The 56533-nt window shown below is 54.9% G+C and carries 56 protein-coding genes, 6 tRNA genes and 3 pseudogenes (2 of these 65 cut by a window edge); 34 read left to right on the top strand and 31 right to left on the bottom strand.

What is annotated here, in order from left to right; all coding sequences use genetic code 11:
• Window positions 1–633 carry the beginning of a valine--tRNA ligase gene (locus WG936_RS06160; protein WP_339572408.1) on the bottom strand. It extends 2007 nt beyond the left edge of the window, so only the first 633 of its 2640 coding nucleotides appear in the window; the start codon lies at window positions 631–633; the stop codon falls past the left edge of the window.
• Between the two features lie 205 nt (window positions 634–838).
• Between WG936_RS06160 and WG936_RS06155 the strand changes: the two genes are divergently transcribed.
• Window positions 839–1867: an EcsC family protein gene (locus WG936_RS06155; protein WP_339572407.1), complete on the top strand. Its 1029-nt coding sequence runs from the start codon at window positions 839–841 to the stop codon at window positions 1865–1867.
• A gap of 88 nt (window positions 1868–1955) precedes the next feature.
• Here WG936_RS06155 and WG936_RS06150 read toward each other — a convergent pair whose 3' ends face one another.
• Complete coding sequence (locus tag WG936_RS06150; RefSeq protein WP_339572406.1) at window positions 1956–2930, bottom strand: malate dehydrogenase; 975 nt, start codon at window positions 2928–2930, stop codon at window positions 1956–1958.
• A gap of 294 nt (window positions 2931–3224) precedes the next feature.
• Between WG936_RS06150 and WG936_RS06145 the strand changes: the two genes are divergently transcribed.
• Window positions 3225–3962, top strand: a complete 738-nt coding sequence (locus WG936_RS06145; protein WP_339564921.1) for a TetR/AcrR family transcriptional regulator — start codon at window positions 3225–3227, stop codon at window positions 3960–3962.
• Here WG936_RS06145 and clpX read toward each other — a convergent pair.
• Window positions 3959–5230 carry an ATP-dependent Clp protease ATP-binding subunit ClpX gene (gene clpX / locus WG936_RS06140; RefSeq protein ID WP_339572405.1) on the bottom strand — a complete coding sequence of 424 codons (1272 nt, stop codon included), beginning with the start codon at window positions 5228–5230 and terminating at the stop codon, window positions 3959–3961. The two genes, WG936_RS06145 and clpX, sit on opposite strands and share 4 nt — an antisense overlap.
• A gap of 184 nt (window positions 5231–5414) precedes the next feature.
• Here clpX and pcaD point away from each other — a divergent pair, with 184 nt between their 5' ends.
• On the top strand, window positions 5415–6167 hold the full coding sequence (gene pcaD / locus WG936_RS06135) for a 3-oxoadipate enol-lactonase (protein WP_339572404.1): 753 nt from the start codon (window positions 5415–5417) through the stop codon (window positions 6165–6167).
• A 179-nt stretch (window positions 6168–6346) separates the two neighbouring features.
• On the opposite strand, the gene WG936_RS06130 is transcribed toward pcaD, so the two are convergent.
• From WG936_RS06130 to WG936_RS06110, 5 genes are all read right to left on the bottom strand, one after another.
• Window positions 6347–6961, bottom strand: a complete 615-nt coding sequence (locus WG936_RS06130; RefSeq protein WP_339564924.1) for an ATP-dependent Clp protease proteolytic subunit — start codon at window positions 6959–6961, stop codon at window positions 6347–6349.
• 14 nt (window positions 6962–6975) lie between these two features.
• Window positions 6976–7557: an ATP-dependent Clp protease proteolytic subunit gene (locus WG936_RS06125; RefSeq protein ID WP_339572403.1), complete on the bottom strand. Its 582-nt coding sequence runs from the start codon at window positions 7555–7557 to the stop codon at window positions 6976–6978.
• Window positions 7558–7702: 145 nt separating this feature from the next.
• Window positions 7703–9055, bottom strand: a complete 1353-nt coding sequence (gene tig, locus WG936_RS06120; protein ID WP_339572402.1) for a trigger factor — start codon at window positions 9053–9055, stop codon at window positions 7703–7705.
• Window positions 9056–9213: 158 nt separating this feature from the next.
• Window positions 9214–9287: transfer RNA gene (locus WG936_RS06115), tRNA-Pro, on the bottom strand.
• Between the two features lie 160 nt (window positions 9288–9447).
• Window positions 9448–9522: transfer RNA gene (locus WG936_RS06110), tRNA-Gly, on the bottom strand.
• Window positions 9523–9644: 122 nt separating this feature from the next.
• On the opposite strand from WG936_RS06110, the gene WG936_RS06105 reads away from it, so the two are divergent.
• Together WG936_RS06105 and WG936_RS06100 are read left to right on the top strand one after the other, a co-directional pair.
• Window positions 9645–9869 carry a hypothetical protein gene (locus WG936_RS06105; RefSeq protein WP_339564927.1) on the top strand — a complete coding sequence of 75 codons (225 nt, stop codon included), beginning with the start codon at window positions 9645–9647 and terminating at the stop codon, window positions 9867–9869.
• Between the two features lie 76 nt (window positions 9870–9945).
• A complete protein-coding gene (locus tag WG936_RS06100) occupies window positions 9946–10719 on the top strand; it encodes a DUF1542 domain-containing protein (protein ID WP_339564928.1) in 774 nt (257 codons plus the stop codon).
• 53 nt (window positions 10720–10772) lie between these two features.
• Here the strand turns inward: WG936_RS06100 and WG936_RS06095 are convergent, their stop codons facing one another.
• A complete protein-coding gene (locus WG936_RS06095) occupies window positions 10773–11246 on the bottom strand; it encodes a ribose-5-phosphate isomerase (protein ID WP_339564929.1) in 474 nt (157 codons plus the stop codon).
• A gap of 94 nt (window positions 11247–11340) precedes the next feature.
• On the opposite strand from WG936_RS06095, the gene WG936_RS06090 reads away from it, so the two are divergent.
• Window positions 11341–12561 (top strand): TIGR04053 family radical SAM/SPASM domain-containing protein, encoded by a 1221-nt coding sequence (locus WG936_RS06090; protein WP_339572401.1) that lies wholly within the window; start codon window positions 11341–11343, stop codon window positions 12559–12561.
• Between the two features lie 52 nt (window positions 12562–12613).
• Complete coding sequence (locus WG936_RS06085) at window positions 12614–13288, top strand: HNH endonuclease family protein (protein ID WP_339564931.1); 675 nt, start codon at window positions 12614–12616, stop codon at window positions 13286–13288.
• Here WG936_RS06085 and WG936_RS06080 read toward each other — a convergent pair.
• Window positions 13281–13898, bottom strand: a complete 618-nt coding sequence (locus tag WG936_RS06080; RefSeq protein WP_339564932.1) for a DsbA family protein — start codon at window positions 13896–13898, stop codon at window positions 13281–13283. The genes WG936_RS06085 and WG936_RS06080 overlap by 8 nt on opposite strands.
• A gap of 57 nt (window positions 13899–13955) precedes the next feature.
• Between WG936_RS06080 and pepN the strand changes: the two genes are divergently transcribed.
• The 5 genes from pepN (at window position 13956) to WG936_RS06055 (ending at window position 19109) form a co-directional block, all read left to right on the top strand.
• Window positions 13956–16532, top strand: coding sequence for an aminopeptidase N (pepN, locus tag WG936_RS06075; protein ID WP_339572400.1), 2577 nt, complete (start codon window positions 13956–13958; stop codon window positions 16530–16532).
• A gap of 83 nt (window positions 16533–16615) precedes the next feature.
• Window positions 16616–17275 carry a lipoprotein LpqH gene (locus tag WG936_RS06070; protein ID WP_339564934.1) on the top strand — a complete coding sequence of 220 codons (660 nt, stop codon included), beginning with the start codon at window positions 16616–16618 and terminating at the stop codon, window positions 17273–17275.
• Between the two features lie 26 nt (window positions 17276–17301).
• Window positions 17302–17787, top strand: coding sequence for a lipoprotein LpqH (locus WG936_RS06065; protein WP_339564935.1), 486 nt, complete (start codon window positions 17302–17304; stop codon window positions 17785–17787).
• An 18-nt stretch (window positions 17788–17805) separates the two neighbouring features.
• Window positions 17806–18732, top strand: a complete 927-nt coding sequence (locus WG936_RS06060; protein ID WP_339564936.1) for a mechanosensitive ion channel family protein — start codon at window positions 17806–17808, stop codon at window positions 18730–18732.
• Entirely contained in the window at window positions 18729–19109 is a 381-nt protein-coding gene (locus WG936_RS06055) for a globin (RefSeq protein ID WP_339564937.1), read from the top strand. Before WG936_RS06060 ends, WG936_RS06055 begins: the two co-directional genes overlap by 4 nt.
• Before the next feature lie 2 nt (window positions 19110–19111).
• Here WG936_RS06055 and WG936_RS06050 read toward each other — a convergent pair whose 3' ends face one another.
• From WG936_RS06050 to WG936_RS06030, 5 genes are all read right to left on the bottom strand, one after another.
• On the bottom strand, window positions 19112–19732 hold the full coding sequence (locus tag WG936_RS06050; protein WP_339564938.1) for a hypothetical protein: 621 nt from the start codon (window positions 19730–19732) through the stop codon (window positions 19112–19114).
• A complete protein-coding gene (locus WG936_RS06045; RefSeq protein ID WP_339564939.1) occupies window positions 19729–20220 on the bottom strand; it encodes an acyl-CoA thioesterase in 492 nt (163 codons plus the stop codon). Before WG936_RS06045 ends, WG936_RS06050 begins: the two co-directional genes overlap by 4 nt.
• Window positions 20221–20393: 173 nt before the next feature.
• Window positions 20394–22064 (bottom strand): energy-dependent translational throttle protein EttA, encoded by a 1671-nt coding sequence (gene ettA, locus WG936_RS06040; RefSeq protein ID WP_339564940.1) that lies wholly within the window; start codon window positions 22062–22064, stop codon window positions 20394–20396.
• Between the two features lie 90 nt (window positions 22065–22154).
• On the bottom strand, window positions 22155–22634 hold the full coding sequence (locus tag WG936_RS06035) for a single-stranded DNA-binding protein (RefSeq protein ID WP_339572399.1): 480 nt from the start codon (window positions 22632–22634) through the stop codon (window positions 22155–22157).
• 123 nt (window positions 22635–22757) lie between these two features.
• Window positions 22758–24815, bottom strand: coding sequence for a cytochrome c oxidase assembly protein (locus WG936_RS06030; protein ID WP_339572398.1), 2058 nt, complete (start codon window positions 24813–24815; stop codon window positions 22758–22760).
• Between the two features lie 125 nt (window positions 24816–24940).
• On the opposite strand from WG936_RS06030, the gene WG936_RS06025 reads away from it, so the two are divergent.
• Window positions 24941–25014: transfer RNA gene (locus WG936_RS06025), tRNA-Arg, on the top strand.
• 75 nt (window positions 25015–25089) lie between these two features.
• On the opposite strand, the gene WG936_RS06020 is transcribed toward WG936_RS06025, so the two are convergent.
• Together WG936_RS06020 and WG936_RS06015 are read right to left on the bottom strand one after the other, a co-directional pair.
• A complete protein-coding gene (locus WG936_RS06020; protein WP_339572397.1) occupies window positions 25090–26163 on the bottom strand; it encodes a tyrosine-type recombinase/integrase in 1074 nt (357 codons plus the stop codon).
• The gene (locus WG936_RS06015; protein ID WP_339572396.1) at window positions 26150–26830 is read right to left on the bottom strand and encodes a hypothetical protein; all 681 of its coding nucleotides are present in this window, start codon (window positions 26828–26830) and stop codon (window positions 26150–26152) included. The genes WG936_RS06020 and WG936_RS06015 overlap by 14 nt, the downstream gene beginning before the upstream one ends.
• A gap of 108 nt (window positions 26831–26938) precedes the next feature.
• Here WG936_RS06015 and WG936_RS06010 point away from each other — a divergent pair, with 108 nt between their 5' ends.
• The 7 genes from WG936_RS06010 (at window position 26939) to WG936_RS05980 (ending at window position 34721) form a co-directional block, all read left to right on the top strand.
• The gene (locus WG936_RS06010; protein ID WP_339572395.1) at window positions 26939–27136 is read left to right on the top strand and encodes a helix-turn-helix transcriptional regulator; all 198 of its coding nucleotides are present in this window, start codon (window positions 26939–26941) and stop codon (window positions 27134–27136) included.
• 32 nt (window positions 27137–27168) lie between these two features.
• Window positions 27169–28869, top strand: a complete 1701-nt coding sequence (locus WG936_RS06005) for an AAA family ATPase (RefSeq protein ID WP_339572394.1) — start codon at window positions 27169–27171, stop codon at window positions 28867–28869.
• A gap of 449 nt (window positions 28870–29318) precedes the next feature.
• The gene (locus WG936_RS06000) at window positions 29319–29555 is read left to right on the top strand and encodes a hypothetical protein (RefSeq protein WP_339572393.1); all 237 of its coding nucleotides are present in this window, start codon (window positions 29319–29321) and stop codon (window positions 29553–29555) included.
• Between the two features lie 295 nt (window positions 29556–29850).
• Complete coding sequence (locus WG936_RS05995; protein WP_339572392.1) at window positions 29851–30453, top strand: hypothetical protein; 603 nt, start codon at window positions 29851–29853, stop codon at window positions 30451–30453.
• 578 nt (window positions 30454–31031) lie between these two features.
• Window positions 31032–32684: an ATP-dependent nuclease gene (locus tag WG936_RS05990; RefSeq protein ID WP_339572391.1), complete on the top strand. Its 1653-nt coding sequence runs from the start codon at window positions 31032–31034 to the stop codon at window positions 32682–32684.
• The gene (locus WG936_RS05985; protein WP_339572390.1) at window positions 32681–34336 is read left to right on the top strand and encodes an ATP-dependent helicase; all 1656 of its coding nucleotides are present in this window, start codon (window positions 32681–32683) and stop codon (window positions 34334–34336) included. The genes WG936_RS05990 and WG936_RS05985 overlap by 4 nt, the downstream gene beginning before the upstream one ends.
• A gap of 247 nt (window positions 34337–34583) precedes the next feature.
• Window positions 34584–34721, top strand: coding sequence for a hypothetical protein (locus WG936_RS05980; RefSeq protein WP_339572389.1), 138 nt, complete (start codon window positions 34584–34586; stop codon window positions 34719–34721).
• Window positions 34722–35438: 717 nt separating this feature from the next.
• Here the strand turns inward: WG936_RS05980 and WG936_RS05975 are convergent.
• From WG936_RS05975 to WG936_RS05965, 3 genes are all read right to left on the bottom strand, one after another.
• Window positions 35439–35855, bottom strand: a complete 417-nt coding sequence (locus WG936_RS05975; protein WP_339572388.1) for a hypothetical protein — start codon at window positions 35853–35855, stop codon at window positions 35439–35441.
• Between the two features lie 658 nt (window positions 35856–36513).
• A complete protein-coding gene (locus tag WG936_RS05970; RefSeq protein WP_339572387.1) occupies window positions 36514–39780 on the bottom strand; it encodes a type ISP restriction/modification enzyme in 3267 nt (1088 codons plus the stop codon).
• Between the two features lie 581 nt (window positions 39781–40361).
• Complete coding sequence (locus WG936_RS05965) at window positions 40362–40706, bottom strand: hypothetical protein (protein ID WP_339572386.1); 345 nt, start codon at window positions 40704–40706, stop codon at window positions 40362–40364.
• Window positions 40707–41033: 327 nt separating this feature from the next.
• On the opposite strand from WG936_RS05965, the gene WG936_RS05960 reads away from it, so the two are divergent.
• Both WG936_RS05960 and WG936_RS05955 read left to right on the top strand, forming a co-directional pair.
• Window positions 41034–41471 (top strand): hypothetical protein, encoded by a 438-nt coding sequence (locus tag WG936_RS05960; protein WP_339572385.1) that lies wholly within the window; start codon window positions 41034–41036, stop codon window positions 41469–41471.
• A 92-nt stretch (window positions 41472–41563) separates the two neighbouring features.
• Window positions 41564–41634 (top strand) — tRNA-Arg (locus WG936_RS05955).
• Window positions 41635–41662: 28 nt separating this feature from the next.
• Here the strand turns inward: WG936_RS05955 and WG936_RS05950 are convergent.
• From WG936_RS05950 to WG936_RS05940, 3 genes are read right to left on the bottom strand one after another with little or no spacing between them, the layout of a single operon-like run.
• Complete coding sequence (locus WG936_RS05950; RefSeq protein ID WP_339572384.1) at window positions 41663–42412, bottom strand: DUF6882 domain-containing protein; 750 nt, start codon at window positions 42410–42412, stop codon at window positions 41663–41665.
• Between the two features lie 46 nt (window positions 42413–42458).
• The gene (locus tag WG936_RS05945; RefSeq protein WP_339572383.1) at window positions 42459–42971 is read right to left on the bottom strand and encodes a CAP domain-containing protein; all 513 of its coding nucleotides are present in this window, start codon (window positions 42969–42971) and stop codon (window positions 42459–42461) included.
• A gap of 44 nt (window positions 42972–43015) precedes the next feature.
• Entirely contained in the window at window positions 43016–43153 is a 138-nt protein-coding gene (locus WG936_RS05940; RefSeq protein WP_339564944.1) for a hypothetical protein, read from the bottom strand.
• Between WG936_RS05940 and cmrA the strand changes: the two genes are divergently transcribed.
• From cmrA to WG936_RS05920, 4 genes are all read left to right on the top strand, one after another.
• On the top strand, window positions 43152–43952 hold the full coding sequence (gene cmrA, locus WG936_RS05935; protein ID WP_339572382.1) for a mycolate reductase: 801 nt from the start codon (window positions 43152–43154) through the stop codon (window positions 43950–43952). The two genes, WG936_RS05940 and cmrA, sit on opposite strands and share 2 nt — an antisense overlap.
• A 6-nt stretch (window positions 43953–43958) precedes the next feature.
• On the top strand, window positions 43959–44594 hold the full coding sequence (gene orn / locus WG936_RS05930; RefSeq protein ID WP_339572381.1) for an oligoribonuclease: 636 nt from the start codon (window positions 43959–43961) through the stop codon (window positions 44592–44594).
• A gap of 49 nt (window positions 44595–44643) precedes the next feature.
• A tRNA-His gene (locus tag WG936_RS05925) sits at window positions 44644–44719 on the top strand.
• Between the two features lie 273 nt (window positions 44720–44992).
• The gene (locus tag WG936_RS05920) at window positions 44993–45709 is read left to right on the top strand and encodes a DUF305 domain-containing protein (RefSeq protein WP_339564947.1); all 717 of its coding nucleotides are present in this window, start codon (window positions 44993–44995) and stop codon (window positions 45707–45709) included.
• On the opposite strand, the gene WG936_RS05915 is transcribed toward WG936_RS05920, so the two are convergent.
• Window positions 45706–46875 carry a L,D-transpeptidase gene (locus WG936_RS05915; protein ID WP_339572380.1) on the bottom strand — a complete coding sequence of 390 codons (1170 nt, stop codon included), beginning with the start codon at window positions 46873–46875 and terminating at the stop codon, window positions 45706–45708. The two genes, WG936_RS05920 and WG936_RS05915, sit on opposite strands and share 4 nt — an antisense overlap.
• 226 nt (window positions 46876–47101) lie before the next feature.
• Between WG936_RS05915 and WG936_RS05910 the strand changes: the two genes are divergently transcribed.
• The 4 genes and pseudogenes from WG936_RS05910 (at window position 47102) to WG936_RS05895 (ending at window position 48853) form a co-directional block, all read left to right on the top strand.
• A tRNA-Lys gene (locus tag WG936_RS05910) sits at window positions 47102–47174 on the top strand.
• A gap of 41 nt (window positions 47175–47215) precedes the next feature.
• Window positions 47216–47522, top strand: a pseudogene (locus tag WG936_RS05905) (hypothetical protein).
• Window positions 47523–47608: 86 nt separating this feature from the next.
• Window positions 47609–48220, top strand: a complete 612-nt coding sequence (locus WG936_RS05900; protein ID WP_339572379.1) for an isochorismatase family protein — start codon at window positions 47609–47611, stop codon at window positions 48218–48220.
• Between the two features lie 63 nt (window positions 48221–48283).
• The gene (locus tag WG936_RS05895) at window positions 48284–48853 is read left to right on the top strand and encodes an isochorismatase family protein (RefSeq protein WP_339564950.1); all 570 of its coding nucleotides are present in this window, start codon (window positions 48284–48286) and stop codon (window positions 48851–48853) included.
• A 93-nt stretch (window positions 48854–48946) separates the two neighbouring features.
• Here the strand turns inward: WG936_RS05895 and WG936_RS05890 are convergent, their stop codons facing one another.
• Window positions 48947–49225 carry a DUF3618 domain-containing protein gene (locus WG936_RS05890; RefSeq protein WP_339564951.1) on the bottom strand — a complete coding sequence of 93 codons (279 nt, stop codon included), beginning with the start codon at window positions 49223–49225 and terminating at the stop codon, window positions 48947–48949.
• 124 nt (window positions 49226–49349) lie between these two features.
• On the opposite strand from WG936_RS05890, the gene bcp reads away from it, so the two are divergent.
• Both bcp and WG936_RS05880 read left to right on the top strand, forming a co-directional pair.
• Window positions 49350–49829 carry a thioredoxin-dependent thiol peroxidase gene (gene bcp, locus WG936_RS05885; protein ID WP_339572378.1) on the top strand — a complete coding sequence of 160 codons (480 nt, stop codon included), beginning with the start codon at window positions 49350–49352 and terminating at the stop codon, window positions 49827–49829.
• Between the two features lie 5 nt (window positions 49830–49834).
• Window positions 49835–50461 (top strand): TetR/AcrR family transcriptional regulator, encoded by a 627-nt coding sequence (locus tag WG936_RS05880; RefSeq protein ID WP_339564953.1) that lies wholly within the window; start codon window positions 49835–49837, stop codon window positions 50459–50461.
• Window position 50462: 1 nt separating this feature from the next.
• On the opposite strand, the gene acpS is transcribed toward WG936_RS05880, so the two are convergent.
• Window positions 50463–50831 carry a holo-ACP synthase AcpS gene (acpS, locus tag WG936_RS05875; protein WP_339564954.1) on the bottom strand — a complete coding sequence of 123 codons (369 nt, stop codon included), beginning with the start codon at window positions 50829–50831 and terminating at the stop codon, window positions 50463–50465.
• A gap of 109 nt (window positions 50832–50940) precedes the next feature.
• On the opposite strand from acpS, the gene WG936_RS05870 reads away from it, so the two are divergent.
• Entirely contained in the window at window positions 50941–51354 is a 414-nt protein-coding gene (locus tag WG936_RS05870; RefSeq protein WP_339572377.1) for a hypothetical protein, read from the top strand.
• Window positions 51351–51644: a winged helix-turn-helix domain-containing protein gene (locus tag WG936_RS05865; protein WP_339564956.1), complete on the top strand. Its 294-nt coding sequence runs from the start codon at window positions 51351–51353 to the stop codon at window positions 51642–51644. The genes WG936_RS05870 and WG936_RS05865 overlap by 4 nt, the downstream gene beginning before the upstream one ends.
• An 82-nt stretch (window positions 51645–51726) precedes the next feature.
• On the opposite strand, the gene pflA is transcribed toward WG936_RS05865, so the two are convergent.
• The 5 genes and pseudogenes from pflA to WG936_RS05840 form a co-directional block, all read right to left on the bottom strand.
• Window positions 51727–52596 (bottom strand): pyruvate formate-lyase-activating protein, encoded by an 870-nt coding sequence (gene pflA, locus WG936_RS05860; RefSeq protein ID WP_339572376.1) that lies wholly within the window; start codon window positions 52594–52596, stop codon window positions 51727–51729.
• Window positions 52597–52602: 6 nt separating this feature from the next.
• Window positions 52603–53181, bottom strand: a pseudogene (grcA2, locus tag WG936_RS05855) (autonomous glycyl radical cofactor GrcA2).
• Window positions 53155–54975: pseudogene (locus WG936_RS05850) on the bottom strand (pyruvate formate lyase family protein); the annotation flags it as partial. The pseudogenes grcA2 and WG936_RS05850, both read right to left, overlap by 27 nt.
• Before the next feature lie 274 nt (window positions 54976–55249).
• Complete coding sequence (locus WG936_RS05845) at window positions 55250–56104, bottom strand: helix-turn-helix transcriptional regulator (protein WP_339564960.1); 855 nt, start codon at window positions 56102–56104, stop codon at window positions 55250–55252.
• A gap of 102 nt (window positions 56105–56206) precedes the next feature.
• A protein-coding gene (locus tag WG936_RS05840) for an L-serine ammonia-lyase (protein WP_339564961.1) crosses the window boundary here: on the bottom strand, window positions 56207–56533 show its end. 1059 nt of this gene lie beyond the right edge of the window; 327 of the gene's 1386 nt are visible here — the last part of the coding sequence; its start codon lies beyond the right edge, outside the window; the stop codon is at window positions 56207–56209.

The raw sequence follows: 56533 nt of genomic DNA, 5'->3' as shown, positions 1-56533 counted from the left end.
GTCACCGTAGAGGATGGAGACGAGTTCGCCCTCAACATCCTTGTACACAACTTCAATGTCAGAGACAGCGGTTTCCAGCACTGGAGACCAGTTGACCAGGCGATTCGCGCGGTAAATCATGCCCTGGTCATACAGCTGCTTGAAGATCGTCTGCACAGCGTTGGAAAGACCCTCATCCAAGGTGAAACGCTCGCGGGACCAGTCCACACCGGAGCCAATGGCGCGCATCTGCTCGGTGATCTTGCCGCCGTACTCGCGCTTCCACTCCCAGACCTTGCCGATGAACTCTTCACGCTGATAATCCCAGCGCTTCTTGCCCTCGGTTTCACGCAGCATCGCTTCAACCTTGGTCTGAGTAGCGATGCCAGCATGGTCCATTCCTGGCAGCCAGAGCACTTCAAAGCCCTGCATGCGTTTACGACGGCAGATGGCGTCGATAAGCGTGTTGTTCAGCGCATGGCCCATGTGCAGCTGGCCGGTCACGTTTGGCGGCGGAAGCATGACAGAGAAAGGCTGCTTATCGCTGCTCGGGTCAGCAGTGAAGTAACCCTTTTCTACCCAGCCGTTGTAAAGGTCTGCTTCAACGGCTTTTGGGTCCCAGTTCTTTGGAAGTTTGTCCGCACGATTAGTCATGGGGACTATCTTAACGCGGTCGGTGTTTAGGTTTTGCAGTGGTGTTGGCAGCAGTCCCTTACACCGAAAGAAGTGCGAATAGTTCTGAGTTTGGACATCAATTTTATCCCTCTTCCTCCGCAGCATTATCGACGTCGAAGATAAAAAGTGGCACATTAACGCTCTTGCTCAGCTGAGACTCCGCTTTAATGGAGTTATGAATCGCATGTCTGACTACGAACACAAGGCCTGGAAGCAACTACTCGAGGAAGTGAACGCTACCGAATCAAGCCCGCGGCGAAAATTAATCAAGGTTCCAGACAGGGCTAAAACCAAAGCACGCGAGGTTGGAAACTTAGTTGGCACCAAATCTCAGGAAACAATCCAAAAGATACCTGGTGCCGAGCGTGGTATCGAAATCACAACTGAAGCGGTTGCTTCGGCAATGCAAAAGGCGATGGACGGACTGCATTCAGTAACAGTCGATTTTGGCATGAATTCGATCGATACCAACAAGGTGATCAAGCGCTTGAACAAAAATGGCGCGAGTATCGAGACCTTCGAAGAGATTTGTAGCGTTGATCTGCGTGTATGCGATCGCTCTACCGCCAACTCAAAGCAGCTATATTCGTTGGCAGGGCTTGCCGAAGGCGCCGCCTCTTCATTGATTGTTTCCGGGCTTACAGTCAGCTCGACGGTCTCTGGCGGAACGACTGCCGCCGCAGCGGCAGGGGCCGTAGCTGCGGACACTATGACAGTTTTGGCAGGAATGGGTCGAATTGTGGCAAGCGTTGGTGCCCACTATGGCTACGACGTTAAAGAACCTACGGAAGCTGCTTTTGCCGCAGGGGTCCTTTCCTACTCAACAGCTTCCGGAAGTGCTGAGAAAGCCGCATCATTGGCTGCGCTGTCCCGCCTGACCCAGCAAATGATGCGCCGATCCACCTGGGAGCAGCTCTCTAACAACCTGATGGTTAATGTCCTCAAACAGGTGTACAAGATGCTGGGAATGAATCTAACCAAACGCAAGCTCGGTCAAGCAGTGCCTGTACTCGGAGTACTTATCAACGGTGGAATGAATGCGAAGATGGCACAAGATACCTTTGACCGTGCGCACATTGCGTATAGGCTCCGGTTCCTCACCGAAAAGTACAATCTTGATCCAGAAGAGTGGGCTTCAAATCCTGTCGCATCCCCAGCCGACATCCCACTCATCGATGAAATAATCGAAGCTGAAATAGTGAAAGAGGATTAGTCCCGAGCTTTAAACGCTCTCATGAAACTCCTGCACACAGCACGAAGCCCGCACCTAAAAATGGTGCGGGCTTCGTAGTTGCGAGAAACTAGCTGAGCAGATCCTTCACGGCTTCGCGCTCTTCTTGCAGCTCGGCAACGTTGGCGTCGATACGCTCGCGCTGGAAGTCGGACAGCTCTAGGCCTTCAACAATCTTCCACTCGCCACCTTCGGAGATCGTTGGCATGCCAACAACGATGCCTTCTGGGATGCCGTATGCACCGGTGGATGGGATGGCTGCGGAGACCCACTGGTCGGTGCCGTTGATCCAGTCGTGCATGTGGTCGATAGCTGCGGAAGCAGCGGAGGCTGCGGAGGAGCTACCACGCACCTCAATAATTTCAGAGCCACGCTTGGCCACGCGCGGAATGAACTCATCCCGGTACCAGGTGTGATCCACTAGGTCGACTACTGGCTTGCCCTCGCAAGTGGCGTAGCAGATGTCTGGGAACTGGGTTGCGGAGTGGTTACCCCAGACGACCATCTTTTCAAAGTCAGTAGCGGTCTTCCCCAGCTTGGTGGCCAGCTGGGACACGGCGCGGCTGTGGTCGAGGCGCATCAGCGCAGAGAAGCGGGACGCTGGGACGTCCTTCGCGGCGTTCTGTGCGATCAGCGCGTTGGTGTTTGCTGGGTTGCCCACGACGACGACGCGGATGTCTTCGGCTGCGTGATCGTTGATGGCCTTACCTTGTGGTCCGAAGATCTTGCCGTTGGCAGACAGCAGGTCGGAGCGCTCTTCGCCCTTGCCGCGTGGTTTTGCACCAACAAGGAATGCTGCGGAAGCACCGTCGAAAGCTTCTGCTGCAGAGGAGGTGATGCGGATGTTCTTCAGCAATGGGAACGCAGAATCGAGCAGTTCCATTGCCACGCCTTCGGTGGCGCGCAGAGCTGGCTCGATTTCGAGGAGGTTGAGTTCAACTGGGACATCTTTGCCGTAAACGTCACCGTTGGCGATGCGCCACAGCAGGGAGTAAGCAATGTTGCCGGCTGCGCCGGTGACAGTGATCTTCTTTGGAGAGGTCATCAAGATTTCCTTTCGATGTGCGGTGGCGACCGCTTGAACATACGCCCTCCAGCGTAGCGAGATTTCAACCCACGCACTGTGCGAGATATGACACCCATCGCCGAACCACCATGAATGGGTGCGAAAGAAACGACACCTTGAAAAGGAATTACTACCCCAATATTAGGCTGGCAGAGTTCCTGCATTCTGCGGTTTTCCTAGGCCACTGCTGGAAGATACACCCAATCAGACTTTTTACGGCACGATGAGCTTTAAATACTTATTTCTGTATCTTTTGGAAAAGGTCTGCCACTGATGAGTCCTCACACTGTTACTGATGCTGCCTCGCCGTCTACGGAGCGGGTAGTAGCTGTCGCACTGCGCCAATTCGCGCAGGAAGGATTCGAGGATTCGAAGATCGAAACCATTTCTCACGAATCCGGCATGTCTAAGCGCATGATTCACTACCACTTCGGCGACAAGAAGGGCCTGTACATTGAGGCGTTGAAGCTCGCAATCGCGCAGCTCCGCCCCGAGCCGCAGGACATGGAGTTAGATTCCACCGTGCCTGTCGACGGCGTCCGCAAGGTCGTCGAGGTGATCTATGATCGCATCACCAGCCACCCAGATGCCGTGCGGCTCATGGTGTTGGAGAACCTCTTTGATTGGGGCAAGATGGCGCATTCGGCGCCCCTGGCTGACCAGTCAGTGGTGCTGCTGCAAATGGATAAGCTGCTGATGATGGGCCAGGATGCGGGAGCTTTCCGCCCAGGAATTTCTGCCGTCGATGTGTATTCGATCATTACGTCGCTGTGTTTCCAGCGAACCGTGTACGGCGCAACACTGAGCAACTTGTACGCCATCGATCTGACGGATCAGGCCAACTCAGAGGGCAACCTGCACTTGGTGGTTGACACTGTCCTAGCCTTTTTGACCTCGAACCTTTCTGCGCGCGATCCGATGAGCTACCTGAAGCAGCGCTCGGACAGCAACGAAACTGGGGCCAGCAGCGCCATTTATGATGACGTGTCGGCCCCAGGAGAGTTTCTTTAGGCGGTTTGTTCCGCTGCCTTTTCCCGCAGCTCCGGCTCGGCTTCACCGCGCGCAACAGCATCTGTGATGACCACTTCAGCTAGATCATCCCGGTCTGGAATGTCGTACATGATCGGAACCAAGATCTCTTCCATGATCGAACGCAGGCCACGTGCGCCGGTTTTGCGCTCAAGAGCCTGGTCCGCGATAGCTTCCAATGCTTCCGGTGTGAAGGCCAGGGAGACGTCATCCATCTCAAAAAGCCGTTGATACTGGCGGACCAGCGAATTCTTTGGTTCGGTGAGCACCTGAACGAGGGAATCACGGTCCAGGTTGGTCACAGTCGCAACCACTGGGAGACGACCAATGAACTCGGGGATCAAACCGAATTTGACCAGGTCTTCTGGGCGGACCTCCGCAAAGATATCTACTTCGTCTTTCTCTGCCGCGGTGGTGATTTCGGAGCCGAAACCGAGCCCCTTCTTGCCTCGGCGCGCCTCAATGACCTGCTCGAGCCCGGCGAAAGCGCCTGCAACGATGAACAAGATATTCGAGGTATCCAGCTGGATAAACTCCTGGTTCGGGTGCTTCCGTCCGCCCTGCGGCGGAACCGCCGCCACGGTGCCTTCCAAAATCTTCAGCAATGCTTGCTGCACGCCTTCACCGGACACATCGCGGGTGATCGAGGGGTTCTCCGACTTGCGGGAAATCTTGTCTACCTCGTCGATGTAGATGATGCCCCGTTGTGCGCGGGCAACATCGTAATCAGCTGCCTGCAGCAGCTTCAGCAGAATATTCTCCACGTCCTCTCCGACATAGCCGGCCTCGGTGAGCGAGGTGGCATCGGCGATGGCAAACGGGACGTCGAGAAGCTTGGCCAGTGTCTGCGCCAGGTAGGTCTTGCCGGAGCCGGTCGGGCCGAGCATGAGGATGTTGGACTTGGCGAGCTCAACCTCGTCGTCCTTCTTGCCCAGCGCCTTGGTTTCCTCGGCGCGGATGCGCTTGTAATGGTTGTACACAGCCACGGCGAGGACGCGTTTCGCACGGTCCTGGCCGATCACATACTTATCAAGGAACGCGGAGATCTCTTTCGGGCGAGGCAGCTTTTGCTCATCTTGCTTCTCGGCGGCGGCAGCGCCCAGCTCTTCTTCGATGATCTCGTTGCATAGCTCGATGCACTCATCACAGATGTAGACACCACCGCCAGCGATGAGCTTCTTCACCTGCTTCTGGCTCTTCCCACAGAAGGAGCATTTGAGCAGGTCAGCGCTTTCTTGCATGCGTGCCATGGAAGTGTTGATCTCGCAATCTTATCGGCGAAATGGTCTATGAGTTGCCCTACCCTACCGCACCGTGCGGTCAAGTTGAAGCTGCACCGCCGTAAGCTGCCCGCTTATCGACGCCCGGAGTGCCCAACTCCACACTCAACGCTACGCTGGTGCATATATTCTCGACCAATTCACGGAGGTTCCCATGGCCCTTGCTCAGTTGCATGTTCGCGAATTCGGCACCGGCGGCACCCCGCTAGTCCTGCTCGGCTCCCTTGGATCCTCGATCAAGATGTGGCTGCACCAGCTGGACTACTTTTCCGCTTCACGTCGTGTGATCGCCGTCGATCTGCGTGGCCATGGCAAGTCTGATGTCGTGCCGGGCAGCACCACTATCGACGAACTGGCCGCTGATGTTCTCGCCGCCGTCGATGCTCCCGAATTCGACTTGGTGGGTCTTTCTTTGGGCGGAGGAATCGCGCAGCACATCGCGCTCGCACACGCCGACCATGTCCGTCGTTTGGTACTCGTCTCCACTGCCCCTAAGTTTGGCGACTCTGCGGGATGGCAGCAAAAAGCCGCCGATGTCCGCGCGGGTAAACTCGACGAGCTTTCGCAGAGCACTATCGAGCGTTGGTTCTCCCCGACGTGGCTGCAGTCCCACCCCGCCTCCCGCGAGTATTGGCGACAGATGGTGGCCGATACCCCTGCCGAGGGCTACGCGGCGGCCTGCACTGCCTTGGCAGCCTTTGATACGCGAGAGCAGCTTGCGTCTTTGAGCAAGCCGACCCTCGTGGTTGCCGGAACCCAAGACACCTCCACCCCACCCGAAGTGGTGCAGCAACTAGCTGCCGGCATTCCCGATGCGCGCTACGAGGAGTTCAACCCCGCAGCGCATCTGCTCAACGTCGAGCGGGCTGCGGAGTTCAACGCCTTGCTGGAAGATTTCCTGAGCTAAGAGCCGCGGTTGCGGCTTGTCGAAAGTCCGAATCGATCTCGGCTTCACCGCTGCGGCATCCGCAGGGCAACGGCCATGATTTCACGATCATGATTATGAGAGTAAAGGGCCTTTCAAAGGCCCCGTAGCATAAGTTCTACTCTCAAGATCATGATCGTGAAATCATGATCCCTGAGCCGCTAGCCGTTCAGCTTGCGGTAATCAAAGACCTGGTCGATGATGCCGTATTCCTTGGCCTCCGCGGCGGTGAGGATCTTATCGCGGTCGGTGTCGATGCGGATTTGCTCCGCGGACTTCCCGGTGTGATGCGCCAGCGTAGTTTCCATGAGGGAGCGCATGCGCTCGATTTCCTTTGCCTGGATCTCCAGGTCAGAAACCTGGCCTTGGACACCACCGGTGGCCGGCTGGTGGATCAGGACGCGGGCGTTCGGCAGCGCTGCGCGCTTGCCTGGTGCACCTGCTGCTAGCAGTACGGCCGCAGCGGAAGCGGCCTGGCCGAGACAGACGGTCTGCACGTCTGGGCGGACGTACTGCATGGTGTCATAAATCGCCATCAACGAGGTGAAGGAACCACCTGGAGAGTTGATGTACATGGTGATGTCTCGGTCTGGGTCTAACCCTTCGAGCACGAGGAGCTGCGCCATGATGTCGTTGGCGGCAGCATCGTCGACCTGGGTTCCCAGGAAGATGATGCGCTCTTCAAAGAGCTTGTTGTACGGGTTGGATTCCTTAGCGCCGTATGCGGAGTGCTCGACGAAGGAGGGAAGGACATAACGGGAAGTTGGCATCTGCATGAGAAAGGTCCCTCCTAGTTGGTGATTTCGCCGTGCTTGGCGTGCTCGATGACGTGGTCGACGAAGCCGTATTCCTTCGCCTGGGCTGCGGTGAACCAGCGGTCGCGGTCGGAATCCTTGGTGATCTGCTCAAAGGTTTGGCCGGTGTGCTCCGCAATGAGCTCGGCCATTTCGCGCTTGGTGTGCGCGAACTGCTCGGCCTGAATAGCGATGTCGGAAGCGGTGCCGCCGACACCAGCAGAAGGCTGGTGCATCATGATCCGCGCGTGTGGCAGGGCATAGCGCTTACCCTTGGTGCCTGCGGAAAGCAGGAACTGCCCCATGGAGGCGGCTAGGCCCATGCCGTAGGTGGCGATGTCGCATGGTGAGTACTTCATCGTGTCATAAATCGCCATGCCCGCGGTCACAGAGCCACCTGGGGAGTTGATGTACAGCGCGATGTCACGATTTGGGTCCTCTGCGGACAGCAACAGGATCTGAGCGCAGAGCTTGTTGGCAATGTCATCATCAACCTGGCTGCCCAGGAAGATGATGCGTTCGCGCAGGAGGCGCTCGTAGACGGAGTCGCTGAGGTTCATTCCGTTCGGTGAGGTCATGAATTCCCTACTTTCTTCTTTTCGTTAGCAACCAATGTAACGCAGGATACCGATGCAAAATGCCCATGTTCGCTATCAGCGTTGCGCTTATCGACGCCAAAAGCAAAGGCCCAGCGAAAACGCTGGGCCCGGTAGCTAGGCGAAATTACTCTGCGTCAGCCTCAGCTGCAGGCTCTTCCTCAGCACCGAAGTACTCAGAGGCGTCGACGACGTTGCCGTCAGCGTCCTTGACAGAGGTCTTGCAGATTGCGGCGGCAAGTGCCTTGCCACGGCGAACGTCCGCAAAGAGGTTAGCAATCTGACCAGTCTGGGTCAGCTGCTGCACGAACTGGTTAGGGTCCATGCCATAAGACTGTGCGGTGAACAGGATGTGGTCAGACAGCTCCTGCTGGGAAACCTGTGGCTCCTCCTGCTCCGCGAGGACATCGAGGAACAGCTGAGTGCGCACGGCTTCTTCAGCATTGTTGCGGGAGTCCTTGTCGAACTCTTCGCGGGAGGTGCCCTGTGCTTCGAGGAGGGAGTTGAATACCTTCTCGTCGCCACCGAACTGGCTCAGCAGCTGCTGCAGCTGTCCCTGAACCTGCTCTTCTACAACGGACTCCGGCAAGGAGAACTCAGACTGAGCCAGTGCTTCCTTCAGAACTGCGTCGCGGATTGCAGAAGCCTGCTGCCCCTTCGCGTTCTCCTCAGCCTGCTTGCCGAGGGATTCACGCAACTCTTCGATGGTGTCGAACTCAGAAGCCATCTGAGCGAACTCATCATCAGCTTCCGGGAGCTCACGCATCTTGGTTGCGGTGACCTCAACCTTGACCACAGCTTCCTTGCCGGCGTACTCGCCCTGCTCCAAGGTGGTGGTGAATTCTGCTTCTTCACCGTTCTTCATGCCCACGAGGGTCTTGTCCAAGCCGTCGATAAGCTCGTTGCTGCCGATCTCATGGTTGAGCCCCTCAGTGGTGGCTTCTTCGACTGGTTCGCCGTCAACCGTTGCGGAGAGGTTGATGGTGACGAACTCACCCTTCTTGAGCTTGTGGTTGTGATCCTTGAGGGTGCCGAAGCGCTCGCGGAGGTGATCCAGCTCGTGGTCGATAGCGTCCTCGCCAGCGGCGGCGGATGGGACCTCGACGGAGATCTTGGAGAAGTCAGGGACGGTGATCTCTGGACGAACGTCAACGTCTGCGGTGAACTCGACAAGTTCGCCGTCTTCCAGCTTGGTGACGTCAATGACCGGCTGGCCAATGACCTTGAGGTCATGCTCCTCAACGGCAGCAGAGTAGCGAGATGGCAGCATGTCATTGATGACCTGCTCGAGAACTGGGCCACGGCCAATGCGGGCCTCAAGAAGCTGACGCGGTGCTTTGCCCTTACGGAAACCAGGGATGGAAACCTGCTGAGACAGCGTCTGGTAGGCCTGGTCGAACTCGGGCTTCAGTTCCTCGAAAGGAATTTCCACGGTGACCTTGACGCGGGTGTCACTTAGCTGCTCTACAGAACTCTTCACGAGTAAAACTCCTGGGTTGGTTGTTGGGGTAAATAAGTTAAGTCAACACTTTACCTGTGCCGATCTTGCGCGGATTCAACGAGGGGCACTTAAGAAGCCATGTTAAATCAAAAAATGAGGTACCACCGAAGTGATACCTCATTTATATTTCCTAATTGTCGGGGCGACAGGATTTGAACCTGCGACCCTCTGCTCCCAAAGCAGATGCGCTACCAAGCTGCGCCACGCCCCGTTAGGTAAGTCCCGCTGTGTGCGGTACGAGTGAGTACTTTACACAGACTTTGCTGCAGATAGCAAAACCGCAGGTAGCAAGGATGTCCACCGCTTGAAAGATATGGACTTTAGCGAAACAAAAAGCTCCCTACCCGGCTGGGTAAGGAGCAGTTAGATCTTGGAGGGAGTGACGGGAATCGAACCCGCGTCACCAGCTTGGAAGGCTGGGGTAATAGCCACTATACGACACTCCCATAAGTGGTACGACGCACAACTATAGCGCACTGAGGGGAGCGAACCAAAATTGCCATACCGTTATGGAACTGTAGCGAAAATTGAATTCTATATACGAAAAAGCTTATTAAAATGGCAAGGCATGCTACCTAAAATTATTGATGCCGAATCAGGCCAAGAACTCTGGACAGCCGCCGAATGCGCAGCACATTCGAATACCGCGCGTGGCACCTTTACTAGTTACGCGGGCCGGGGGCGCGCTCCCCGCCCGGTAGCCAAGCTTCATGGCCTCACCCTGTGGAGCTCGGAAGAGGTGCGTGATTGGGCGACACGTAGGCAGAAAACTGCCAGCAAGCCCAAAACCTAGCACTTAGGAACTTTTTAACAATTTTGCCCGTTGTTTTCTTTAACATCTGTTATTTGACCGGTAGGAGCTAAAAGCAATGGGCCTGATTATCATCCTCGTGGTTGTAGGTGGCGCGGTTTTCGCCATCTCGAAGATGACCTCGCGAAACGGCGCACAGCAGGAAGCCGCCAAGCTTAACGACGCCATTGCAGACGCACGCCGATGGATCGACAGACTCGGCTCGCAGGTCCTTTCCTTGACCGGCTCCGATACTGCGTCTAACCAGGCGATGGCGGATGCTTCCGAGCGCTTCAACGCTGCCAGCTCCCAAATCAGCACCGCGCAGACGGTCCGCCAGGCCGAGCTCGCCCGCGAATCAGCCTTGGAAGGCTTGCACTACGTCAATGCTGCCCGGGAAATCATGGGCATGCCGGCAGGCCCTGAATTGCCGCCATTGGAAGGCCAGCGTTCCGCCGGGAAGGTCACCGAGGACCGCACAATCGAGTTCGAGGGCCGACAAGTCACTGCTTCTCCGCACGCCAGTCCCGACGCAAACCACTACTACCCCGGCGGCATGGTGGCAGGACGTCCGGTTCCAGCTGGCTGGTACTCCGAACCGTGGTGGGCTTCTGCCCTGCGTTCCGGAATGTGGACTGCATCTTCGATGATGATGTTTTCGATGATGTTCAACGGCATGTCAGGGGTGGGATATGGAGCAGACTCCTTTGCCAACGGTTACGGCGACGGCTATCAGGATGGCCTCGATGCAGGTGGCGATGCCGGAGTGGACGACCTTTCCGGCGGTGACGACGGAGGCGGGCTATTCGACGGCGACTTCGGCGATTTTGATTTCGGCGGCTTCGACTTCTAGTTGACATAAGAAAGCCTCGCAACCGCACTGGTTGCGAGGCTTTAGCTTTGCGCCTATTCCGTTGGCAGTGCCGGGGCAATCCCGGTTTTTTCATAGTCGGCCAGGATATCGATGCGACGCTGGTGCCGCTCTGCTTGGCTCCACTCCTGATCTAGGAAGGCGTCGACAATGGCGAGGGTTTCCTCCTCGGAATGCATGCGTCCGCCGATGCCGATCAGCTGCGCATTGTTGTGCTCGCGTGCTAACCGGGCAGTTTCAGGTGACCATGCGAGTGCACATCGGGCACCCTTAACTTTGTTCGCGGCGATCTGCTCACCATTACCGGAGCCGCCAAGAACGATTCCCAATGAGCCTGGATCGTTGACGGTCCGAGAGGCTGCTTCGATACAGAATGCTGGGTAATCATCGTCGGCATCGTAGGTATGGGCGCCACAGTCAATGACCTCATGGCCAAGGCCATTGAGGTGCTCGGCAATAACGTTCTTCATTTCGAACCCTGCGTGGTCCGCTCCTAGGTATACGCGCATAGCATCCATTGTAGTTGTTCGTCACAAAGTTGGACTAATCGTGGTGGTGAACACTACCGTCGTTGATAACACCCTGCTTATAGGAGATTTTGACGTGGCTCACGCACCCGTAGTCCGTACTGTTCGGCACGACATCAACACCAAACCATTCATCGTGATTTGGGAGGTCACCCGCGCCTGCGCCCTCGTCTGCAAGCACTGCCGCGCAGACGCCCAGCACGAACCGAATCCACTGCAGCTCAGCACCGAGGAAGGCAAGCGCCTGCTGGAAAACCTGGCGAGCTACGAAAAGCCACGTCCGCTCGTCGTACTGACCGGTGGCGACCCTTTCGAGCGCGGGGATCTTGAAGAGCTGACGCGCTATGGCACCGAGTTAGGGCTCAACATCTCCCTCTCCCCTTCTGTCACCCCCAAGCTCACTCCAGAGCGGGTACAGGCCCTCCGAGAGGCGGGCGGCAAAGCGATGTCGATGTCTCTCGACGGCGCAACCCCCGAGACTCATGACGCATTCCGCGGCTTTTCGGGCACCTTCGATCAAACCGTCGCGATGGCTCCAGTGATCAACGAAGCAGGCTTCCGGCTCCAGATCAATTCCACGCTGACCAAGAAGAACATCCACGAGGCCCCTGCCCTGTTGAAGAAGGTCATGGAGATGGGTGCCAAGATGTGGTACGTCTTCTTCCTTGTCCCAACAGGTCGCGGCGCCGCACTCAACGCTCTAGATCCCGTTGAACGGGAGGATGTGCTGCACTGGCTGGCAGATGTGTCTAATCGCATTGCGATCAAAACCACCGAGGCGCCACAGTATCGACGAGTGGTGATCCAAAACCAAAATGGCGTGCATTACGAGGGTGGCGAACTTTATCAGGAGCTCACCGCCAAGACTGCTGAGCTCCTCGGCGCTGTCGCAGCAAAACCACGCCCACCGCGTGCACCCATGGCTGTGAATTCCGGCTCAGGCTTTGCTTTTATTGACCATATCGGCGATGTGTATCCAAACGGATTCCTACCACTGCATTGTGGCAGCGTGAAAAACCAGAACTTCCACGACATCTACACCGACTCGCCAGTGTTTAAGATGCTGCGTGACCCTGATCATTGGCACGGTAAGTGCTCGGTATGCGAGTTTCACGATGTTTGTGGCGGTTCTCGTTCCACCGCCTATGCCCTCACCGGCGATATCAGCGCATCCGACCCTACCTGCGTGTATGTGCCACCAGCATGGACCGGAACCGAAACCGATGAGATAACCCAAACGGTTGAGATACCGCTTACAGTAGCGCGATCCGCAGAGGCGTCCGCCGCACACCACTAGCCACGTGAGTTATCATTAGCTCCTTTTTAAGTTGTTGAAGGAGCTATCTCTCGTGCGTCGCCTCGTCGCTTTCCTCACCGCAATTTTTGCCAGCTGTGGGTTAGCTATTCCGGCAGCACCTGGCGACCTAGCAGCAGCGCCAGGGGCGTCGACAAGCATGCAGGTTTTGGACTCCTTAGCTGTCAAAGGACGCGCACCCAAAACTGGATATAGTCGGAAAGAGTTCCCACATTGGAACGATGACGTCAATGTGGAGTTTGGGCACAATGGGTGCGACACCCGCAACGATATTTTGAAACGGGACCTAAGCGACACAACCCTCAAGCAGGGCACGCACGACTGTGTTGTACTAACCGGCCTCCTGCGTGACCCGTACACTGCGCGCGAAATCAACTTTGTGCGGGGCGACGGCACCTCCGCCGACGTGCAAATTGACCATGTGGTGGCTCTTTCCAACGCCTGGCAAACCGGCGCGCAACAGCTCACTAGCGAGGAACGCCAGGTCTTTGCTAATGATCCACTCAACCTGTTGGCTGTCGCCGGGCCAGCGAATAAACAGAAAAGCGACGGCGATGCCGCGACCTGGCTCCCGGCTAACAAGGAATTTCGCTGCGAGTACGCGGCTCGGCAGGTAGCAGTAAAGGCCAAGTATCGGCTTTGGGTAACCCCGCCTGAGAAGGCAGCCCTCCATCGGATTTTGGCGGAGTGCCCTTCAAAACCTAGCTAAACTTTGGTCGCTCGGTACGAGTGCGTTTGAGCTCGAAAAAGTGTGGGTACCCGGCAAGTGCCACGGCACCATCGAAAATCTGGCCGGCATCCTCCCCGCGTGGAATTCGCGTCAGCACGGGACCGAAGAATGCGGTCTCCCCCAGTTTGACCACTGGGGTCCCGACCTCGTCCCCCACGGCAGACATCGCGCCCGCGTGGTATTCCTGCAGCTGCGTATCCCATTCGGTAGTGTTCGCAATTTCGGCTAACGAGGCGGGCAGGCCGACCTGCTCCAATGCCGGGGCGAGGAGGTCGTCGTAACCGCCGAAGCCGGTACGCCCACCGTTGCCTTCATCATGGATCTTGGTTCCGAGGACGGTGTACAACTCGTCAACAGCCTCGGGATGCTCGGTGGCCACTGCCGCAAATACGCGAGCAGGACCCCAGTTTGCTTCCATCATTTTCATGTACTCCGGATCGAGGTCCCGGCCGTCGTTAAGCACGGACAAGGACATCGGCACCCATGTCACCTTGATGTCGCGCACCTGCTCTACTTCCTTGATCCAGCGGGAGGTAATCCAGCAGAACGGGCAGGACACATCAAACCAAAAAGTCACCTGTGAAGTCATGAAAACCAGCTCCTAACACCCGAGTACATTGGAGTCCGATTGTAGAGAAAGGACACCATGACTTCTATCAATTTGACCAGGGCCGAAGCGCAACAGCGCAGTGAGCTGCTGAAAGTGGAGCACTACGGAATCCAGCTGGATCTCACTAGCAGTGCGGACACCTTCGAATCCGTCACCACTGTCGAGTTCACGGCGCATCAAGCGGGTGACACCTTCATCGATATTCGCGCCGACCGGCTCAGCGCAACGTTGAACGGCGCGCCTTATGAAGCGCACTACTCTCCGGAAGACGGCCTGGCGCTGCGAAACCTGCAGCCGGGAACTTACACCCTCGTGGTGGACGCAACCATCCCCTATTCTCACACTGGCCAGGGGTTACACCGCTTCGTCGACCCCGCTGACGGCAAACCATATCTCTACACTCAGTTCGAAACTGCGGACGCTAAGCGCATGTTTGCCTGCTTCGACCAACCGGATCTGAAGGCCACCTACAGCATTGAAGCGTTGACCCCGAAAGACTGGAAGCTGATCACTAACGCTGCCACAACTGTGGAAGCCCATGGCGAAGCGCTCCGCCACAAGGCAGAGGTAGATTACCCCATCTCTACCTACCTCATCGCCGTATGCGCCGGCCCGTACCACGAGGTGACAGACACTTGGCGGGGCCAGCTCACGCATCATCCCGAAACCCCAGCCGATCAGCCTCTGGAGTTGGAAATCCCCTTGGGGATTTACTGCCGCGCCTCCATCGCTTCATCCTTAGATGCGGACAGACTCTTCACCGAGACCAAGCAGGGCTTTGACTGGTACCACCGCAACTTCGGTTACTCCTACCCTTTTGTGAAGTATGACCAGCTCTTCGTCCCCGAGTTCAATATGGGGGCGATGGAAAACGCTGGCTGCGTGACCTTCCGCGATGAATACGTCTTCACCTCCAAGGTCACCCGCTACCGTTACGAACGCCGCGCAGAAACCATTCTGCACGAGATGGCGCACATGTGGTTCGGCGACCTCGTCACCATGCAGTGGTGGGATGATCTGTGGCTTAACGAGTCCTTCGCCACCTGGTCCGCCTGCATTTCTCAGGCCGAAGAAACCGAATATGACACCGCATGGGTCACCTTCGCCAACGTGGAAAAGTCCTGGGCTTACCAACAGGACCAGTTGCCCTCCACACATCCAGTTTTCGCCGATGCCACTGACATTGAAACCGTGGAACAAAACTTCGACGGCATCACCTACGCCAAGGGGTCGTCGGTACTCAAGCAGCTGCAGGCCTATGTCGGTCGCGAGGCCTTCCTGGCAGGCGTTCGCCGACACTTCGCCGGGCATGCATTCGGGAACGCCACTTTTGACGATCTCCTCGCTGCCTTCGAGCAGGCCTCCGGCCGAGATCTGTCTACTTGGGCAGACCAGTGGCTCAAGACCACCGGCATCAACAAGCTCTCCCCGAGCTACACCGTAACCAATGGCCGCTACGATTCTTTCGCTGTCGCGCAGGAGGGCGCACAGCCCGGCGCGGGTGAGCTGCGAACGCACCGCGTCGCCGTGGGCCTCTACTCGCTTATCGACGGCCGAGTCGTCCGCACCAATCGCATTGAACTTGACGTTGCGGGCGCTACAACATTGGTTCCAGAGCTCGTCGGCAAGCCTGCCGCAGATTTGGTGTTGGTTAATGACGAAGACCTCACCTATTGCCTCATGGGCCTGGATGCGGATTCGCTGCACTTCGTGGTGGAAAACATCGCACGCATCGAGGACCCCATGGCCCGCACCTTGTGCTGGTCTGCGGCCTGGGAGATGACCCGCGCCGGCGAGATGAAGGCCCGCGATTTTCTTTCCTTAGTCTCGGCTGGCGCTGCTGCTGAAACTGAGATTGCAGTGCTCGAGCGGATCCTGGCCCAGGCCACGACTGCTGTAGAGACCTATGCTGATCCGGCCTGGGCTAAGGAGACTGGCCGAGAAAAGCTAGCCGAGCTACTCCTTGCGGGTGTGAGCTCGGCAGAACCGGGTTCGGATTTCCAGTTAGCCTTCGCACAAGCCTTGGCCAAGGTCCGACCGAACAGCGCCGCAATCACCTTCTTCCGTGAAGTCCTAGCCGGCGCGGCCCCGGCAGGCTTGGTGATTGACGCAGACCTGCGGTGGGCAGCACTTACCGCGCTGATCGCGACCGGTGACGTTGCCGATGCTCCGGGTGCGATTGCGGCTGAGCGAGAACGCGATCAGTCTGCCACCGGTCAGAATTCTGCTTGGCGCGCCGAGGCTGCCATCAATACCGCAGCCAACAAGCAGGCGGTGTTCACTGAGGTCACGGATCTTTCCCACGGGCTCTCAAATCTCGCTTCCCGCCACAAGATCGAAGGCCTCACCTTCGTTGGTGCTGCCGAAAACCTGACCCAATTCAACGAACGCTACTACGAGCTTGCCGACGAGTTTTGGGCTGCCGCTTCCTCCGAGATTGCACTGGCAACGCTCGGAGGGCTGTTCCCGTCCTGGGATGTTTCGCCGGAGGGACTGCGCCGCGCCGACGAATTCCTCACCGGCGAGCACGCAGCCGGCCTGACTCGCTTGGTGTCTGAGCACCGCGACCGCATCGCCCGCGCCCTGCGCAACCGAAAGGTCGACGCTCTTTAAGATCTTCGGGAACAAAAGCAACTCCCCTGGACTCTAAGTGGATGTACACACCAAAAACACCGAGTCCATGGGAGTTGATTGTTATGAAGAAGTTCTTGAAGGTTGCTGCCGCAGCCGCGCTGTGCGTTTCCTTGACGGGCTGCGGCGCCGTCGATTCATTTGTTACCGGCTTCACTGAAGCAGCAAAAGAAGACCTCGGAATGAGTGAGCCCACCCCAGATGCGGCAGCACCGTCCGAGGATGCGCAGCCGACCTCTTCTGAGACATCCACCAGCGCCACAGCTACCAGCACCAAAAGCAGCACCAGCAAAACCACTACCCCGAAGTCGAGCACTAGGAGCTCCACCTCAACCAGCGAACCACGGGACTCCCAGGCAACTAAGTCGCGCGGGGCAGGTACCTACTCAGTCAAAGTCGATGGGGAAACCTTCGTTCGAGATGGCTTCGACGTCGTATGTGTAACCCAAGGTGAGGATTTTGGCGTCGGAGTGAACTCTAAGGGTATCGAGTACTACGATCGCGCGGGAAGCTACTTCGGCGCGGTACTCAAGAACGGCGAACTGGATATGTTGGCCATGCAGCAAGGCACGCTACGCGGCAGCAACGAGCTGAACCCAAGCAAGGTGAAGATGACCAAGAGCGGAAACACCTACACCTTTAGCGGCGAAGCTGACTTCCAAGACTCGCGGAAGAAGGAACGACCGGTGGCAAAGAAGATTGAAGCCACCGTTACCTGCCCTTAGGGAGACGGCACGATAGGCTTGGGAACATGAAGATGTCCCAGGCCACTCGTTTCGCACTTCTCAGCTTGACGCTCTGTCTTGCTGCTACTGGATGCACGAACCAGGAAGTAAGCACACCTGGGGACGTCGATAAGCCTGCTGCACCCATCATCCCCACGAACAGCACACAAGAGGTGAGCACCACCGGCTCTGCTTTTCTCAACGGCTACCAGATCCTTCCCACTGGTACGAGCGCGGTCTGTGCCACCCATGAAGGCACCAGAACGATCATCGTAGGCGATATGCCTTCAAAGAGCGCTGCCAGCGTCATCATGGATGAGCGTGGTGTCAAAGCCTTATCTATCGCAGACGCGGAAGACAACGTCGAGTTCACCGACTATTCGGTGCCGGTAGAGATTTCCACCACCGATGGGGTTACCACCGTCACTGGTAAGGCGGAAGGCACCCGTGTGCAGGGCACTTCGAATAAGAAGATCCAGATGACTTTTGTGATCACCGCAGAGTGCATCTGATTCAGCTAGCCTAGGCCCGTGGACTCAAACGTATTTAGCAACTGGTGGTCAAATCCCGAGACACAAATGTGGCTGGTGCAACGCCCCGCGCAAATCGCGTTGATCCTGGTTATCGCGGCAATCGCGAACTGGATCCTTCACCGCGTGGTGTGCCGCGTTGTGCAGCACACCATCGATACTCCCCCGCGAATGCCCAATATCGGCCCGCGCCGTCCCGGCGAAAAGAACTCGGCTGTGAAGCGTGATCCGCGGCGCGATGCCCGGATCCGCACCCTTGGTGCCGTGATCAGCTCTGCGCTCGCCTTGTTCGTGTGGTTGTGGGCGATCGTGGCAATCCTGGACCAAGTCGGTGTGAATGTCGCACCCATCATCGCCTCCGCTGGTGTCGTCGGCGTAGCGCTCGGCTTTGGCGCACAATCCCTAGTCAAAGACTTCCTCTCGGGAGTTTTCATGCTCATCGAGGATCAGTACGGCGTCGGTGACACTATTGACGTCGGCGAGCTCTCCGGCACCGTGGAAGACGTCAGCCTGCGACTGACTACACTGCGCGATATCGATGGCACCCTGTGGTTCGTGCGCAATGGCGAAATCCTCCGCATCGGCAACTTCAGCCAGGGCTACGCTATCGCCCGCGTGGACGTTCCGATCGCACTGAACAATGACGTCGCCCTGGCCAAGGACACGATTCTCTCCGTGGCGCGGGCGGTAGCCGAGGACGAGGACATCAAGGCCTCCATCTTGGAAGAACCGGTCCTCGACGGTGTCAACGCCATCAAATTGGACCACATGATCATCCGTGTTCATATGAAGACAAAGCCGGGCAAGCAGTGGTTTGTCCAGCGCGAAATGCTCGCGCGCGTCATTCCGTCGCTCAACGAGGTCGGCATCAAACCGCCTTATGCTTATCGACGTCAGCTCCTGGAATCCGAAAGCGAAAACTCATGACCTTCTACGAAGAAGTCGGTGGCGAGGCGACCTTCAACAAGCTCGTTGCCGAGTTCTACCGGCGAATGCGCAGCGATGACCTCATCGGCCCGATGTACCCAGAAGATGACTGGGAGGGCGCCGAAGACCGGCTGAAGTGGTTCCTTTCCCAATACTGGGGTGGGCCACAAACCTTCAGTGAGCAGCGCGGCCATCCGCGACTGCGGATGCGGCACGCGCACTTCGCTATCGGCATGCCGGAAGCTGAACGCTGGCTTGCCATAATGCAGGAGGCCCTCGACACCATCCCAGCCTCAGAATTGGATGATGCGCACCGCACTGCGATGTGGGACCACATGGTTCGAGTAGCGGAGATGCTGATCAATCGGGCGCCTTAAGCTCACGCGAAGAGATTCAGCCCGTCCGATTCATAGACGGATCCGAATGGGGCATCAATACGCACCCAGCGTCCCGCTTTGGCTACCCGGAGGTGGCGAGGGACGTCGGCACGCGCGCCAATGCTGGGGATCAAACCCAGCGCGGTACAGGTGAAGATGGCGCGCATCGTAACCTCGGCGGTGTGTCCGTGCCCCGACACCGCGAGTACGTTCTGATCCAGCAAAGACTTCGGGGGACCCAACGGGCCGGAGAACTGGCGCGTTAGGTCGCGCCCTTGATCTGCCAGCCGGTGGACTATGTCCACGGGAATAACATCGAGCTCAACCCAATTATCTTTGGGTGGCAGCGCGCCTGGCCAAGCTGCGTCCATGGACTGGCCGAGCTCGCCGGTCTCCAGTGCGGTGAGGACTGTCTGGGCACTGAAGACTGATTTGTCGCGGCTGACCTGGCCGATGATGCGCCGTGCAGCGAATACTTGGAAGGGCGTGGTGACAAAGGCATCAATACGCCCCGCAGCGACAGCCTGAAACCGCACCAAGGCCTGTGCATCTAGTTGTTCAGCGCGTTGCACTAGAGTGCGCAGACCGCCTGCTCCGCCGCTTACCCTTAATGTCTCAGTCACTCTTGGTCTTCTTGGTCTGCTTCTGGTTTGCTTCCTGCAGCGAGGGCAGCATCTGGCGCGGACACATTGGCGAGGATCTTGCGCTCATGTTCCTCGATCGGGCGGGGGCGCCCGCTCTGCAAATCCACCATGATCTGCACGCACTCGACGACGCAGGCGATGGAGCCGTGCCGATCTTTCACGTTTTGCACCGTGGTGAAGGAGGTGTTGCCGATGCGTACGACCTGAGTCTCAACGATCACTTCCATCGTGTCCGGCATGATCGCACTGAGGTAGTCAATCTTCATCGAGCGAACGAAGGCCGCTGGCATGGCGTGACCGAGTTCAACGAACTCCTCCATCGCGAAGATAGACCGGGCTTCCTGCGCCAACTCAATGTAAGAAGCATTGTTGATGTGCCCGAAACGATCAAAATCACCCCAGCGAACCGGGATCTTGGTGATGTGAATTGGTCCGGCACTCAGTCGGTTTTCCGATGCTTCTGCCATTGTTACCTCCGCATTGCGTCCAGGAAATTCTTTAACATAACCAGCCTAATGCCTTTCATGCGAGTATGCCGGTAGTACTGCTTTTAAGGGGGAAACTACTTGGCGGTGCCTCGCTTTTCGACGACAAAAGTGCCGCTCCCCCATAACGGAGAACGGCACTTCCTGCGTGTTTCTTAGCGAGTCAGCTTGCGGTGCGTAACGCGGGACGGGCGTGCCGCGTCTGCGCCGAGGCGCTCGACCTTGTTCTTTTCGTAGTCCTCAAAGTTACCTTCGAACCAGAACCACTGTCCTTCCGCCACGTTGCCTTCCCAGGCGAGGATGTGAGTACAAGTACGGTCCAGGAACCAACGGTCGTGCGAGATGACCACGGCGCAACCTGGGAAGTTCTGCAGTGCGTTTTCCAGGGAGCCGAGGGTTTCCACGTCAAGGTCATTTGTCGGCTCGTCGAGGAGGATCAGGTTGCCACCCTGCTTGAGCGTCAACGCCAAGTTGAGGCGGTTGCGCTCACCACCGGAAAGGACCTTCGCCGGCTTCTGCTGATCCGGGCCCTTGAAACCAAAGGCGGACAGGTAAGCGCGGGATGGCATTTCATTCTGGCCGACCACGATGTAGTCGAGGCCATCAGATACGACCTCCCACACTGTCTTTTCTGGGTCAATGTTCTCACGGCCCTGGTCGACATAGGAGAGCTTGACGGTCTGGCCGACAATGACCTCGCCGTCATCAGGCTGCTCTAGCCCAACGATGGTCTTGAACAAGGTGGATTTACCCACGCCGTTCGGACCGATGACGCCAACGATGCCGTTACGCGGCAAGGTGAAAGACAGGTCCTTGATCAGTACCCGGTCATCGAAGCCCTTTTCCAGGCTCTTCACCTCAACAACTTGGTTACCCAGGCGCGGTGGGGTCGGGATCTGGATTTCTTCGAAGTCGAGCTTCTTGTACTTTTCGGCCTCCGCTACCATCTCGTCATAACGATCCAGACGAGCCTTATTCTTCGCCTGACGTGCCTTAGCGCCGGAGCGAACCCATGCGAGTTCATCCTTCAGGCGCTTCTGCAGCTTCTGGTCCTTCTTGCCGGCAACCTCAAGACGCTCGGCCTTCTTCTCCAGGTAGGTGGAGTAGTTGCCTTCGTATGGGTAAAGCTTGCCGCGGTCCACTTCACAAATCCAACCAGCGACGTGATCAAGGAAGTATCGATCGTGGGTAACAGCCAGGACAGCGCCCTTGTAATCAGCCAGGTGCTTTTCCAGCCAGAGGACAGATTCCGCGTCGAGGTGGTTAGTAGGTTCGTCGAGGAGCAGCAAATCAGGCTCGGAGAGCAGCAGTTTAGCCAGCGCTACGCGACGGCGCTCACCACCAGAAAGGGTGGTCACAGGAGAATCGGATGGTGGGCAGCGCAGGGCCTCCATCGCCTGTTCGATCTTGGAATCAATCTCCCAAGCGTCGGCGGCGTCCAGCTCCTCCTGCAGCTTGCCCATTTCTTCCATGAGCTCATCGGTGTAGTTGGTTGCCATCTCTTCCGCGATGGCTTCGTAGCGCTGCTTCTTCTCAAAGATCTCGCCGAGGCCTTCTTCGACGTTCTCTCGAACGTTCTTTTCCTCATTGAGCGGTGGCTCCTGCAGCAAAATTCCCACTGTGGCGCCGGGATCCAGGAATGCCTCACCGTTCGACGGCTGATCAATGCCAGCCATGATCTTCAGGATCGAGGACTTACCTGCACCGTTCGGACCCACGACGCCGATCTTGGCACCCGGGTAGAACGCCATAGTGACATTGTCAAGGATGACCTTGTCGCCGTGAGCCTTGCGCACGTTTTTCATCGTGTAGATGAACTCGCCCATGTTTCCCCTTATTTATTGCTAGAAATAGTCCCCTAAAGGTTACATGACGGCGCAGGAAAGACCAGGGTTGGTCAGTGTTGCACAGCAGTGCTAGAACGGCACCTCCTCTTCTCCGGCGCTGGCCCCAACACCAGCGAGTTCCGTTTCTTGATTACCCTGCTCCTGAGCGTCGGTCACGGTTGCCGGTTGTTCTGTGGCAGCCGGTGGGTTCAGCGGAGTGAATACTCCGGGCCGGACAGCGTGGCGCGTCAGATCTACGCCGACATGGCTGGCACGCAACACGATGCGCGACTGATTCTTGTTTTCCGCATCCACCCACTCATGGGTGAGCAGCGTGCCGGTAACCATGACCGCCATGCCTTTGAAGAGCGAATCATTGCAGTTGACGGCCAGCTGGTTCCAACACTCAACCGAAATGTACAGCTGGTCAAAGTTCTGCCACTCGTCTTTCTCGTCCTTTACGGCGCGCGAAGCAGCGATCCGCATCTTATAAACGGCCGTGTTATCAAGCTTCTTGAGAGTGGGGGTGGTGATGATATTGCCGGTGATGGTGACGCTGTGTTGTGCCATGTGATTGATGTCCTCCCGAAAGATGTGCAACTAGGTACGGGGCACACTTTCGCAGGCATGGCTGCAGGCGTCGATAGGCACGGCAGTGCAGCTGTGGATAACCTCAGCTATCCACAGCTATGCTCAGTCGAACTTGGAGTTGTAGTAATCATGCAGCGGATCCTTGCCCTGGTTAAAGGCGGCAAGTTGCGCGTTATAGGCCTCAAGGTCTTCCTCGAGTTCGGTCGGGTTGGCTTCCATGACATGGGTTTGCTTACGGTCATAAACAAACCACTCCCAAATAAGGACAGCCCACACGATCAACAGTGGGAATTGGCCAGAAGCCCAGGAAATCGCTCCACCAACCACCTGGTCATGCAGTAGATCCACATGCCACGGCAGGCCAAGGTTTTCGTAGAAGGATTGGCCGAGCACCTCGGTCATCATCATCAAGTAGACACCGAAGAACAGGTGAACCGGCATCGAGAAGGTCAACCAGAATATGCGTTCCATCGGAGAATGCTCCTGCGGCCGCTTGTCCACGCCGATGAGGTCCCAATAGTAGAGCGACCCAGACCAGAGGAAGACCACATTCATGATGACGTGTCCGGCGTGCTCATCGATCATGATGCCGTACAACGGCGTCAGGTACATGATGTAGAACAGCACGACGAACTGAATAGTGTTCACACCGGGACGAAGCAAGAAGCGCAGCCAGGGATTATCCACGGCAGCTTCGAGCCACTCACGGGGGCCGGGGAACTCCGGCGAAGGACGCAACGCCTGGAGGAAAAGCGTGACGGGGCCACCGAGGACCCAACCGATGGGAACGCCCATGGACAAAATCATGTGGCCGACCATGTGCATTGAGAAAGTTGCGGGCATGTTCATGCCGATACCCGAGCACACGGTTACGAAGAGCACGAGGCAGCCCAAGAGGAACCACAGGGTGCGGTTGAGCGGCCAAGTACCGCCGTCGCGACGCACGCGCCACACTGCCCACAGATACGCAACGGCCATGAGGATCGCGGCCACGCCGAACAGGATATCCAGCCGCCACATGGTCCACACGTTCCAAATCGTGGGCTCTTGATAAAGCTTGTAGCCGAGCTCAATGTCCATCGTGTTCAGGTCTACATTGCGTGGCGGCGGTGGCGGGGTGCGTCCAAGCGAGATCGCGACGCCGGTGACCGCCGCCATGAGCAGCACCTCAACGATGGCAACGCGGCTGAACAAACCCGGGTTCTTCGGCAGCTGCGGAATGGTCAGCTGGCGGTGTACAAATCCGAGCAACGCGAGCAGAATCACGCCGATGGTCTTAGCCAGGATCAGCCAGCCGTAACCCGTAGAAAGCAGATCACTCCAATGCATGCGGATCGAGGTGTTGATCAAACCGGAAACGGTCATCACCACCACCGAAGCCAACGCCAAGTGAGAATAGCGGCGCACCGCGACATCCAGGTGCGGGCCTTTGCGACGCCCATGGGCAATCAACGCGATAAGGCCGCCCACCCACAGCATGGTAAACACCAAGTGCCACAGGTAGGAGTTGGTGCCATAGTCGTGATCGCCGCCTGTTGCCGAGTGCCCCTCCATGCCGAGTGGGACGATTGATAGCAACGCACCAATCAGGAACACCGGCTGCATGATCCACCGATACGTAGTCAACGCCGCAATGCCCGTCACAAAAGCGAAACCAGCGGTGACCTGCCAGGCTACCGAGGTAGACACCAGCTCTAGCGCCTGTGGCCAATTCACGGGATTGATCGTGTTCTTCAGCGGTTCTCCCGAGACATCCGAAAGATACATCGGAACCATGAGCTGCGCGATCAACGCGAAGCACAGGCAGGAAATCGCTCCCGTACGGGCAGCAATCGAACCATCGACGCTGAGCTTTGCGGGCACCAGATCTGTGGAATTCGGTTTAATGAAGAACGTGGCGCTGAGGAAGGAACCGATGGCCAAAGCCGCCAACATGAGCCCGCCCGCCCGCAGGAACGGCAGGCCCGCGGTAGTTGCGGGTCCCGGATCCGGAACACCCAATGCTGCCAGCGAGTCTCCTAGGAAGACCCACGAGATCACAGCGCCAACGACGCCCGCGGTCGCCGCAAACAAAATGTACAACCACGTAGAGGTCTTGTACTTCTGCTCGGGGATGTGCGAATCCGCAGCCGACGCGTGCGTATCAACCGATGTAGCCATAACGTCAACCTTAACCGGCGGCATCAGCAATCATCGAAGTGGTACGACACCACGGGGAGAATTAGAACCCCCACAGGCGTTGCGGTAAAGTTCCCTAGTGGTCCAAATACTTCTTTGGCCCAATTCCCTCCTTAGCTCAGCGGATCAGAGCAGACGGCTTCTACCCGTAAGGTCGCAGGTTCGAATCCTGCAGGGGGGGCAGCAGGTCAGGGCATGTTTCTACAAATGCTCTGGCCTTATCATTGTTCCCGTGCCCATATCGGTGCCCATATTTCTACGCAAACCGAGTGTTCATGGCGTTAATGAACGAGGTCGAATCATCTGGGTAAAGGTGCCCATATTGGTCGAGTGTGAAGCTCACCGAGTGGTGTCCGAGCGCTGCCTGTAGCGCCTTGATGTTCGCCCCGGCACTGATAGCGAGCGAAGCGAATGTGTGCCGTAGGCCGTGGGGCCTTAGGTCTGGTTCTCCGATTGCTTTGACGGCTTCACCGAACCAATCTCGTTGTGCGTTTCCACCGCGAAGCACTGTGCCGCGCGAGGTGGTGAACAGTAGCTCGTCTCGCTTCTTCCCTGCCATTCTTTCCTGGAGAATTGGCTCCAATTTCGCAGCGAGGGGCACGAATCGCTTCTTGTCGTGCTTGGGTAGCTTCTCGATGATTCGGCCGCCGTTGTCGGTCATCTGGCGCTGGATGTGGAGCCGTTGTTTCTTGAGGTCGACGTCGCGGGGCTGCAGGCCTGCGAGCTCTCCCCACCGGAGCCCGGCTAGTGCCAGTACCCAAATGATGTCCGAGTATTCTCCCGCGGCGTCGGCTAGTGCTCGTACCTGTTGGGCGTCGAGGAAGATTTGTTCTTCCTTTTCGACTCGTGGAAGTTCGATGTCGACGCATGGGCTCGATGGGATGAGGTTGTCTCTCACGGCTCGCTTCATGACGGCATGAAGGACGTTGTAGGAGTTCTTGAGTGTCTTGGGCTTGACCTGTTGGCCGAGTGCCTTCACCCATGCTTCGACATGCACTGGGCGAATTGCTTTGATCTTCATTGCTCCGAAGTTGTTGACGTCGGCAATGTGTTTCAGGCTGGATTCGTAGGCTGATTTGGTGTTTTCTGCGAGCCGGAGCTTCGAGTCAAGCCAGGCGCGAGCAACAGAATTTAGGGAGACGTTGCCCGCTGATTCCGGCCGCCATTTCCCGTCCTGGATTGCGACGGAGTTCTTGGCCATCCATTTGCTGGCTTCTTTCTTGCTCTTGAATCCTCGTTTGTCGGTGGGTTTCCGATCATCTGGCTTGATGTAGCGCACCCTGTATCTCGTTGCGCCGCTTTTGAGCGTGTATGGCTCAATTGTTGCCATGGAAATCGTCTCTCGCTTTTCTAATTTCTTCCATCAACTCGCGGGAAACACGGCCTCTTTTCTGGGCGGATGCCCCATCTCCGGCCCTAATATCACGCTGTTCCTCAAAGGAAGTGTCCCACAAGTATTGAACCCATATTTTCAAGTGGCGGGGATCCATGTCCAAGCGTTTTGCAATCCGCTCCTCAACTGGCTGGGTTTGTCGGATCATCGCCCTCACTAGGGATATTTCTTCCCTCAAGTTCCATGGGCCAGGAAACTTCTCTCGCTCTTTTTCAATATCCTCTGGCGCAACCTCAAAAGATGATTTAACTATCGAATCTTTCTTTTCACCGTCATCGACTCGAATCCCAGACAAGTATCCCCTCAGCATATCCTGGGGGAACCGGAGAACGGGAGTAATTCTAAGCCAACCCTCCCCTGACAGAAGCTCCGACAAGGGCACCGCAGGCTGCTCCTTCATTTCACCTAACGCAATCGACAGCAATAACAAATTCTCAATTGTTACCTTGAAATTTCCGCGTTCAATCGAGCTAATGCTTCCCGACGACCAGTTTGACCCAAGCCTCTTACCTGCAAATGCTAGGTCTTCCAGAGTGAAGTCCCCTCTAAGCCGTCGAACATTTTCACCAACTAGCTGCGCAATTGTTTTTTCTGCCCGTTTCACAACTTCAGTTTACAGGATCTAGCGATTGAAAAAATCTTGCTACTCTGGTTAACTCTTAATCGCCACAGTTCACAACCGCTCGCTACTGAGCAAGGAGGATTTGAAGAAATGCGTCCGATGACGATCGACGAAATGATTGAGCGCTACCCCGGGACAAATCGGCAGACCTGGGCCCAGCACCGCTACCGCGGAACCGGCCCCCGCTTCTTTAAGGTTGGCCGCAAGGTCTACTACCGCGTGGAAGATGTATTCGCTTGGGAACAGGAATGCACACGAGTTCGCACCGACGAGCAAGTTGGGGTCTGAAAACTTGGTTGGATCTACACGGTAGGAAAAACATGAATTTACAAAACCAGACGGCGTTCCAGCGATTCCTTTCACATGCAAAGGAACACGGTCTGCCAATCTCCGAAGTTTGTCCAGGAGCTATCGCACAATTCGAGTTTCGAGCTAGTGACGGAAGCAAAGAACCTGGTCGAGTTGTCTACAACGGTTCACGAATCTGGATTCATACGCGCAACGTTTCGGTTCACACCTTGTTGAAATTTCTGAGGCTAGATCAGGACAATTTGTATGATGCCCCAACTGGAACTTGCCACCACTATCCCGATGGTCGAATCGTCCATCGCTCCCCTGCAGGACAAGTCCGCGAAACGGGGCGGTCTAGCGGGAATCAGGCGTACGGCTCTGATGCACTTGTTCAACGTGGCGAAGTCTATATCGTGACCAACGAACAAGATGTTGACACCATTCGTTATATCTGGTCGGCAAACGCATTATGTCCAGCACCCATGATTGCTAATCAAAGGATCAAAACAGACTGGCACCCTATCGCAGGTCGTCAGGTCGTAGTGGTCGCCGAAAAGAGCGATCAAGGTCAACATGCAGCCCAGATGATCGTAGAAAGCCTAAGGGGGTTCCCGCTACCTCCAAGTTCAATTCGCATCGTCGAGCCTTCACATGGTCGATACATTTCCGACCACATCGCAGCTGGCAGTCCACCCCAATCGCTGACACAGGTGCAGACGATACGCATGGGACGATCCATAGACCTTGTACCAGCTTCTAAGGTCAAAACTGAACGATTGGAATGGCTTGTTGAAAACTGGATCCCAAAACGAAGTCTCACGCTGTTGGCAGGTCGTGAAGGACTCGGAAAATCGACGATTGCTTGTGCCTTAGCCGCTCAAGCGACCCGAGGTGAGCTCGGAGGGCGACCTTTGAACGTCGCTTATCTCAATACCGAAGATTCTCGCGCTATCACTGTCAAGCCACGGCTCCAAGCGGCTGGGGCAGACTTAGAGCGAGTGTTCTTTATCGACGTTGCGGGAAATGACGGGAAGCCGAGTTCACTGAAACTCCCTGAAGACATAGATGTACTTGAAACCAGCTTCATTGATGGGGACGTCAGATTCGTCGTCCTTGACGCAGCGAAATCGGTGATGAGCCCCAAGCTAGATGGCTACCGAGACGATGACGTTCGGCAGTTTCTAGAGCCGCTAACTGCCATGGCGGAAAGAAACGACATTGCTGTTCTTGGTCTCGCTCACTTCGGAAAGCGAGAGTCGACCGATCCTGGAAAGCTTTTGCTCGGCTCGATCGCCTGGAGCCAAATCGCTCGCAGTGTCCTTGCAGTCGCGACAGGTCCTGACAACACATTGGTGGTGACTAACACCAAAGGAAATCTCGCATCAGCGACAACCTCGCGAGAAGTCCGCCTTGAAAGTGTCACCATCCGCACCTCCGATGGAGAAACGACTGAAGTCGGACGAGCGGTATGGGGATCCACGACTTCCCTCTCTGCAAGTGATTTGCTCGTCGACGCAGAGGACACAGACGAGCTCAATGAACTACACGCCTTTTTGGTCGAATTCTTTCAACACAATCCCGAAGCACCTCGCACGGTAGTTATCGATGCTGCGCAAAAGGAACGCTTGGGAAGCGAGTCGACGATTAGGCGAGCTTTCAAGAAGCTCGGAGGAAAGTCCGAACGCAAGGGATTCCCCGCCAAAGCAGTTTGGAGTATCGATACAAAGTGAATCCAGTTGGTTCAACTGCATCGCACACGCGTGAAATCGTGACCAAACTGACCCAACTGGATCTGACCTGCACCTATGTAGTGACCCAACTGAGCTGCCATCGCCAGTTAGGTCACGCCCACGTGTGTGACCTAACTGGCTGACCAAACTGCTTCATCAGGATCGTTTAGCGCCACACAAGTCGCCAAACTCTCAGCGGACTTAGCGACAAGCGCCAAAAAGTCACACACCTCTTGCACTAATGGTGTTTTTCAATCGTCGTGACGGAAAGGAAACGAGAGTTGCAACAAAACCAGAACCTCTCTAACGTGCGCAAATGCCCCATTTGTGACATTGAATTGCGTTACCGCGGGAGCGGGCGAAGGCCCGTTTACTGTTCGCAAAGTTGTCGTCAACGAGCTTGGGAAAGAAGAAGAGCAGCCGAGGCTGGACTTCTAGCAGTTGAGACCGTGGAGCTCTCCCCTGTCGTAGTTGAGTATGGAAAGAAGGTCACAGAAGAAGCAGTCATCGAATGGCTAAAAAAGCATGAAGATCGAATTCCTAGTCTGATGGTTCGGCTCCTAAAGGAAGATCCGTTCTACGAATTCCGACTCAAACAAACCGTCGCCAGGCTCAATTCAACCTTCGAGAAAATGGATAAGGCTAAGGATCGTCGCTACAAACGGAAGCTCAACGGTTCACCTTGATGAATCCTTGATTCACGGAGCAACTTTATAAATCTGGCAAATAGTGGGTGTGCCCCTCATCGCTGTGTCAGCCGCCTAAGCGCGTTGAACTTGGGGCGAGCGCCCACGGCCACTTACCAAGCACACCGATGCAAAGGAATCTCTCGACCCAAAACACAAGAAAATCCACAGTTGGAAACTGGGCCTAGGTCCATGTGCCTCTGCCCCGCGAATCGCATCAGGTAACCGACCTTGAAGCAGAACCGAGATCATTCGCTAACCGAAATCACGTCTCAAATCACCAAAGGATTACTCAATGATTTACAAGACAGACCTCCAGCAAGCAATGACCGCAGCCGGGGAGAATCCAACACCCGAGGAACTGGACAACCAGTACGAGCAACGCCAGAGCGCGTGGGAGAACCTACGCAACCAGTACTCGGAGCGAGCCAAGCAGGGCTACAAAAACCAGCACGGAGTGTGGCCGGACGGAATGACGTTCGGCCAGATTCTCAACCAAGCCGACCAACTGGCGTGGGATCAGATACAGCAGGACTGGATACAGCCCTACACCGACCAGGCAGCGGAACTAGCGACGGAGATGGAGGACGATCGGACACCGCACCAGAAGGTGGTCGACAATCCGGAAACCTGGCCGACCGCGTGGCCGGAGATGTACCCATCGGACGAAGCACTGACAATCAGCGTCGAGGTGTGGCCGAATCCGACCCAGCCATACCTGGGAGCGGTAGCCGCATCGCTGATCCAGCTAAAGATGGAACTAGGCCAGCCGTACCCGATCAGCCCGGAGGATACGAAGCTGATCCAGGAGTTCGAGCAGCAGATGGATCAAGCAGTGATTCTGGAGACAACCAGGCGCTCAGCCGGGGACAGCAGTGACGCGCACAAGTCCAGTTAGACATCAACGTCTTGACCCTCGTTATAGCAATCTCCCAACTGTCTACTTCCCCTAAAGCTTGTCTCTTCAGACACCTACGACAGGAAAACACAAGCTGACTACCCTAGGTTCCGCGAGCTGTTGGCCTAAGAGTCTTTGGATATTGGACAATTCGGGTGCCAGTTACCCAATCGGAATGTTCTCAAGTCTCTGCATGTAGAGACCGTTGGCCCGGTTACTACGGTGATCAGATCTCGATTTCGGGGCCGAGGGCTAACCCCCGAAAGATCATCCAAGTGTTCTGGCTCTCTGCGCGTAAGAAAAAGCGGTATCACACGCAACACTCTTGTCTCGGAGTGTTCCCCTTCATCTTTTCATCAAAGTGAGCTTCTTTCCCTTGATCTGAGGGAAGCGGATGCGTACTAGAGTTTGGGATGAAAAAGGGAGATTGGCTATCTGCATTTCGCTCCCCCTATCAATTCGGCCATTTTGAATATTCTTCGCGCAAAAGACCTCTCGACTTTCGAATGATCTAATTTTTGAGTGATAATAGTGAAGTCGTGAGAATCTGCAGAAAGCACTAGTCGAACGGAGAAACCGTGCGGATACATCGGATTACCGTGGAGAATTACTCCCGTATTGCAGATTTGGAAATCGACGTTCGAGGACACCTCGTCATTGTGGGAGCTAACGACGTTGGAAAAACTTCACTCCTTCGTATCCTCAATCTAGTACTTGGACCGACCGCTCAGCTTTACCAAAGATTGAGCCTTGATGACCTCAGAAGTCAAGAGAAAAAGTTGGCAGTCGAGGTTTTATTCGCTGACCTCACCGAAGTCGAACGCGCGGCCTTCCATCAGGAAATTGATATTCATCCGGAGGACAAAAGCGAATCTCTCCGAATACGTCTTGAAGTACAGGTTGATCCCGATGATTCTGAGTCTGTTCTGATTGCCCGGTGGAGTCCTGGGCGACGTGATGTGCGGAACCTGACCCGAGAGCAGATCGACACTCTCGGGTGGCGCTACCTTTCGTCTCAGCGCCAATCCTCCGCTGCCCATCTCGATGGAGCATCCGGCGCTATTCAGACCCTCCTGCAAGCAGTGGAGAAAGACTTGGGGGATGAAAAGACTGCGATGGAGCGTTTGCTTGATTCTTTCAATGAGAAATTGGGTGAAAGCAATACTCTGAGTAAATTGCGGCTTGATGTTGCACAGCACTTGTCGAACTCAATGCCACGGAAGGTCGACGCCGATGATCTCGCAATTCGAACAGCAACTGACCCCGCACAATCGATCTTGGATAATGCCTCATTCTTCGTGGCTCGTGATGGCACTTTCAAGCCACTGACCGAACAGTCTGACGGTATGCGCCAGTTAATCGCAATGACTCTATTCGATCTCGCCGAAGACGCTGCGAACGTAATCGCTATCGACGAGCCCGAGATTCATCTACATCCAGCGAGCCAGCGCACTGTGGCCGATCTGCTGACTAATACAACGAACCAGAAGATCCTGGTAACTCATTCGCCGTACATAGTCCAACGGTTCGATCCTGAACAAGTAGTCGCGGTGCGGCCAGATGGTTCCAGTCGACAACTTACTCCAGGCAAGTTCTCTATCGAAGAGAAATACCGGGCACACTGGTGGTCATCTCTTATCCTGGAAGCCTTGACTGCCCGGTTCGCGATTCTTGTGGAAGGAATCGCAGATCGTTTAATCGTCGAAGCGGCTGCACGCGCCATGGGAATATCTTTGGATCAAATCGGGGCTGTCGTATTCGAGCTCGGTGGTGCCGAAAACTTTCCCGAGGTTTACAAGCTTCTTGGGAAGAATGGGTTCGGTGTTGATGTACTCGGTCTCGTAGATAAAGAAGAAAAAGGCAGGTGGATTGGCGCTGTCGGAGGAAAACCGAAACATGTGGAAGGCTCAACGGTATTCGTGTCAGATGCAGATCTGGAAGACGAGTATTGCAGGGCACTCGGTGCCGACACAGTGGCCGCTCGGCTGATCGAGGCAGGAGTAGCACGCGATGAAAAGGCATTGTTAGCGTCCTGCAAGGTTGACAATTTGGGTGATGTCACTGATCTCAGTATTGCAGAGTTCTGCCGTTCCAGGGGCGGGAAAGGAATAGGTAGTCGAAAAGTACCAGCAGCGCTAGCTGTCTCCAAGGGACTCACACGAGCAGAGGTGGAAAACATGGAAAGTATTCACGCCTTGCTCGTGCAGCTGAAGTTGCGAGCAGAAGCATGAGCGACGATGTAGCTCTTAGTGAGGCTCGAAACTTACTGGTTATTGCGCCGCCTGGATGCGGGAAAACGGAACTGCTGGCACGTCGGGCAAATCACCTCATAGCAAGCCTCGGAGCGAATCAAAGGATTCTTGCGCTCACGTTCTCAAATAAGGCAAAAGCGAACCTTAACGAGAGACTGGTAAAGGTACTCGGGGTGGAGCGAAAGAGACGCTATGTTACGGTTCGGAACTTCCACGGACATGCTGCAGAAGTTGTCCTAGCACACGGCAACACCCTTCGTATCGACCTCAACTTTGATATGCCAACAAAGCAAACTCAAGCTCGTCTCATCGACGAGGTAGTGGGAAACATCGCGACAAACGCGAAGTTTGACAAGATACGTCTAATCGGAGATCAACTTGGAGCCGCAAAACGAGAACCGCTAGATGAGGCCGGTGTTCTCGCAGCTCTAGCATCTGCTGACCCTTGCACTCTTCAAGTAGAGCAGATGCGACAACAACAGGGAGTCTGGTTCTATGAAGATTTAGTTCGCCAAGCACAACGCCTGTTGCAGGTACCCGAGATTGCGCGACTTTATAGGGCACATTATGGGGCTATCCTCGTGGATGAGTTTCAAGACCTCTCTCTCCAGCAGCTCGATATAGCACTACAAACCTGTGACAAAAGCCGGACATTCGTCGGCGACCCACTTCAGGGAATCTATAGCTGGGCCGGTGCAAGACCTATCGAAGTGGAGCGGGTTCTCCGGCAAGTCTGCGGTGAACCGCGTAGTCTCGGGGTTTCCTATCGATCCTCACCTAAGGTTTTGGAACTCCTCGGAATCGTGTCGGAGGAACTCGGCGGGCAAAAATTACAAGCCCACGAGAGTAATGGATGGTTCGAGGACGGGATCGTCGGTGGTTTGGGATTTAAGAATGGCTACGAAGAAGCACAATTTATCGAACGTGCTTGCTCCACCATTCTCCAACGCCAACCCGATGCGACCATTGGCGTGATATGCCGAAACGGATGGCGTCGAAAATATGTTGATGAGCAATTCGCATCCTCAATACTCCCGTGCACGCGCTGGGATCTGGCGATGGACAACAGCCGCATCATCGATCTCATGCGCGAAAGCGCCTTCCGGCTTGGCGGCAATCCCTCGTTTGAAGACTTCGCTCGGGATGTCTCCTCACTAGTGGACGGAGTAGATGTAGAAACTGCAGAAGATTTGGCTCTAGCTTTGGCTGAATTTGAGGGAATTGTGGAGGAGACCGGGACGGTTGCTGCAGGCCTCGCCCAGTTGCGTGTACTTGACGATCTCCAGGAGGTGATCTCGCCAGGGGTGCATATTCTCAACGCTCATACAGGAAAGGGACAGCAGTTTGATTGGGTCTTCATTCCAGGTCTTGAGAACGGAAATATGCCCGATTTTCATGCGAAAGACAACCCTGCCGCGTTAGTTGAAGAAAAGCGCGTGCTCCTCGTCATGCTTTCCCGTGCCCGTCACGGAGTGGTGCTATCACATTCGCAGACGCTCGTCTCAAAGAAGGGAACCCCATACAACACTTCGCCTTGCCCATGGCTGCCAAGCCTTCGCCGAGGTGTCACAGCAGATGCAAATCAACTAATTCAACATATTGAACAGCTGCCTACCCATCGAGGAGACTAGGGCGCTGGCCGTAAGACCTGTTCGGAAGGGTGTGGGGTATGAGGAAGCGAATTGAAATATCACCAATTCAGAATGCGAAGGAACACTGCACGGCATTAGCCGGCGCAATCATCGGCAGCAACGGCCACCGCACACCTTTTGGCAAAGTCCTCAACTAACTCCGCGACGGCGATCAACAGACCGTTACAATCTTGGACGCGCTCTCCCGCTTCCTGTCTAACCTCAGTAGTATCAGCACAGAGTAAACGTGGCAGTCTTCCAACAGAATCAAACCTGTACCGCCTGCAGCGACCCCATAACGCAACTCGTTCTAGGAATTCTCGGCAGCACCGCCCAATTTGAGTACAGCCTGATTCGTGAGCGCCAGGCCAGAGGCATCGCATAGCATGTTGGTTCTACAAGGGCCACGCTAAAGCCTTCTCCAACGATTAGACCACCCATTACCGTCAATCTCGATAAGCGCTGGAATTGCTTTGCTTCTGAGTGTAGTAAGACAAAGGGGTTTCGGAGAGCATCCTCCCGCGTTCACACAGGGCTTTATCTCAGCCTGCTTTTTACTGTTTTCCTTCACGTGAGCACCTTAATCGTCGCTACCCAAAAGGAATCCGACATCACGACGACAGATCTCAGCGCACAAAGGCCTAAATGAGGTTGGTTAGTGAACTACGCGGCTGCACCCGATTTTGACGGGCAGAGGACACGGCACAATTCTGCTGATCGAGAAACACCAAAGAGTCGACCCCACCGGAGCGGGGGGCTCAACAGTGGGGTCTGGCCGGTTTGGCTTGGGGGACTAACTCAAGCCGGTTGGTACAAGTATCACACACCAACCACACTTCTGCAGCGCGTAGCGCAACGCGCTTTCATTCAAACAGGCGTTTTGCCGAAAACACTGAGTCACGGAACAAAGAACAAATTCGACCCACTCAAAAACAAACTTGCGCAGCCACAACACATGTCATGGGAAGAACTGTGTAGACCAATCCAGATAACTAGATGCTCCTAGAGGGTTGAAAAATATCAGTCACAACCAGAGTTCTCTACTGAAGAGAGCTCTATCAATTAGATCGGTCGCCTGGTTGCCACAGCAGAAATGTTGCCCCTAGCGCCACTCCGGGTGAAGTTCATCAAACTTCTCTCCCACCCTTTCTTCAAGCCATGGCATGAGCACATGCTCGATCATCTCCTGGCGTGACATATTCAATTCATCAACAGCAAACGCAATCAGAGCCTTTTGCTTATCCGTGATTCGGTAAGAAATACCAGCAAAGTAACGTCCTTCCGCTCGCGACCTGACACGGTCCCGCACTCTCTCTTGAGAAGTGGCGTAGTCCTGAAGCGCGCTCTTCGAAACCGCAATTCGCTCCAAAAGAGCGGACCTTCTCTCATCCAGTTCCTCCAATTGCCGTTGATCCTCTGCGAGCGCTGTTTCAACCTCTTGAAGAGTCAAATCGTCCTGACCAACTTCTAGAACACTAGAGCTTCCTGGCTTCTCACTACACGAAGGACTGACGTCCATGCACTTCCTTTCATTCAAAAACAACGAACGTATCAATTTATCTGGCCGACATCACAACGAACTGCAAAACCAGTTGCCGAGAGCACCAAGCTTTGACATCCAACTCAATAAAGTCACCACTCGCAGAACTCTAATCGAAAGCCAATTCGACTTAGTAAGCAGCAATGGAACCTAAACACAGCCATAAGATCAGTATGGCTCTCTGTCTAAAGCCGAATGCCCAATACAAGACAACATACGAAATTTGAAGGGCTTAAAGCAACTAAACCTGAGTACGAAGATATCCTCCCTAGCAGGTCACACGGAATGTCTGAGGTATGACCCCGCTAGCTAAGCCCGCCCCCTTAGTGACTCCGGTATACGCAATAACTCTATTGGTCAAAATAGATGACGACCGAATGGACCTAGCGCGGGAATCAAAGATTCCCTTGCTCTCCGCTCTTCGGCTTGAGGTAAGCGACTTGAACAGCACCAATCTGTTAAATGGGAAGTCAAGGGCGTTGAGCCGGCGACTTGGATTTGCTACTGCCAAAATTTGCGAAGCATCCATGAAGCAGGCTCAGCGCCTCGCCCTCAGCCAAACAGGAACCGAAATTCATTGTGCGCTCTGGCAAAATAGAGGAACAAACTTTAAACGGCCTAGTGAAAACAGTTGCTGTTACAGGTCCATCATGGTTTGGCTGGTTTCCCGCTTAATTGTTTTCGGCACTGTTCGCTCATGGATTGATGGTTGCGGCAGAGAACTTGCTTCTAGCAATTCTCCTTCCACTATAGAAAGCAGAAGGTCCGCCTGTTTCGAAGCTAGTTCTAGAGACTTTGTAAGCATCCGCAGCAAATCCAACAGCTCATCGTTCCACTCATCTTCCCATTCAGTCGGACGTATGAGATCCAGAGGAGTTGCATTCTTCCCCGATGCACGACCGATGCCCTTCTTAGTCCGCGCTCCGAGCCACTTGTCCAAAACTCGAAGGCCAGAAACTTCGAAGTTCCACACTTCTGACGAAACATTGGAAATCAACCCACTACCGATATGCAGCTGATTTGTTTCTTCGTCGAATCGGATGTCTTTAGTAGAAAGGGGAATTTCCGTAACAGGCCGGACCCAATGCAATCCATCGACCTTTGGAATTGCACCTTGCGGCCGTTCAGCAGAAACAAACCGCTCACCAAATGTCTGGAGCCACAAGAGCTTCTCTCCAACTGAAACGGTGGATTTGAAAAGTGCAGCATCAGCGGTGATCGGTACTCGTACTGGTGAATTCTCTAGTGGCTCATAGAAATTACTCGAATAACCATCATGTGCAATGATTGCGTAACAGTAGGCCATCATGTCTTCTGGGCTGACTACAAAACCATACTCATCTTGTAACCGTTCGAGTAGCCCCATCGTTACATTTGGAGATTTACACTCCTGGTCTCGATAAAGCGGAATGACATCTTTTCCGCCACGATTGCAGAAGTAGTGCAGGTCCGGAACTCCGACTGAAACAGTAGCTGCTGGCCCCTTTGAGATTCGTGCACTCCAAGGAGAAACCATGAATAGTTGTCGCTTTGACAATGATTGCCATAATGCAGGGCTATCTGTTTTCGCTAACCGGGGATCATCAAAGGTCCACTGCTGGTCAAAAGATCGCCAACCCATACGCACTATAGGTTGATGCACAGCATCAACCGGAAGCTCTGAAAGCCTTTCAAGGTTTCCGACTTTGGTATCAATGTTTCTGCCAGAAGCTGAAGTTACGAACTTCTTTGCACGCTCATCGACGTCTTCAGTAGCAAGCAATTCCCTCCACCGCAATTTAAGAACACTCGCAGATGGGGCGACAGGCCAGGCTCGGTTGTACTTGATGCCAGGCTGTTGCCAAGGAAAAATATCAGCCAATAATGCATACTTGGGCCAGTTTGGATCCTCGGTTTTTGGAATGAATGACTCTCCGTCGGCAGCTTCGATGACAGCCCATCCCTCATCAGGATCCAGTTTGTTTATCCTGTCTAGAGCAGCGAATTTGTCGGCACGACTTCCACGAATTCGTCGGTAATAGATTTTCGCTGCGCGAGTTGCTTTTCCTGACTTCACAAGCGTCACAATTGCAACTGGCGATTGGATGTCAAAAACATTCTCTTCTTTTCGTGCACCACGCCCCTCACCCCCCAAGTCGATTATCCAGATGTCATTCGCTGTGTCTACAGCCAGCTTTCGAAGTCCGACGAACGCTGGACCGTCCAACCATGATGACGCAGTGATGAACGAAATAACTGCTTGATCCTCGGGTGCTTGTTGGAAAGCTTTCCAAATTGCCCAGCGCCAGAAGTACACGTAAAGGTTGTACAAGGAAGCTTGGGCAGCAAAAATAACTCCTGTATCTTGTGCTGGCTTAATGACATCGTCGAACAGTGGCTGCTCCGTGTCGCTTCCTGATGTCACCCAACCCCCGCTCTCTGCGTTGACTCGGTCATAGGGTGGATTACCTATTGCAACTGTGATTCGTTGATCTGCTTTAATTTTTCGGGCTGCTTCTGCGGCCTCTGCAAGTACTTTGGCGTCTCCGAACAAACCAAACTTATTTTGCACAACGGGATCTGAAAGGGTATCTGTCAAATACACTCCGAGTTCATTGAGGTTTACGAGTTGGTCCTTGGCCTGCGCTAATCGCTGACCGATGCGCAGGTGAGCGACTGAATAAGGCCCTGGGAGAAGCTCAAACGCAAGCAGGTTTTTGGTTAAGTTTTTCGCGACTTGCTGGACACCTCCGGGACCGCGTTCAGTATGCGCTGTCTCCACCGCCTGGGCGATTACTGCAAGCGGATAAGTACCTGAACCAGCTGCAGGATCTAGCGTCACCACAGATTTTGATCCAAATCCAAGAGTCTGCTGAAATCTGCGGGTGAGCACGTCGTGAACCAATCTCACTTGACATTCCACGACATTCGTAGGGGTGTAATAAACTCCTGCCTGCTCACGAGCAGACGGATCGTATTTTGCAAGGAAGTCCTCGTAAAACCATAGCCATGGCTCACCTCGAGAGTCTTTCGAAGTTTGAATTGCCTGGATATCCATGCTGGAAATTAGTCGGACAATCGCTCCTAACTCTGGGGCAATATAGGCCATCAATTCCGGAATACCGATGATGGGACCGAGCGCCGCGGCCAAGACGTTCTTGTGCGAAAGGGCCAGAGCATCTTTCGCTTCCTGAAGTGTAATGACACCGTCCTTATTCAAATCTGCTTGTCCTGACAAACCCGCGATCGCCATAGAATAGGCGATAACCTGTGCCACATCACTAGCGAACTGATTCTCAGACGTAGTTTCATGTACTGTTGCGTTCCAAGCCTCCTGCCCTTGTATCACCGCGGCGAGATTGTTTGCGATCCCCTCTTCGAGTCTTATACGCAAGAAACGAGCCAGAGGAGCCAAACGCTCTGCAAGTTGGCTGACCCGCTTGATGGGAGTCGGTGTGGCAAGGAAGAATTTTTCAAGTAGGTCCTTTAAGGCTTGCGGAGACCACTCGTCTGCCCCGTCAAACGGCAAGTCGCATTCATCAATTTGGACACCGTTGATATAAAGTACGGCGGCTTCACCATTAGTGACGATGAGAGAATCGAGTTGAGAGAGTAGTTCCCATTGGTCTTTCTCTCGCCCTCGCCATTTTTCCCCGACGAGTGTATGCCCGGGTGCTTTCAACTCCACCCAGCCACACTGTCGATTGTTGATGGTCGCTGCAAAATCTGGACGAACCCCATCGAGTTGCGCTTCTCGAATCAAACCTAAACTACCTAGTCCCACAAGTTCGGTGAAATCACATAAGAAATTTGACAGTGGGACGGTGAGCTGAGCTTCGGGTTCAGCAGCAATGCTGAGGGATGTTGCTGATTTTGCTTGTTCTGAGTATTTACCCGCTAGAGAATCTACTGCCGAAATGTCCATTCTTTCATTCCTTTGTTAGGTAAGCACGCCGCAGATCGACCAGCTATAGCCTGAAAGATCCGATCTGCTCCAAAATACAGACTTGATAAGGGCATATTTGACTTGATACGAATCCAAAAACGCCATGAACACACCTTATCCAGTCCCATTAGCAAAAGTGCTAATACTCGGCAGGCCACGCTAGAATTTACTGGGATTGATCCCAAAATTTGAGTGAAGACCTGTCACTCCGCGGGTCACAATCGCGCAGGGCAACTTCAGTTTAGAGGCTTCTTTCGCACGTGCATTTGACCCTCGATCTTGATTCAAACTAAATAATCTAATCAAAACAACTGTTCATCACGATAAACGATGCGGTCGAATCGTCGGTAGAATCCGTATTGGCTCGTGGAAAGCCACCGAATAGAGTCATAATCCCAATTGCGACGTCTTTCACACCACCACTATCGAATCAGCACGGCAAGCTGTGTCTTGAGTTTTCCCTAAAAGTAGCTTTGTTAGTTCGAAACTGAAATTACAAATATCGCCGAGAGCGCTGAGAGCGAGAAGAAAAACCACCGATCGTTGCCCCAGTTTTAGGCTTACGACCAGGTGGTAGAGTTCCTCAGTATTGATCTCGAAACGGCAATGATCTCTGTGTCCTTTCCGTCAACGAAGGCAATATATTGCAAATCCCCAGGAATATCGAGGACTCTGAAAGATCGCCCAATCTCAAATTCTTTTTCATCAACTTCAAAAGTCTCGAGAACTTCGTATATTGGCTGGCCTTCAGAGTCTTTCATCTGTTTTCTTATCCAGTCCCACGTTTTGGTCCCCACAACACCGACGGCAGCACCAGTGCCACCGACGATTGTCAGCAGATTTCTTGGTCCACCGACTTTCTTTGAAAGTTCAATGATTATCTGATACCAGCCAAGATTGCTCATACATATAATTGTATGTCAAGCTGCACAGGAGCTTCTCACGCTATCTTTCACTGGTAGTGAACGGATCGATCCAACTATTTTACAGGCCTTCCTCATAAACATCAGACCAGTTTTTGCCGCATACATTATGTGGGAATATCCAAAATCCTTGAAACTGGATACGCTTTGATGATGAGCAGCTTTTGGCACACTTTCGCCCAATCTCCTTCAACTTCGACGACTCCGATACAAGTCGAGGTCACAAGTATCGGATCCAGTGTCTGGTCCGCTCCGCAAATAATTACAACGATGATTGCTTGCTTAGCGCTACTGATTTCGCTAGGAGCCTTGATCTGGCAGGTCGTCGCTTGGAAAAATTCCGGTCCACGAGTCGAAGTCAGCGGAGTTCAAGGGTTTTCATACGGCCCGTTGGGGACGTTTCGCTTGTTTAGCATCGACGTGAAGAACTCTGGCAGATTGGCGACTGTAGTGAACTACTTAAGGCTGCGCGCTGGAGAAAAAGACATTGTTTTCTTCCAAGAACGACTACTTGAAGGCAGATGGCCAGTTGAATTGCCGCCAGGAGGTGTAACATCTTTCAAACTTCGTATGAGTGAACTAGCCGAAATCTGTTTGAAAGATGGATGCGATATTATGCTACTCAGACCGCTGGTTGAAACCGGCCATGGTTCGTTCACAGGTGACTTTAGTAAGGCCTTTTACACAGATCTCCAGCGAGAAATCGAATCCCTTCGAGATTTAAGAAACAGTTCGGAATCTGAGTAGAGCGTGCCCATTTCGTGCCCACAATTGCCGGAAAATCGGCGTTACCACCTGCAATTTTAGGTGAGTGGGCACGCACCTCTTAACCTGCAGATTCCCCCGTGACCTGCAGGTTTAGTTACGGCTTCTACCCGTAAGGTCGCAGGTTCGAATCCTGCAGGGGGGACTTTTCATTTTCCCAGTTCAGGAGTCTTTTAGCCCGTAACCCTGGTATAGCTGACAAACCCGTGTTGGTCCCGCTCTACGGTGACTACCAATTCCCCACCCTCTCGGCGTTTGAAAGTGGCAACGGTGCGACGTTCGGGAATGAAGCGTTCAATGACGCAGTCTTCGATCGGGAAATGTTGTACCAGTCCAGCAAGGGACCATTCTTCATCGTCTACTTCGGCAACTAGTCGCGCCAGTTTCGGAAGCACATCGTTCAGTTCCGGCACCGGCACGGTGAGTGGGCCGTTGGCGTCGCGAAAGTTCTCTAAGGCCAGCACCAGTCGGGATCCGGCTTTATTGAATGGCGCGGAGTAGAAGGTCGCCCCTAACCCGAAGATTTCATAACCTGCGGCAATCACGTCGTGGCAGACGCGGACGATGGTGGAGACTTGCTCGGCTCCGACGTCATAGGGCACTTGTTCCGTGGTGAAGCTGCTCAGGCCATGTTCTTCGCCGAAGGAACGGAACCCGTGAGCTGCGGTGGGGTTGAAACCTGGATCGTCTCCGAGTGGCTGCCAACGCCACAACAGGGTGGCGGGTTCTACGGCTACAGATGCCACGGGGAAGGTATCGCACTGGATGACACCGCGATCGGATTCGAATCTCAAAGTGCCAGCGTCGTATGCCCAGGTGTAGTTTTCGCCCAAGTGCGCTACCAGGAAGTCACCGAAGGCTTCTTGCTTTGCCTGCGCCGTGAGGGTTGATCGCTGTCCAACACGCCTAATCTCCGGAATCATGACCGTGAGACTAGCATCACAGCGTCATGATTGCAGGAGTGAATTACTACAGGAACCGCGCGACGATAACCCACTTGCCCAACGCATGGTCATACTCAGCAGCAATGCCCACGCGAGAAAGGTCGCCGTTGAGCATGATGTCACGGTGCGATGGGGATTCAATCCACATCGGAACGGCCATGCCGAGGTTGGGAACTCGCGCGAGGATCTCGTAGTAATCGCCAACTTGGTGATCCAGCGTGTGGTTAGCCACTTGGCCTTGTGCGTGCACATAAGCGCTATCTGCGAGCCCGAAGTCAAACTGGACCGGCTGCAGGCCACGCCCAATGCGCTCGCCATTCATCTGCGCCAACAGGGTATCCACAATGCTGTTCCCGGCTGCTGGGGCCGGTGCAGCCACCCACGGCAATCCAGGGATATTCAGAGGTGGGAGCTGAATCACTGGCAGCGGAGGCAGCTGTGAACTCCCGACCACTTGTGCGCCCGCTGCCGGGGCTAGTATCGCCGAGGTACCGATGATGGTGGCGGAGACAAGCACTTTTGCGAAGCTGGAAGTCATAGGAAGTTAGGCCTTCGGATGGTGTGTTGAGCAAGAATCTTTATTTACCCTAGCGCCTTGGCTATCAGATCTTCTACACCAGCAAGGAAATTAGGTGGCGGCAGGCGGCTATTGACGTCGATAAGCACCCGGCAGGCAACACCGTAAGATGAAGACCAACCGTCAACCATAAGGAGAACCATGGCACTTCCCCTCCCCAGCCCAGATGCCCGTGCGGTAGTCACCGGCGCAAGCCAAGGAATCGGCATGGCGATGGCACGCGACCTCGCCACCATGGGCCACAACCTGATCCTGGTCGCACGCCGTGAGGACGTGCTGCAGGAATTTGCCGACGAGCTCCAGCGCACCTACGGTATCACCGCCGAGGTGTACGCGTGCGACCTCGCTGAGCACGACGCCCGCCGCGCTTTTATCGACGCCATCGACAACCGGCACATCTCAATTCTGATCAACTCCGCCGGCATCGCCTCCTTCGGCCCGTTCATGAAGCAGGACTGGAACTACGAGCTCACCCAGTTCCACCTCAACGCCACCGCATGCTTCGAACTCACCCGCGCAGTGCTGCCTGGCATGCTCGAGCGAAACGAAGGCGCAATCTGCAACGTTGGCTCACTGGCCGGAGACATGGTGATCCCCAACAACGCCACGTATATCTTCACCAAGTCTGGGCTGAACAAGTTCACGGAGGCGCTGCACTATGAGCTGCGCGGCTCCGGAGTGACCTGCACCTTGTTGGCACCAGGGCCAGTCCGGGAGGCAGTAGTACCGGAAGATCAGAAATCGATTGTTGATCGAGTTGTTCCCGACGCTGCCTGGACCACCTACGAATCCTGCTCCCGCGAAACACTCGAAGCCATGGCTGCCGGCAAACGACGCGTGGTGCCGGGACCGCTCGCCAAGCTCATGGAAGTGGTCACTAATATCGCCCCAACGCGGGTTATCGCGCCGATCATCGGCGGAATCTACAAGAAGATGGGCTAAACCAAAGTGCACGAAGAAGTACCTTTCAAGAACGACCGCCTGGTGTGGGTGGACCTGGAGATGACGGGACTGGATCCACAGCGCCACGTGATCGTGGAGATTGCTGCCCTAGTCACCGACGCCAACTTGAACATTCTGGGTTCCGGCGTTGACCTTGTTGTCCACGCCACCGAAGCCGAACTAGCCGAAATGGATGACTACGTTCGGGGCATGCATACCGACAACGGCCTGCTGCCAGAAATCCAGGCTTCGAGTTTGAGCCTTGCCGATGCTGAAGATGCAGTACTCGCGCTTATTGCGGAACATTGCGATCCGGCGCATCCCGCCCCACTGGCCGGCAATTCAATCGCCACTGACCGCACCTTCATCCGCGCATACATGCCGCGTCTTGACGAAGCCCTGCATTACCGCATGGTGGATGTTTCCTCCGTCAAGGAGCTTGCTCGCCGCTGGTATCCACGGGTCTACTTCGCGCAACCTGACAAAGGGATGGCGCACCGCGCACTGGCGGACATCGTGGAATCGATTCGGGAATTGGACTACTACCGTCGCAGCATCTTCACCGCGAGCCCTGGCCCTAGCTCGGAGGAAGCTACCTCCTGCGCCGAAGAATCAGTAGCTGCCTACCAGCGGTTTTTGTAAATTGTTAGCAGTGCGTTAATATGAATTCCGCTGCTTAATTGCAGCGATGGTGGCTGTAGTTCAGCTGGTAGAGCACCAGGTTGTGATCCTGGGTGTCGCGGGTTCGAGTCCCGTCAGCCACCCCAAAGAAATGCCCCCTGATCTGCAGAAATGCGGTTCAGGGGGTTAGTTTTTTGCGTTGATTCCGGCGTGGGTCGATCGTAGTTGGTACGCACAACTGAGCGTTATTCCAAGACTCTCACCGAAGCGCCACCGAATCCCGCACCTTTAGTTTAAGAAAAGCCGGGCAACACACTGACTGTTTCCTGCTATCTAATTGGAGCCGTCGTCCGCAGTAGATGCCTTCGGTAAGTTCGACCGTAGACGTATACCGACGGAAGGGATCAGGGTTACTTCAGATGAACAAAAGATCAACTGCACTCCTAGTGTCGGCATTGAGCCTCGCCTCCGCCGGCACCCTTAGTGGCTGTGGCGGATCACCGGAAAGCACTGGATCCACAGGCGCTAAGCCAATCACTTCCCTTGCCCCTGGCGAAAGCCTTCCGAGCACTTCTTCAGCTTCTCCGGAGACCTCCGTCGCCGAAACGAGTTCAGATACCCCGTCAACTCAAAGCGACGAGCCTCGTAGCGCAACCCCGGTTGATGGCATCCCCCGCGAAACGGACTACAACAACGCGGACGTGGAGTACGTCGCTGAGTCAAGCATCCGAGCAGAGCGTATGGCACAGGCCGCGGAAATCTACCTGGCGCGCGGCGGAACTTCCGAGAAAGGGAAGGCCATTGCGCAACGAGTTAAGGCTCAGCAGTCGAACCTAATTCAGCCGCAAAACGAGCTTTTGACAACGTGGGGCATTGATAATCCACAAACGGTCTTCCCTGCACATCCGGCAGGAATTCCGACCGCCGAGCAGGTGGAGAGCCTCAATTCTTTGGAGGGTAAAGCTGCAGACGATGCTTTCCTCGGGCTTGTTTCAGCGAATCTAGACGGCGCTGTTGAATCAGCCCGTAGCCATGTCTCGGCAGGATTCCACCCCGAGGTGAAGGAAGCTGCCCAGCTAGTCATAAACGAGTACGAAAAGGAAAAGGCCTCCATTACGGAGGCCCAGCAGGTTTAAGCGTTACCGGCTTTCCATTCTCCCCATGGGATGTTCCAGTCTCCAAGGCCGTCATAGCCCGACAGGGTGCCGCCTAGGGTGTTCTGCACAACGACGACGTCGCCACGCTTGAAGTTCTGCTGGAACCAAGCAGCATTTTCGGTGGAGACGTTTACGCAGCCATGCGAGGTATTCTGACTCCCCTGCGCCCAAACCGACCATGGGGCGGCGTGCACGAAAATGCCCGAATAGCTCATCTGTGTGGCGTATTGCACTGTGGTCTTGTAGCCGCCAGCGTCAAGAGCCAAGCCATAGGTGGTGGAATCCATGACCATCGATTGGTGCGAATCTCCGATGATGTAAGTGCCATTCGGTGTCGGCCATTGGCTCGATCCAAGTGAAACCGGGATTGATTTGACTACGTTTGCGCCATCATAAATGGTCATAGTCTTGGTGTTGTCATCAACAACAGCCTTGTAACCAGCGGCGATGTTGAAACTAGTGGCGTTATCTTCACTGCCATAAACACCGCCACCGAGGTCCACACCGTAGATTTTGACATCAACCTTCACCTTTGTGCCCTCAGGCCAGAACTCGGCGGGACGCCAACGCACCTCATAGTCATTGAGCCAATAGAACGCGCCCTCGACCTTGGGCTCAGTGGTGATAGTAATCGCCTCTTGCGCGGCGCGACGGTCCACAATGGGCGTCGAGAAGCGCATGCCGATGGTCTGACCGACACCAACATTGGAGTCCTCCAGCGGGGACAACGACACAAACGCCGTTCCCGCCGGGTTCATAGTGGAGAACGTCGAAGTGGTTTCCGTCCCGTTAGATCCCGTGGCGGTTACCGTATAAGTCCGGTAGTAGCCGAGAACTTCAGTGGTTTCCCAGGTTTTCTTATCTGCGGAGAGTTTACCTTCTACCACCTTGCCGGATTCATTAGTCATCGTGACTTCTTCCAGCTCATCTTCTAGCGCTTTCACCAAGATGGGCTCCGCAGGGCTCACGTTCTCAGCGCCATCCGCGACAGACACCGCAGGTGCCAGCTTCTCGACGGCCGCAGTACCATCTCCCTGCGCCGTTTCACCAGCACTTGACGAATCCGCACCACGATCAATTGTGCAGCCAGCAAGCGACACCACTAAACCAAGGGCCACTACAAGAGCAGCGATGGACTTTCCCATTTATCCTCCGCGCCTCAGCACAATACTTTTCCAGTCATTGAATCTATACCGTCGACAAAGGAAAACCTTACCCAAAACACCCTTTTAACTACATCAACCCGTGCTAGGGTAACCACAAACACCAAAACACGTTCTGACCTGCCGATTTTACTTGCACCGTTAGAAGCTGTTATATTTTTCTTCGTTGCCAACGAGGCCAGAACATTAGTTCCAGCCCGATCAACATGCGCCATTAGCTCAATTGGCAGAGCAACTGACTCTTAATCAGTGGGTTCGGGGTTCAAGTCCCTGATGGCGCACAATAAAGCCCCAGCTAGACAGTGGTTTTCACTGAAACTAGCTGGGGCATTTTTGTTTTACCCCCCCCTACCCCCGATTTCGTTCCAACGCATTGGGTGACGATCTACACCCACAAACAAACATCGACAAGATGGCTGCGACTCATCGGTTGTAGCGCGCTCAAGCGCTCCTATCGCGACGAGATCCGTGCCGTCGCCCCGGACGTGAAGTTTGTTCACGTACACGGCAGTGACGAGCTATTGCAATCCCAGCTGGATACTCTTGAGCCCCTTGATCACGATGAAGCGGGGCACGTGTTTGATATCACCGCCGCTCCGCAGCAGTTGGTATCAGAGGCGAGCTCGTGAATTGGAGTCTAGGAAATCCTAGTAACTGGCTGTGGGGACGTATTGTTTTACCCCACAGCTTTCCTGTGTGAATACACTTAGGAAGTATGACCGGTCCAAACCATTCAAAAACGCCACAACAGCGCAATGTCAGCCGCGCATTAATAGTGGTTGACGTTCAAAACGATTTTTGCCCCGGCGGGACCCTTGCCACCGAAGAAGGTGGAAACGTAGCCAAGAAGATCGCAGCGCTGCTGAGCAACCAGGATGACTATGCTGTTGTCGTCGCCACGCAGGATTGGCACATTGACCCCGGGGAGCACTTCTCCGATGCCCCGGATTTTGTGAATTCTTGGCCCGTGCACTGCGTTGCGCAATCGGATGGCGCCGACTTCCATCCCGCGCTCCAAGGCTATCCCTTCGATGCTGTTTTCCGGAAAGGCGAATACGCAGCCGCCTATTCTGGTTTCGAGGGCGCCGATCACGGCACCAGTCTGAACGAATATCTGCTCGAACACGCCATCACCAATGTAGATATTGTGGGTATAGCAACCGATTATTGTGTGCGGGCGACAGCCCTTGACGCGGTAGCCAACGGCTATGTAGTGCGAATTCTCACTGACTACGTGGCGGCAGTTGCCGAAACTACCGGCGTCGCTGCCCTCAGCGATATCGCTCGCGAAGGTGCCACCGTGGTCGACGGCAGCTCACAAAACTAATTTCCTGTTTAAACGATGGCCTGTCAACCGGGAAGCCGAAGGGATTTAAATATTATTAACTCTGTGGAAAACAAGCACGCGCTTCTCATCGTTGATACTCAAAATGACTTCTGCCCCGGCGGGGCTTTGCCGGCAGAAGGAGGCAATCTAGTCGGTGAGAAGATTGCGGACCTGGTCATGTCCGATCACGGTTATGACTACGTGCTGGCCACTCGAGATTGGCATATTGACCCCGGTCCACACTTTTCCAAGAAGCCCGACTTCGTGGATACCTGGCCAGTCCACTGCAAAGCGGGCACCCTCGGGGCAGAATTTCACCCGGCTCTCGAGCTCGCATTTCAGGAACTTCCCCCAGATGCGGAATTCCTTAAAGGCCAGTACACGCCGGTGTACTCCGGGTTTGAAGGTAGCTGCAACGGTGTGTTGCTGGAGGACTACTTACGCGAAAAGGGAATAAGCCACCTTGATATCGCGGGCATAGCCACTGACTTTGTGGTGCGCGAAACCGCGATGGACGCAATCCGACGTAAATTCCGCGTCCGGATACTCACAGACCTAGTAGCCCAAATCAACGCAGATTACGGTCAGCTGGCGTTAGATGAGCTCAGCGAAGCCGGAGCCGAATTGGTTTAGCACCGAACTAGGTGGCCAAGAGTCCCCTATTCCTTAGACAGCACAACAAAAATGCCCAGCTAATACGGCTGGGCATTTTGACTGTGCTGTGAACTAAGCGCGCTCAGCGAGCATCCGCTGGATCTCCTTGAGATCGCGCTTCTTCTGGCGAGAACGCGCGACAGAGAGGGCAATCAGGCAGACAACAACAGCAGCTGCGCCACCCAGGACTGCCTGTACCTTTGGTTCTTGTACCTTATCCGCAGCGGAACGCTTTGCGTCTCCTACGAGCGCCTGCGGACGGCTGCGATCGGCGAGTTGGTCGAGCGTGCTAGCGAGCTGACGTCGGGTGCGCTCAATATCGCGCTGGATGTCATCAATGTTGCGTGCCACGAGGAATCTCCTGGTTCATTGTTGTGCGGTTTATCGTTTTGACTCTACCGTCAAAGGTAGTCGACGTGCAGATTTCGCGCATACACAGCAGGACTTTCTGCTACTGCACGCTAAAGTAGGACATATGACTGAAGCGATTCGACTCGAACCTGGCACCACTGCCCCCGAATTCAGCCTCACAAATGACGAGGGTGGCACGACCTCCCTGCAGGACTTTGCTGGCAGCCGCGTCGTCCTATTTTTCTACCCTCGCGCTAATACGCCTGGTTGTACCAAAGAAGCCTGCGATTTCCGCGACTCCTTGGCACCACTGAATGATGTCGGCATCCAAGTCGTGGGTATTTCCCCAGACAAGCCGGAAGCGCTGGCCAAGTTTCGGGCGGATCATGGGTTGAACTTCCCGCTCCTTTCCGATCCGAATCGCGAAGTCCTAAAGGCCTATGGCGCGTTCGGGGAGAAGAAGAACTACGGCAAGATCGTCGAAGGCGTCATTCGCTCCACTTTCCTTGTGGAGGCTGACGGGACCATCGGACTTGCTCTGTACAATGTGCGCGCCACCGGCCACGTCGCCCGCGTGCTCCGCGAATTGGATGTGACCCCATAGGGACCATGTCGGAGATCCTCGTACCCCGGCGCCGTCCGGCACAACAACGCAGTCGCGAGAAGTTCTGCCGCATTCTGGCTTCCGCGCGCGCAGTGCTTGTCGACGTCGGTTTTGAGTCCTTCACTTTCGATGAAGTAGCAAAGCGCGCTGAGGTACCCATCGGCACGCTCTACCAGTTCTTCGCCAATAAGTACGTACTTATCTGTGAACTTGACCGAGAAGATACCGCGGCAATTGTGGAAGAACTGAACAATTTCTCTCAGCGTGTACCCGCGCTGCAATGGCCAGAATTCCTCGACGAATTCATTGACCACCTCGCTAAACTCTGGCGTGAGGACCCGTCACGGCGGGCCGTGTGGCACGCAATCCAATCCACTCCGGCGACCCGCGCCACTGCTGCGGCCACGGAAAAGCAGATGCTGGAGATCATCGCGGAAGTCATGCAGCCGCTCGCCCCCGGGACTCCCCTACAAATGCGGCTAGGGTTGGCCGGCATTCTGATCCACACCGTGACCTCGTTGCTGAACTTCGCAGTGCGCGAATCTACAGAGGACGAGTATTCCTTCGAAGCGACCGTAGTGGAGATCAAGAGAATGCTGGTGGCGTATCTCTTCGCCGTCGCCACGGTTTAGGTCACTCGATACCCAGCACGCACACCGCCGTGGCGTAGTCACCATCGTGGCTAATGGAGATTTCTACGGTGGCGTCGACAAGCGATTGCTGCAGGCGGACCCTCCCCCACTGATCCTGCTGCACCACCACCTGACTCCAGATCGTTTCTGCAGCCACTGGCGGCCTACCGTACATCGACTGGGACCACGCCTTAACAAAGGCCTCTTTGGCGGCCCAGCAGCCCGCTAGATGCTGTTCTCGGCTCGGTTTGCCCAGCGCACGGCGCAGCTCAGTTGGATGAAACACCTCGCCAAAGTGGGAACCCGGCCGAGCGAGCTGCTCCGAGAAGCCGGGAATGTGAACGAGGTCGATGCCAACGAAGTTACGCATAGCAACCAAGCTTAAAGACTTTCCATCATTATCCTACGGAAAGTACTTGCCATTCTGGAAAGTTGTTTCTATAGTTGAGATAACACTTCGACCAGGAAAGGCTCATTCCATGACCACTCCAGACCAAGCCCGCGAACAAATTCATCTCGCCGATTCTCTCGCCCATCGCGCAAGCAGCTTTAACCCAGTGTGGATCACTTACGTCGCTATTTGCGCAGCCGGTTCCTTTTTCATCATGGGTAAGCATTGGGCACCAAATTCCCTCATTCCCATGATCCTCAGCCTTAGCTGGGTGGTGGCTTTCATTGCCATGATTGGTGTCTTCGCCATGATTCAGCCTGCAGCTCGCCGCGGCTTCAGCAAACGCTGGGGAATTATGATGGTCCTTTGGACTGTCACATGGACACTCACGACAATCTTGGAACCGACCCTCAATGTGGCGATGTCGCTGTCAACTGCGTTCCTATTGCTGGCCGTTGCGGGTCCTATCTGGGAAGCTATTGCGAATCGGACAGTCCGATGAGCTCGCACCCACGTTTGGATCTCGACCCAGCATTCGGAAACCCCTTACGCTTTTCCCTCGTAGCTGCGCTGTCTGGCGTGGATTACATGGTATTCAAAGATCTGCGCGACTACATAGCTACCACTGATTCCACGTTGTCGAAGCACGCATCTGCTTTGGAAGAATTGGGATACGTAAAGATCAAGAAGGGCTTTGTGGGAAAGAAGCCCCAAACAAAATTGTCTCTCACCAGCGCCGGCCTTAAGGCATGGAAGGCCCACCTAGTGGCGCTTAGAGAGATTGCCGGCTAGCCCACGGCCACAACTAGCAGCAAAAAGCAACAGCACCCAATGGATTTTCCATCGGATGCTGTTGCTTCCCTAACCCAAGGTTTTAGTGGACTTCAAATCCGGCCGCACGGAACTTTCCGCGAATTTCGGCCATGCTCTCTGCGGTCGGCGGAGAAGTTTCAGTCAGGCTGTAGTGCATATCAAGTTCCCGCCACTTGTCAGCTCCCATGTTGTGGAACGGCAGGACCTCAACGCGCTCAACGTTTGTTTTCCAGCGACTAACAATATCCACAACTTGTTGGACGTTTTCCGCAGAATCCGTCAAACCTGGAACTACCACGAAGCGGATCCAGACTCGCTTTCCAAGCGCGCTGAGTCGATCACCAAAATCAACGGTCGGCTGCAGCTGACGCCCAGTCACCTGCTGGTAGGTTTCTTCGTTACCGGATTTCACATCAAGCAGAACAAGATCGAGATTCTCTAAATCCTGGTCAGTGAGGCGAGTTCCTAGGAAACCTGAAGTATCGATGCACGTGTGGATACCCGCATCATGCACCATCTTCAGCAAGCGTCGGGTAAACGCAATCTGGAAAAGGGGCTCGCCACCGGAGATGGTCAGCCCGCCACCGGAGGCACTGAACACTGCTTTGTAGCGCTTAATGCGCTTGTAAACAGCCTCAATTGGCTCCAAGGTGCCGGTCTTCATCTCCATGGTGTCCGGGTTGTGGCAATACAGGCAGCGCAGCGGACAACCAGACATGAACAACGTCATGCGGGTGCCGGGACCATCCACGGAGGTCACTAGCTCCCAGGAGTGGATTAGCGCCACGTCACCGGTTCTGCGGGCTGCGAGCAACTCTTGCCGGTTTTCAGTTTCGAGGAGCTCACCTCCGCTGATTCCGGCAGCGACGCCGCGGACCTTCTCCCCGACTGAGGGTTCGAGGAGAACTACGCCTGTAATGCCATCGGCCATAGAGCTTTAGGATCCTTCGTGGAAGGTACGGGAAATGACGTCAAGCTGCTGTTCCTTGGTCAGCTTCACAAAGTTCACTGCGTAGCCAGAAACACGAACGGTCAAGCTTGGGTACTTCTCTGGGTGCTCGACAGCATCTTCAAGGGTTGCGCGATCAAGCACGTTGATGTTGGCGTGGTACAGACCAGCCTCCATGTTGTGCTCCGCACGGTTCTTCTTCATGTTCTCGAGGCGCTCGTCGAAAGTATGTGTAGCCATTAGAGTGATCTCCTTCTTAGGAAGTGGTTAGTTGGCAGGGTCCATGATGAAGCCAGCATCCAGCACACCAACGAGGTTAGTGATGCGTTCTTCTGACGTACGTCCCAAACCGGATGGCGTGATCGTGTTGGTCAGCGAGATGCCGTCGAGAGCATCGTTGTAGTCCAACTTGCCCACGGACAGCATCGAAGCGACCATGCCGTGGTTATCAGCACCGTTTTCTGGGTTTGCACCTGGTGCGAACGGGGTGCCAGCCTTGTGGCCGGATGGGAACGCGCCGGTTGCCTTGCCGTAGACCACATTGGAGGTAATGGTCAGGACAGACATGGTTGGCAGGGCATTGCGGTACATCGGGATGGCCTTGATCTTTTCCATCACGGTGTGGACAACGGTGGCGGCAATGTCGTCGGCACGGTCGTCGTCGTTGCCGTACAGCGGGAACTCCCCCTCGGTCTTGTAGTCCACTACGAGACCAGTTTCGTCGCGAATCGGGGTGACCTTAGCGTACTTAATTGCTGCCAAGGAGTCTGCAACGATGGACAGACCTGCAATGCCGCAGCCCATGGAGCGCAGGATGTCGGAGTCATGCAGCGCCATTTCGATGGACTCGTAAGCGTACTTGTCGTGGCAGTAGTGGATGATATTCAGGGCTTCGACGTAAGTGCCGATTACCCAGTCCAGCATGTCCTCGTACTTAGCCCAGACCTCATCGAAGTCGAGTGGGCCGTCGCCGTCGATTGGAGCAAAGCCTTCTACGATCTGCTTGCCGGAGACTTCGTCACGGCCGCCGTTGATTGCGTAGAGCAGGGACTTCGCAGCATTGACGCGTGCGCCGAAGAACTGCATTTGCTTGCCGACGCGCATTGGTGAGACACAGCATGCGATGGCTGCATCGTCGCCCCACTTGTCGCGGATCTGCTTGTCTGACTCGTACTGGATCGAGGAGGTCTCGATGGAGATGTGAGCACAGAACTTCTTGTAGCCCTCAGGAAGCTCAGGATCCCAGAAGATGGTGATGTTTGGCTCTGGGGATGGGCCGAGGTTTACCAGGGTCTGCAGCAGACGGAACGAGGTCTTGGTGACCATATGACGGCCGTCGTCAGCGAAGCCTGCATCGGACCAGGTGGCCCAGTATGGGTCGCCAGAGAAGATCTGGTCGTAGTCTTCGGTACGCAGGAAGCGGACGATGCGCAGCTTGATAACGAGCTGGTCGATGATCTCCTGTGCATCAGTTTCCGTGATCAGGCCCTTGGCCAGATCGCGCTCGAAGTAGACATCGAGGAATGCGGACAGGCGACCGACGGACATTGCGGCGCCGTCCTGGGACTTGATGGAACCGAGGTAGCCAAAGTAGGTCCACTGCACAGCTTCTTTAGCGGTGGTGGCTGGGCCGGAGATGTCGAAGCCGTAGGACTGAGCCATCGCCTTCAGCTTCTTCAGAGCCTTGATCTGCTCGGAGTGCTCTTCGCGGAAGCGTGCCCAGTCCTCGTTGAATGGCATATCCGCAACACTGTCACGGCTTTCCGTCTTCTCCTGAATCAGTGCATCTACGCCATAGAGCGCGACGCGGCGGTAATCGCCGATGATACGGCCACGGCCATAGGCATCCGGCAGACCGGTGATGATGTGCGAGGAACGAGCCGCGCGAATACGTGGGGTGTAGATGTCGAAGACACCATCATTGTGGGTCTTGCGGTAGCGAGTGAAGATCTTGGCAACTTCTGGATCCGGCTCTTTGCCGGCTTCCTTGATTGCCTGCGCAACCATGCGCCAGCCACCGTTAGGCATCATGGCACGCTTGGTTGGCTCGTCGGTTTGCAAGCCGACGACAACGTCATCATCTTCAGAGATGTAACCAGCTGGGAAGGCGTCGATATCGGACGGGGTGTGCGTATCGATGTCGTACACTCGGCGCTCACGCTCTGCGGCCAAGTACGTGGAATCTAGGTGTTCCCAAACGCGCTTGGTCTTTTCGGTTGGCTCAGCAAGGAACTGAGCATCGCCATCGTATGGCGTGTAGTTGCGCTGAATGAAGTCACGGACATCGATTTCTTCAACCCAATTGCCGGGGGTGAAACCCTCCCATGCAACGTCCGAGCTTTCAACATTAAACTTACCCATAAAATAATAACCTTTCAGGTTGGGAAGCATATTTTTTTGAGATATTTGTCAATCTCAAAGTTTTAGATAGTTGATCACTTTTCAGCGACCAATTAAGTTTTCAAGTCAACGCACTCACACAGCTTTAACCGCCTCAAACGGGGCAATGTGAAGTTAGCGGATCTAATGTGTCCATTATATCCGCAGAATCGATTCAGATCCAGTTCGGGCCACTATTTTTTTCAGCGCCTGGCAGTTAACGGGATCAGCCCCAATCCCCCACCACATCGAGCCGCTATCCTCGCACTCGAACCAAGTAGCGGTACACCGTGGCTTCCGAGACGCCCAGCTTGGTTGCGGTCGCCGAAATTCCACCCTTGAGCAGGTAGAATCCTGCATCGTCCAGCTCGGCGACAATGTGCAACCGATCATCAAGACTAAGGTTATCCACATCCGCACCATGCTTCACAAGTACCGAACTGAGCATGGACTCAAACAGAGTATCTAGGTTGGAATGCAGGTTTTCCATTGTGGCATCTTGCGAGTCAGCCTCCTGCATGTTGCTCGTCATTTCTTCAACGGCCCGCTGCTTAACTTCGTCGATTGTAGGCAATCCATCAAATGCATCAGGTTGCCCAAATTGATCCGAAATTGGATCTGGAATTGGCAGGTCATCAACAAACTGCTCATAGCCCTCCGCAATTACCGGCGAGGCGCCACCAATTTGCGGTCCGATAAAACGCTGAAATTGCACGAAGTCAGTGATATCAACATTGGTGCAAATCATTCCGATAAGCTCATCGTTTTCATCTCGGATAAAATAACTGGAAGAACGACAAATGCGCCCAACTCCATTGACTGCTCGATACCCGGCCACGTAAGGCACGGAGGAACTCGCCCCTTGACGCATGAACCATAGCGCGAAGTTTGTGACCGGCCCGCCCATTTTCCGACCGCTGATGTGGCCATTAACGATGGCAATAATCGACTCGTCCGGAACCGTGAGATCGTGCAGCACAATCTCACAGTTGGGCCCGACTGCTTGCCCCAAAAACTCCACTAGCGGAACGTAGCGAGCATAAAGGTCGCGCCGATCCTTCACCGGGGGCGAGGTGAGTAGGCTCTTCATTGATCTGGGTGCAAATTTCATTGTCTTCACTCTTTTTGGCGTCGATTTCGGTATAGGTATCGGCGGGCTATACAGCCCGCCGATTACACGCTCTCAATCGTCCTTATTGGGTAGACCTTACCCCTATGAGCATGGAAGAAGTACGGGAAATACGACCTTCGCCAAACCGCCGGAGGAGGTTTCACGGTACTTGTAGCTCATGTCCTTGCCCGTTGCGTACATCGTTGTGATGACCGCATCGAGGGAAACTGCTGGAGCAGACTCGCGATTCATAGCCATAGTGGCTGAGTTGATCGCCTTTACAGCACCGATAGCGTTTCTTTCCACACAAGGAACCTGTACCTGCCCGCAGATCGGATCACAGGTGAGGCCGAGGTTGTGTTCCATGCCGATTTCCGCAGCGATGCAAACCTGCTCAGGGGTGGCACCGAGCAGTTGAGCCAGACCTGC

Origin of the sequence: Corynebacterium sp. H127 (genome assembly GCF_037482665.1) — a bacterium.
Taxonomy (GTDB): Bacteria; Actinomycetota; Actinomycetes; order Mycobacteriales; family Mycobacteriaceae; genus Corynebacterium.
This window is presented reverse-complemented; position numbering and strand designations above follow the sequence as displayed.

Coding starts and splice junctions, on each gene's coding strand:
- WG936_RS06155 (WP_339572407.1), top strand. CDS start 839: ATGTCTGACTACGAACACAAGGCCTGGAAGCAACTACTCGAGGAAGTG.
- WG936_RS06150 (WP_339572406.1), bottom strand. CDS start 2,930: ATGACCTCTCCAAAGAAGATCACTGTCACCGGCGCAGCCGGCAACATT.
- WG936_RS06145 (WP_339564921.1), top strand. CDS start 3,225: ATGAGTCCTCACACTGTTACTGATGCTGCCTCGCCGTCTACGGAGCGG.
- clpX (WP_339572405.1), bottom strand. CDS start 5,230: ATGGCACGCATGCAAGAAAGCGCTGACCTGCTCAAATGCTCCTTCTGT.
- pcaD (WP_339572404.1), top strand. CDS start 5,415: ATGGCCCTTGCTCAGTTGCATGTTCGCGAATTCGGCACCGGCGGCACC.
- WG936_RS06130 (WP_339564924.1), bottom strand. CDS start 6,961: ATGCAGATGCCAACTTCCCGTTATGTCCTTCCCTCCTTCGTCGAGCAC.
- WG936_RS06125 (WP_339572403.1), bottom strand. CDS start 7,557: ATGACCTCACCGAACGGAATGAACCTCAGCGACTCCGTCTACGAGCGC.
- WG936_RS06105 (WP_339564927.1), top strand. CDS start 9,645: ATGCTACCTAAAATTATTGATGCCGAATCAGGCCAAGAACTCTGGACA.
- WG936_RS06100 (WP_339564928.1), top strand. CDS start 9,946: ATGGGCCTGATTATCATCCTCGTGGTTGTAGGTGGCGCGGTTTTCGCC.
- WG936_RS06095 (WP_339564929.1), bottom strand. CDS start 11,246: ATGCGCGTATACCTAGGAGCGGACCACGCAGGGTTCGAAATGAAGAAC.
- WG936_RS06080 (WP_339564932.1), bottom strand. CDS start 13,898: ATGACTTCACAGGTGACTTTTTGGTTTGATGTGTCCTGCCCGTTCTGC.
- pepN (WP_339572400.1), top strand. CDS start 13,956: ATGACTTCTATCAATTTGACCAGGGCCGAAGCGCAACAGCGCAGTGAG.
- WG936_RS06070 (WP_339564934.1), top strand. CDS start 16,616: ATGAAGAAGTTCTTGAAGGTTGCTGCCGCAGCCGCGCTGTGCGTTTCC.
- WG936_RS06065 (WP_339564935.1), top strand. CDS start 17,302: ATGAAGATGTCCCAGGCCACTCGTTTCGCACTTCTCAGCTTGACGCTC.
- WG936_RS06055 (WP_339564937.1), top strand. CDS start 18,729: ATGACCTTCTACGAAGAAGTCGGTGGCGAGGCGACCTTCAACAAGCTC.
- WG936_RS06045 (WP_339564939.1), bottom strand. CDS start 20,220: ATGGCAGAAGCATCGGAAAACCGACTGAGTGCCGGACCAATTCACATC.
- ettA (WP_339564940.1), bottom strand. CDS start 22,064: ATGGGCGAGTTCATCTACACGATGAAAAACGTGCGCAAGGCTCACGGC.
- WG936_RS06035 (WP_339572399.1), bottom strand. CDS start 22,634: ATGGCACAACACAGCGTCACCATCACCGGCAATATCATCACCACCCCC.
- WG936_RS06030 (WP_339572398.1), bottom strand. CDS start 24,815: ATGGCTACATCGGTTGATACGCACGCGTCGGCTGCGGATTCGCACATC.
- WG936_RS06020 (WP_339572397.1), bottom strand. CDS start 26,163: ATGGCAACAATTGAGCCATACACGCTCAAAAGCGGCGCAACGAGATAC.
- WG936_RS06010 (WP_339572395.1), top strand. CDS start 26,939: ATGCGTCCGATGACGATCGACGAAATGATTGAGCGCTACCCCGGGACA.
- WG936_RS06005 (WP_339572394.1), top strand. CDS start 27,169: ATGAATTTACAAAACCAGACGGCGTTCCAGCGATTCCTTTCACATGCA.
- WG936_RS05995 (WP_339572392.1), top strand. CDS start 29,851: ATGATTTACAAGACAGACCTCCAGCAAGCAATGACCGCAGCCGGGGAG.
- WG936_RS05985 (WP_339572390.1), top strand. CDS start 32,681: ATGAGCGACGATGTAGCTCTTAGTGAGGCTCGAAACTTACTGGTTATT.
- WG936_RS05975 (WP_339572388.1), bottom strand. CDS start 35,855: ATGGACGTCAGTCCTTCGTGTAGTGAGAAGCCAGGAAGCTCTAGTGTT.
- WG936_RS05970 (WP_339572387.1), bottom strand. CDS start 39,780: ATGGACATTTCGGCAGTAGATTCTCTAGCGGGTAAATACTCAGAACAA.
- WG936_RS05965 (WP_339572386.1), bottom strand. CDS start 40,706: ATGAGCAATCTTGGCTGGTATCAGATAATCATTGAACTTTCAAAGAAA.
- WG936_RS05950 (WP_339572384.1), bottom strand. CDS start 42,412: ATGATTCCGGAGATTAGGCGTGTTGGACAGCGATCAACCCTCACGGCG.
- WG936_RS05945 (WP_339572383.1), bottom strand. CDS start 42,971: ATGACTTCCAGCTTCGCAAAAGTGCTTGTCTCCGCCACCATCATCGGT.
- cmrA (WP_339572382.1), top strand. CDS start 43,152: ATGGCACTTCCCCTCCCCAGCCCAGATGCCCGTGCGGTAGTCACCGGC.
- WG936_RS05940 (WP_339564944.1), bottom strand. CDS start 43,153: ATGGTTCTCCTTATGGTTGACGGTTGGTCTTCATCTTACGGTGTTGCC.
- WG936_RS05920 (WP_339564947.1), top strand. CDS start 44,993: ATGAACAAAAGATCAACTGCACTCCTAGTGTCGGCATTGAGCCTCGCC.
- WG936_RS05915 (WP_339572380.1), bottom strand. CDS start 46,875: ATGGGAAAGTCCATCGCTGCTCTTGTAGTGGCCCTTGGTTTAGTGGTG.
- WG936_RS05900 (WP_339572379.1), top strand. CDS start 47,609: ATGACCGGTCCAAACCATTCAAAAACGCCACAACAGCGCAATGTCAGC.
- bcp (WP_339572378.1), top strand. CDS start 49,350: ATGACTGAAGCGATTCGACTCGAACCTGGCACCACTGCCCCCGAATTC.
- WG936_RS05880 (WP_339564953.1), top strand. CDS start 49,835: ATGTCGGAGATCCTCGTACCCCGGCGCCGTCCGGCACAACAACGCAGT.
- acpS (WP_339564954.1), bottom strand. CDS start 50,831: ATGCGTAACTTCGTTGGCATCGACCTCGTTCACATTCCCGGCTTCTCG.
- WG936_RS05870 (WP_339572377.1), top strand. CDS start 50,941: ATGACCACTCCAGACCAAGCCCGCGAACAAATTCATCTCGCCGATTCT.
- WG936_RS05865 (WP_339564956.1), top strand. CDS start 51,351: ATGAGCTCGCACCCACGTTTGGATCTCGACCCAGCATTCGGAAACCCC.
- pflA (WP_339572376.1), bottom strand. CDS start 52,596: ATGGCCGATGGCATTACAGGCGTAGTTCTCCTCGAACCCTCAGTCGGG.
- WG936_RS05845 (WP_339564960.1), bottom strand. CDS start 56,104: ATGAAATTTGCACCCAGATCAATGAAGAGCCTACTCACCTCGCCCCCG.